Annotated in this window: 46 protein-coding genes and 3 pseudogenes; 19 read left to right on the forward strand and 30 right to left on the reverse strand. The window is 70.4% G+C overall.

The genetic code is table 11. The features are described 5' to 3' along the window. Positions 1–273 precede the first annotated feature (273 nt). The gene (locus tag ACFXG1_RS15185) at positions 274–2,211 is read right to left on the reverse strand and encodes a BTAD domain-containing putative transcriptional regulator (protein ID WP_384742758.1); all 1,938 of its coding nucleotides are present in this window, start codon (positions 2,209–2,211) and stop codon (positions 274–276) included. Positions 2,212–2,323: 112 nt separating this feature from the next. On the opposite strand from ACFXG1_RS15185, the gene ACFXG1_RS15190 reads away from it, so the two are divergent. Then, complete coding sequence (locus ACFXG1_RS15190; protein WP_384742761.1) at positions 2,324–3,202, forward strand: alpha/beta fold hydrolase; 879 nt, start codon at positions 2,324–2,326, stop codon at positions 3,200–3,202. Between the two features lie 549 nt (positions 3,203–3,751). Here the strand turns inward: ACFXG1_RS15190 and ACFXG1_RS15195 are convergent. Both ACFXG1_RS15195 and ACFXG1_RS15200 read right to left on the reverse strand, forming a co-directional pair. After that, positions 3,752–4,051, reverse strand: coding sequence for a cytoplasmic protein (locus ACFXG1_RS15195; RefSeq protein ID WP_384711278.1), 300 nt, complete (start codon positions 4,049–4,051; stop codon positions 3,752–3,754). A 600-nt stretch (positions 4,052–4,651) separates the two neighbouring features. After that, positions 4,652–5,131, reverse strand: coding sequence for a nitroreductase/quinone reductase family protein (locus ACFXG1_RS15200; protein WP_384742864.1), 480 nt, complete (start codon positions 5,129–5,131; stop codon positions 4,652–4,654). A gap of 239 nt (positions 5,132–5,370) precedes the next feature. Here ACFXG1_RS15200 and ACFXG1_RS15205 point away from each other — a divergent pair, with 239 nt between their 5' ends. Next, positions 5,371–5,955, forward strand: coding sequence for a TetR/AcrR family transcriptional regulator (locus ACFXG1_RS15205; protein ID WP_384711272.1), 585 nt, complete (start codon positions 5,371–5,373; stop codon positions 5,953–5,955). 558 nt (positions 5,956–6,513) lie between these two features. Here ACFXG1_RS15205 and ACFXG1_RS15210 read toward each other — a convergent pair. The 5 genes and pseudogenes from ACFXG1_RS15210 to ACFXG1_RS15230 form a co-directional block, all read right to left on the reverse strand. After that, a complete protein-coding gene (locus ACFXG1_RS15210) occupies positions 6,514–7,593 on the reverse strand; it encodes a sensor histidine kinase (protein WP_384711269.1) in 1,080 nt (359 codons plus the stop codon). After that, entirely contained in the window at positions 7,586–8,302 is a 717-nt protein-coding gene (locus tag ACFXG1_RS15215; RefSeq protein WP_384711266.1) for a response regulator transcription factor, read from the reverse strand. Before ACFXG1_RS15215 ends, ACFXG1_RS15210 begins: the two co-directional genes overlap by 8 nt. Positions 8,303–8,320: 18 nt before the next feature. Next, the gene (locus ACFXG1_RS15220) at positions 8,321–8,920 is read right to left on the reverse strand and encodes a VanZ family protein (protein ID WP_384711263.1); all 600 of its coding nucleotides are present in this window, start codon (positions 8,918–8,920) and stop codon (positions 8,321–8,323) included. Beyond that, positions 8,913–10,322 (reverse strand): annotated as a pseudogene (locus tag ACFXG1_RS15225) (serine hydrolase domain-containing protein); the annotation flags it as partial. The gene ACFXG1_RS15220 and the pseudogene ACFXG1_RS15225, both read right to left, overlap by 8 nt. Before the next feature lie 373 nt (positions 10,323–10,695). Continuing rightward, a complete protein-coding gene (locus tag ACFXG1_RS15230) occupies positions 10,696–11,427 on the reverse strand; it encodes a hypothetical protein (RefSeq protein ID WP_006376607.1) in 732 nt (243 codons plus the stop codon). Between the two features lie 182 nt (positions 11,428–11,609). Between ACFXG1_RS15230 and ACFXG1_RS15235 the strand changes: the two genes are divergently transcribed. Then, positions 11,610–12,632 (forward strand): helix-turn-helix domain-containing protein, encoded by a 1,023-nt coding sequence (locus ACFXG1_RS15235; RefSeq protein ID WP_384711259.1) that lies wholly within the window; start codon positions 11,610–11,612, stop codon positions 12,630–12,632. Positions 12,633–12,811: 179 nt separating this feature from the next. Here the strand turns inward: ACFXG1_RS15235 and ACFXG1_RS15240 are convergent, their stop codons facing one another. The 4 genes and pseudogenes from ACFXG1_RS15240 to ACFXG1_RS15255 all read right to left on the reverse strand — a co-directional run bounded on the left by ACFXG1_RS15240 (position 12,812) and on the right by ACFXG1_RS15255 (position 16,361). After that, positions 12,812–13,666, reverse strand: coding sequence for an intradiol ring-cleavage dioxygenase (locus ACFXG1_RS15240; protein ID WP_384742867.1), 855 nt, complete (start codon positions 13,664–13,666; stop codon positions 12,812–12,814). A 156-nt stretch (positions 13,667–13,822) separates the two neighbouring features. Then, positions 13,823–14,539, reverse strand: a pseudogene (locus tag ACFXG1_RS15245) (FAD:protein FMN transferase); the annotation flags it as partial. Between the two features lies 1 nt (position 14,540). Continuing rightward, entirely contained in the window at positions 14,541–14,948 is a 408-nt protein-coding gene (locus ACFXG1_RS15250) for an FMN-binding protein (protein WP_384711255.1), read from the reverse strand. Positions 14,949–15,023: 75 nt separating this feature from the next. Further along, on the reverse strand, positions 15,024–16,361 hold the full coding sequence (locus tag ACFXG1_RS15255; protein ID WP_384711252.1) for a ferric reductase-like transmembrane domain-containing protein: 1,338 nt from the start codon (positions 16,359–16,361) through the stop codon (positions 15,024–15,026). A gap of 152 nt (positions 16,362–16,513) precedes the next feature. Between ACFXG1_RS15255 and ACFXG1_RS15260 the strand changes: the two genes are divergently transcribed. The 3 genes from ACFXG1_RS15260 to ACFXG1_RS15270 all read left to right on the forward strand — a co-directional run bounded on the left by ACFXG1_RS15260 (position 16,514) and on the right by ACFXG1_RS15270 (position 20,285). Then, a complete protein-coding gene (locus ACFXG1_RS15260; protein WP_384742769.1) occupies positions 16,514–17,203 on the forward strand; it encodes a response regulator transcription factor in 690 nt (229 codons plus the stop codon). Then, positions 17,200–18,663, forward strand: a complete 1,464-nt coding sequence (locus ACFXG1_RS15265) for a sensor histidine kinase (RefSeq protein WP_384719839.1) — start codon at positions 17,200–17,202, stop codon at positions 18,661–18,663. The genes ACFXG1_RS15260 and ACFXG1_RS15265 overlap by 4 nt, the downstream gene beginning before the upstream one ends. A 197-nt stretch (positions 18,664–18,860) precedes the next feature. Further along, positions 18,861–20,285 carry a S41 family peptidase gene (locus ACFXG1_RS15270; RefSeq protein ID WP_384719841.1) on the forward strand — a complete coding sequence of 475 codons (1,425 nt, stop codon included), beginning with the start codon at positions 18,861–18,863 and terminating at the stop codon, positions 20,283–20,285. A gap of 147 nt (positions 20,286–20,432) precedes the next feature. On the opposite strand, the gene ACFXG1_RS15275 is transcribed toward ACFXG1_RS15270, so the two are convergent. Next, positions 20,433–21,323, reverse strand: a complete 891-nt coding sequence (locus ACFXG1_RS15275) for a LysR family transcriptional regulator (protein WP_384742772.1) — start codon at positions 21,321–21,323, stop codon at positions 20,433–20,435. A 336-nt stretch (positions 21,324–21,659) separates the two neighbouring features. Between ACFXG1_RS15275 and ACFXG1_RS15280 the strand changes: the two genes are divergently transcribed. After that, entirely contained in the window at positions 21,660–22,313 is a 654-nt protein-coding gene (locus ACFXG1_RS15280) for a response regulator (protein WP_384720485.1), read from the forward strand. Here the strand turns inward: ACFXG1_RS15280 and ACFXG1_RS15285 are convergent. Both ACFXG1_RS15285 and ACFXG1_RS15290 read right to left on the reverse strand, forming a co-directional pair. Continuing rightward, on the reverse strand, positions 22,291–22,662 hold the full coding sequence (locus ACFXG1_RS15285; RefSeq protein WP_384720483.1) for a response regulator transcription factor: 372 nt from the start codon (positions 22,660–22,662) through the stop codon (positions 22,291–22,293). The two genes, ACFXG1_RS15280 and ACFXG1_RS15285, sit on opposite strands and share 23 nt — an antisense overlap. Before the next feature lie 77 nt (positions 22,663–22,739). Beyond that, the gene (locus ACFXG1_RS15290; protein ID WP_384720480.1) at positions 22,740–24,440 is read right to left on the reverse strand and encodes a GAF domain-containing sensor histidine kinase; all 1,701 of its coding nucleotides are present in this window, start codon (positions 24,438–24,440) and stop codon (positions 22,740–22,742) included. Positions 24,441–24,761: 321 nt separating this feature from the next. Here ACFXG1_RS15290 and ACFXG1_RS15295 point away from each other — a divergent pair, with 321 nt between their 5' ends. Both ACFXG1_RS15295 and ACFXG1_RS15300 read left to right on the forward strand, forming a co-directional pair. After that, positions 24,762–25,838, forward strand: a complete 1,077-nt coding sequence (locus tag ACFXG1_RS15295) for a hypothetical protein (protein WP_384719033.1) — start codon at positions 24,762–24,764, stop codon at positions 25,836–25,838. 103 nt (positions 25,839–25,941) lie between these two features. Next, complete coding sequence (locus ACFXG1_RS15300; protein WP_384719031.1) at positions 25,942–27,201, forward strand: cytochrome P450; 1,260 nt, start codon at positions 25,942–25,944, stop codon at positions 27,199–27,201. 55 nt (positions 27,202–27,256) lie between these two features. On the opposite strand, the gene ACFXG1_RS15305 is transcribed toward ACFXG1_RS15300, so the two are convergent. From ACFXG1_RS15305 to ACFXG1_RS15340, 8 genes are all read right to left on the reverse strand, one after another. Next, positions 27,257–28,819: a carbamoyltransferase C-terminal domain-containing protein gene (locus ACFXG1_RS15305; RefSeq protein WP_384742778.1), complete on the reverse strand. Its 1,563-nt coding sequence runs from the start codon at positions 28,817–28,819 to the stop codon at positions 27,257–27,259. Continuing rightward, positions 28,813–29,688 (reverse strand): histidinol-phosphatase, encoded by an 876-nt coding sequence (hisN, locus tag ACFXG1_RS15310; RefSeq protein ID WP_384742781.1) that lies wholly within the window; start codon positions 29,686–29,688, stop codon positions 28,813–28,815. Before hisN ends, ACFXG1_RS15305 begins: the two co-directional genes overlap by 7 nt. Before the next feature lie 78 nt (positions 29,689–29,766). Beyond that, positions 29,767–30,456, reverse strand: a complete 690-nt coding sequence (locus tag ACFXG1_RS15315) for a methyltransferase (protein ID WP_384710658.1) — start codon at positions 30,454–30,456, stop codon at positions 29,767–29,769. 26 nt (positions 30,457–30,482) lie between these two features. Further along, positions 30,483–31,772, reverse strand: a complete 1,290-nt coding sequence (locus ACFXG1_RS15320) for a DegT/DnrJ/EryC1/StrS family aminotransferase (protein WP_384710661.1) — start codon at positions 31,770–31,772, stop codon at positions 30,483–30,485. A gap of 29 nt (positions 31,773–31,801) precedes the next feature. Further along, a complete protein-coding gene (locus ACFXG1_RS15325; RefSeq protein WP_384710664.1) occupies positions 31,802–32,824 on the reverse strand; it encodes a Gfo/Idh/MocA family protein in 1,023 nt (340 codons plus the stop codon). Between the two features lie 96 nt (positions 32,825–32,920). Next, entirely contained in the window at positions 32,921–33,409 is a 489-nt protein-coding gene (locus tag ACFXG1_RS15330) for an NUDIX hydrolase (RefSeq protein WP_384710667.1), read from the reverse strand. Positions 33,410–33,938: 529 nt separating this feature from the next. Further along, positions 33,939–34,781: an SAM-dependent methyltransferase gene (locus tag ACFXG1_RS15335; RefSeq protein ID WP_384710670.1), complete on the reverse strand. Its 843-nt coding sequence runs from the start codon at positions 34,779–34,781 to the stop codon at positions 33,939–33,941. Positions 34,782–34,910: 129 nt separating this feature from the next. Further along, positions 34,911–35,885, reverse strand: a complete 975-nt coding sequence (locus ACFXG1_RS15340; protein ID WP_384710673.1) for a GlxA family transcriptional regulator — start codon at positions 35,883–35,885, stop codon at positions 34,911–34,913. Positions 35,886–36,007: 122 nt separating this feature from the next. Between ACFXG1_RS15340 and ACFXG1_RS15345 the strand changes: the two genes are divergently transcribed. From ACFXG1_RS15345 to ACFXG1_RS15355, 3 genes are all read left to right on the forward strand, one after another. Continuing rightward, positions 36,008–36,646 carry an HD domain-containing protein gene (locus ACFXG1_RS15345; protein ID WP_384710677.1) on the forward strand — a complete coding sequence of 213 codons (639 nt, stop codon included), beginning with the start codon at positions 36,008–36,010 and terminating at the stop codon, positions 36,644–36,646. Between the two features lie 179 nt (positions 36,647–36,825). Next, entirely contained in the window at positions 36,826–38,190 is a 1,365-nt protein-coding gene (locus tag ACFXG1_RS15350; protein WP_384710680.1) for a cytochrome P450, read from the forward strand. A 145-nt stretch (positions 38,191–38,335) separates the two neighbouring features. Beyond that, positions 38,336–39,289 carry a hypothetical protein gene (locus ACFXG1_RS15355; RefSeq protein WP_384710684.1) on the forward strand — a complete coding sequence of 318 codons (954 nt, stop codon included), beginning with the start codon at positions 38,336–38,338 and terminating at the stop codon, positions 39,287–39,289. Positions 39,290–39,414: 125 nt separating this feature from the next. On the opposite strand, the pseudogene ACFXG1_RS15360 reads toward ACFXG1_RS15355, so the two are convergent. Further along, positions 39,415–39,681: pseudogene (locus ACFXG1_RS15360) on the reverse strand (transposase); the annotation flags it as partial. A 66-nt stretch (positions 39,682–39,747) separates the two neighbouring features. On the opposite strand from ACFXG1_RS15360, the gene ACFXG1_RS15365 reads away from it, so the two are divergent. Continuing rightward, complete coding sequence (locus ACFXG1_RS15365; protein ID WP_384710687.1) at positions 39,748–40,383, forward strand: GNAT family N-acetyltransferase; 636 nt, start codon at positions 39,748–39,750, stop codon at positions 40,381–40,383. A gap of 150 nt (positions 40,384–40,533) precedes the next feature. On the opposite strand, the gene ACFXG1_RS15370 is transcribed toward ACFXG1_RS15365, so the two are convergent. Then, on the reverse strand, positions 40,534–41,772 hold the full coding sequence (locus tag ACFXG1_RS15370) for a cytochrome P450 (RefSeq protein WP_384710690.1): 1,239 nt from the start codon (positions 41,770–41,772) through the stop codon (positions 40,534–40,536). A 452-nt stretch (positions 41,773–42,224) separates the two neighbouring features. Here ACFXG1_RS15370 and ACFXG1_RS15375 point away from each other — a divergent pair, with 452 nt between their 5' ends. Beyond that, positions 42,225–43,769 carry an alpha/beta hydrolase gene (locus tag ACFXG1_RS15375; protein ID WP_384710692.1) on the forward strand — a complete coding sequence of 515 codons (1,545 nt, stop codon included), beginning with the start codon at positions 42,225–42,227 and terminating at the stop codon, positions 43,767–43,769. Positions 43,770–43,926: 157 nt separating this feature from the next. Here ACFXG1_RS15375 and ACFXG1_RS15380 read toward each other — a convergent pair whose 3' ends face one another. The 3 genes from ACFXG1_RS15380 to ACFXG1_RS15390 form a co-directional block, all read right to left on the reverse strand. Continuing rightward, positions 43,927–44,340 carry a hypothetical protein gene (locus tag ACFXG1_RS15380; RefSeq protein WP_384742789.1) on the reverse strand — a complete coding sequence of 138 codons (414 nt, stop codon included), beginning with the start codon at positions 44,338–44,340 and terminating at the stop codon, positions 43,927–43,929. A gap of 260 nt (positions 44,341–44,600) precedes the next feature. Continuing rightward, positions 44,601–45,212, reverse strand: coding sequence for a hypothetical protein (locus tag ACFXG1_RS15385; RefSeq protein WP_384742792.1), 612 nt, complete (start codon positions 45,210–45,212; stop codon positions 44,601–44,603). Between the two features lie 303 nt (positions 45,213–45,515). Beyond that, a complete protein-coding gene (locus ACFXG1_RS15390; RefSeq protein ID WP_384742795.1) occupies positions 45,516–47,270 on the reverse strand; it encodes an amidohydrolase in 1,755 nt (584 codons plus the stop codon). A 66-nt stretch (positions 47,271–47,336) separates the two neighbouring features. Between ACFXG1_RS15390 and ACFXG1_RS15395 the strand changes: the two genes are divergently transcribed. The 3 genes from ACFXG1_RS15395 (at position 47,337) to ACFXG1_RS15405 (ending at position 49,957) form a co-directional block, all read left to right on the forward strand. Continuing rightward, the gene (locus tag ACFXG1_RS15395) at positions 47,337–47,531 is read left to right on the forward strand and encodes a hypothetical protein (RefSeq protein WP_384718263.1); all 195 of its coding nucleotides are present in this window, start codon (positions 47,337–47,339) and stop codon (positions 47,529–47,531) included. Positions 47,532–47,641: 110 nt separating this feature from the next. After that, complete coding sequence (locus tag ACFXG1_RS15400) at positions 47,642–48,388, forward strand: phosphotransferase family protein (RefSeq protein ID WP_384742798.1); 747 nt, start codon at positions 47,642–47,644, stop codon at positions 48,386–48,388. Positions 48,389–48,862: 474 nt separating this feature from the next. Beyond that, entirely contained in the window at positions 48,863–49,957 is a 1,095-nt protein-coding gene (locus ACFXG1_RS15405) for an endonuclease/exonuclease/phosphatase family protein (RefSeq protein WP_384742801.1), read from the forward strand. Between the two features lie 170 nt (positions 49,958–50,127). On the opposite strand, the gene ACFXG1_RS15410 is transcribed toward ACFXG1_RS15405, so the two are convergent. Continuing rightward, positions 50,128–50,784, reverse strand: coding sequence for a hypothetical protein (locus ACFXG1_RS15410; protein WP_384720282.1), 657 nt, complete (start codon positions 50,782–50,784; stop codon positions 50,128–50,130). Between the two features lie 169 nt (positions 50,785–50,953). Then, positions 50,954–54,868, reverse strand: a complete 3,915-nt coding sequence (locus ACFXG1_RS15415) for a hypothetical protein (RefSeq protein ID WP_384742806.1) — start codon at positions 54,866–54,868, stop codon at positions 50,954–50,956. Between the two features lie 176 nt (positions 54,869–55,044). Between ACFXG1_RS15415 and ACFXG1_RS15420 the strand changes: the two genes are divergently transcribed. Further along, complete coding sequence (locus tag ACFXG1_RS15420; protein WP_384721166.1) at positions 55,045–56,547, forward strand: hypothetical protein; 1,503 nt, start codon at positions 55,045–55,047, stop codon at positions 56,545–56,547. A 79-nt stretch (positions 56,548–56,626) separates the two neighbouring features. After that, positions 56,627–57,460, forward strand: coding sequence for a hypothetical protein (locus tag ACFXG1_RS15425; protein ID WP_384742809.1), 834 nt, complete (start codon positions 56,627–56,629; stop codon positions 57,458–57,460). Positions 57,461–57,671 lie beyond the last annotated feature (211 nt).

Genomic DNA, 57,671 nt, shown 5'->3' on the forward strand with positions numbered 1-57,671 from the left:
TCCTCGCCTTACCGGCGGGGCTGCGTCCCGGCCCCGGGGGGGGCGGGGGGGCAACGCCCCCCCGCATCCGGGGGGTCGGCGTGGGGGGGGGGGGCGGGCCGCCGCCGGCACGGCGAACCACCCGGGGTCGCCGCCGTTGTCGATGAAGGCCTGGACCGCTCCTCGCTGGTCCACCAGCCGGCGGGGACCACCACTGTCGCCCGGATCGCCACGACGGCCGTCACTTACGGGCAGTGGATCACCACGGGCTCGGGGTACGCGTATGGCGGTCGCTTACCCCGTTCCGGCGCAAGCCTGCGCCTCGGTCAGGTAGCGCGCGACGGGGCCCAGAGTCAGCATTCCGCCGGCGGCGCCGGCGTGTTCGGCACGGGCATCGCGCAGGGCAACCTCGGCGCGTGCGGCGATCTCGCGCTCGCCGAGGCGTACGGCGGCGCGGGCGGTCAGGCACCACATGGCTTCCTGCATGTGGTCACGCGGTGGTTCGGGCACCGCGATGAGGGTGGCACGGGCCTCCTCGACCCGGTCCTGGGCGAGCAGCACGAGGGGTCGCGCCCAGAGTCGGTACGGGCCCCAGTCGAGGTGCGGGTCGGTGGGCGCGGGCCGGTCGTGCAGCAGGCGCAGTCCCAGGAGGGCGAGCGGGAACAGGCCCCGATGCAGTCCGGGCATTCCGGCCGTCCGGAGGGCGTCCTCGGCAGCGCGGTAGTGGGCTGCTGCCGTGGCGGCGGTCGGTCCGCCGGGTTCGGTGCTGCGGGCGGCCGTGGCCCGGGCCCTGAACCATCTGGTGAGGACGGGGACGAGGGGCGCTTCGGTGGTGGCGGCGAGCTGGTCGGCCGCATGGGCGTGCGAGGTTGCGGCGTCGAGGTCGCCGAGGGCCGAGGCGGATTGCAGGCGGACGAGCCGGCCGAGTACGGCGAAGTTCGGCAGCTCGTGCCGGGTGGCCAGGTCGAGGATCTCGGCGCCGATCCGGTCTCGTACCGCCGCGAGCCCGGGGCGGGTGAAGGACTGCAGGAACACCCCGTTGAGGGCGAAGGCCAGCAGGGCGGGATCGGCCAGGTCCCGTGCCAGTGCCTCGGCCTGCAGTGCCGCCTGCTGCGCGTGCTTCAGCTCGGTTACGGACAGATCGGCGCTGCGGCTCTCGACGGCGATCGTGGCAAGGAGGCGGGCGCGCAGGTCGTCGGGGCCGTCCGGGCCGAGCGCGGTGAGGGTGCGCTCGGCGGCCGCGACGACGGCGCGGGACTGCTCGGGGTCGTCGGCCCGGCTCCAGATGGCGGGCACGTCGTAGGCGCCGATGATCCGGGCGGTCAGGGAGGGGTCCCCGGTGCGTTCCGCCGCCTGGACGGCGGAGAGGCGGTCGCGCCGCGAGTGGACGAGGGCGTCGCCGCCCGCCAGTGCGAGCGTGCGGGCCAGATCCACGGTGGTGCGTGGGCCGAGACGGACGCCGGGGCCGGTCCACGCGGTACGGGCTCCTTCGGGCGGCACGGACCCGTTGAGGATGTCCGTCTCCAGGCGCTGGAGGCCGGCACCGGGGTCGAGTCCGAGTTGGTCGACGAGCATTGTGCGGGCGCGGCGGAGGGTGGCAAGCGCGTCGGCCCGGCGGCCCGCGCGGTACAGCGCGCGGGCAAGGAGCCCCCAGGCCGGCTCGCGCCACGGGTGTTCGGCGACATGGGCACCCAGTTCGGCGACGAGGTCCGCCCCTTCCCCGGAGTCGAGGAGGATGCGGGCGCGCAGTTCCGCCCCCTCCAACCTCAGCTCCTCCAGTCGGGTCCGCTCGCGCTGCGCCCATGGGGCGCCGGTCACATCGGCGTAGGCGGGTCCTCGCCAGTCCGCGAGTACCGTGCCGAGGTCGCCCGCCGCGTCGGGGTTGCGGCGGGCTCGGGCCAGGGTGTCCTGGAACCGGTGGACGTCCACGTCCTCGCGCGGCAGGCGCAGCGCGTAGCCGGGGCCTTCGGTGACGATGACGCGCGGCGGATCGCGGGGCGGTCGGTCGGGTTCGAGGGCGCGGCGCAGCGCGGCGACGAAGGTACGCAAAGCGCCGATGGCGCGGGCAGGCGGATCGGTCCACAGGTCGTTGACGAGGGTGTCGGTGGTGACCATCTGTCCCTCGGCGGCGACGAGCCGGGCGAGTACCTCACGATGGCGGGGTCCGCCCAGGTCAACCGGACTGCCGTCGTCGCGGAAGGCCCGCACGGCACCGAGCACGTCGATTCGCATGCCCCCATCCTCCGTGCCGGAGGCCGGCTGCGCCCCACCGTACTGATCGGCTGCTGATCGCCGTCGCCCAAGCTGATCCGGTCCAGTCCCCGACCCGAAAGGGTGGTCCTTCATGACACTCACCATTCCCGGCTTCGATCACATCCGCCTGCCCGGTGCGGACGGTGTGGAGCTGGCTGCGGCTGTCGGCGGCAGCGGCAGCCCGGTCGTGCTGTTGCACGGTTTTCCCCAGACCCACCTCATGTGGCGACACGTAGCCGAGCGGCTCGCCGACGAGCACACGGTGATCTGTCCTGACCTGCGGGGCTACGGCGCCAGCGGCAAGCCGGCGGCCACCGACCCCGATGTGTACGCCAAGCGCACCATGGCCGCCGACGCCGTGACCCTGGCGGCGGCCCTCGGCCACGAGCGCTTCGCCCTCGTCGGTCACGACCGGGGCGCCCTGGTCGCCTTCCGGGCGGGTCTTGACCACCCCGAGACCATCACACACCTGGGCATCCTCGATGTCGTGCCGACGCTCGACATGTGGAACGTCCTGCATGGCACCTCGGCGGCGGTCGGCTACCACCTCTTCCTGATGGCGCAGCCGCCGGGCCTGCCGGAGGCGATGATCGCAGGCAGCGCGGACGCGTTCTTCGGCTCGTTCCTCGACGCCTGGGCCAACGACCCGACCGCCGTACCCGAGGATGTGCGCGCCGAGTACCTGCGGGCGAGCGCCGCGGCGGTGACGTCGATCGTCGCGGACTACCGGGCCTCGGCGGGCATCGACGTCACGCACGACCAGGCGGACCTGGACGCCGGGTCGCAGCTGGCCATGCCCGTGACGGTCGTCCAGCAGGACTGGGGCGCGCAGCTCGGCTACGACGCTGCCGCGGTGTGGAAGGCGTGGGCGCCGGACCTGGACCACCGGCTGACCCGCGCCGGGCACTTCATGGCCGAGGAGGCACCCGACGAGATCGCCGAGGCGATCCAGGACCTGCTGGCCCGCTGAGCCTCCTGTTCCCGACCCGTCGGCCGGGTCAGCCGGCGGAAGGCGTCGAGCCTGGCCTCGTGCTCGCTCGGCCAGGTTTCCCGGCCTTTGAGCGTCTCCCTCTTGAAGGCGCGGCGTTGAAGCTTTCCTCGGCGGCGTTGTCCGCGCCGGAGCCGATCGGACCCTTGCCTTGCCGGACCCCTGCTGACCTCCGGCGCGTGAAGCAAGGTCGAAGACGGTCGCGAGGTAGAGCGGCCGGGCCCGCTGGGTCGTCCGCCGTCCAGAGGGGTGCGCTGCACCAGGCCGTTCTGGGTCTGCTGGAGGCGGTGGCCCGGCCGGGCATGGTCGCGATGGAGCAGTTGCCTGCGCTGGAGCACCGGCCGGAGTGCGAGGGGTGGCCGGATGCATCCGGTCTGGTGCAGGGAGTCCGGGAGGAGCCGTCCATTGAGCCCGGTCCGGACCTGCCGGCCCGGGACGGCATCCGCGTCCGTGCCGTCACACCGCGCAGACAATGCGCCCGGGCGGCACCTTCATAAGTACCGGGCTCTTTCGGCCGCGTATCGGCTGCCCCTACTTGATCTCCACGAAGATCACATGCGTCGGGGTGTCGCCCACGTTCTCCCCGATGTGGGTGTGCTCGACCATCCAACCCGCCTCGAACGGGGCGCGGTCCACTTCGATGATCCGGTCGTCGATCGTCATGCGTCGGCGGAAGGCGCTCAGCGTGATCAGCACGCTGTCGGGGTGGTGGTGCCGCAGGGTGCGCGTGCCCGGCATGTCGCGGAACTCCACGACCCGGACCCTATCGTTCTCGAAAATGACCCGGTAGAGGTCCGGGTCGGTCACCGTGGGGTGCCGACTGTCGTCCACAACGGATCCTCGATTCCAGAAATGAATTGGCGGGAAGACCGCTCCCGGCCCGTGCCCTGCGCCGCTGGATCACCGGACCCGACGGCGGATCCCGCCGACGAGGAATGACCGGCTCCAGGGTCCACCCGCCTTGCGCGGGGCCTTTGTCCTCGGTGACGACATCGAGCCTGTGCGGGAAGGCGGTATTCACCGGGGTTTTCTGTCCCTCTGCGGCCTCATCCCTCAACACCAAGAGCGATGAGCCGCAGAAGAGGCCGATAGACACCCATTCTCTTCCATGTCCCTGCTGGCCCGCGCGCCAATTAGCCCATTAGGGTGAGTATTTGTTCGTGGACCTGAAGGACGGATCCCGCTGGAGCGCGACCATCATCACCCTCGGGCAAGTCGAGGCCCTCATGGCTCGACGGGCCGCAAGGGGGAAAGCCCTGGGAGGCCGCTACTTCGAGCTGACGCTCCACCGCACCACCTATCGAAGTGCGGCCGACTGCTGGATTGAGCAGGTGACGCCGAACGCTCCCGGGGGCGGAAGGTGACGAACCGGCGCACCTCGGGGGTGTGGATACCCGTGGCTCTCAACAGCCTGTGGCTGCCGGGCCGGGTTCACCCGGCAGGCGCGTGCCCAGCCGGTACGGCCCCTTGCACCCCGCCCGCCGGTACGTTCGGGGTGAGGGTGCTTCGCCGTGGGATGTCGTGCAGGTCGATGCGGACGGTCAGCAGTTCGGTGGTTCCCATGACACGTACGACGACCGCGTTGAGGGCGCGCAGGGGGTGGTAGCGGCCGAGTTGCCGTTGCCGCGCGTAGGGGTCGTCGTCGGGGAGCAGATGGGCTGTGCCGTCCTTCCAGACGAAGTGCCAGCCCTGGCGGAGTCTGACGCGGACCTGCGGATTCTTCTCAATGTTGCGTACGTACCCGGCTCGTCGGCCGTGTTCGGCGACGACCCAGAAGGTATTTCCCTGTCGGCCGTTGCCGACGGGGGTGGCGCGGCGCCGGCCGCTGACGCGTCCGCGAGTTTCCAGCAGGGCGTAGCCCAGCGGCATCAGCCCGATGCGCAGCAACAGGCGGATGGGCGGGTTGATCAGGTATCGCTGCACGGGGGTGACCAGGGCGCGCTTGAACCGTGCGCTGGTCAGCGTCAGGGCGACATTGGCCGCGAGGGCGGCGCTGAGGGCGGCGGGCAGTACGGCGCCCCGTGGTGCGGTGGGGTCGATAAGCCACCAGGCCCACACCAGGACGGCCGCGATCGTGGTGGCGGTGAGCAGTCCGAATGCTCTAGGCGGATTAAATCGATTATGTCCCATACGACCGTATTGTAGTCGTTATGAATGAATCGCGTCAGGTGAAGCTTGCCGATGCCCTGCTGCATATCGCCGCTACTCGCGGGCTCGACCAGGTCAGCGTTCGGGAGGTCGCCTCCGTCGCGGGGGTGTCCATCGGGGCGGTGCAGTACTACTTCTCGACCAAGGACGAGATGCTCGCCTTCGCCTTCCGGCAGGTGGTGGACCGCACACGCGCCCGCATCCGCGGCCTGGAGGCCGCCGCAGGGCGTCGGCAGGCCATGGGCGCCGTCCTGCGGCAGCTCCTTCCGCTGGATGCGCAGCGCCTCGCGGAGTGCCGCGTCTATCTCGCCTTCGCCGCCCGTGCCACGACCTCGCCCACGCTTGCCGCCATTCAGAACGCGACTTTGACTGCCATCCACGACGAACTGCGGCAGACACTCGCCGCACTCCCCGCCCCACCCTCCGGTCACCCCGTTCTCCATCCCGCCCGGGACGCCCGGCTGCTGCTCGCACTGGTCGACGGCCTCATGTTCGACGCGGTCACCGCCCCCACCGCACTGCCTCCGGCCGTCGCAGCCGAAGCCTTGGATGTCTACCTGGAACGACTCCTGCCGGGCGGCCACTGACCACATCCCCCTCCACACCACGTTTCGAGGGACAGGCAAATCCAGCAACGGTCCGTACCGGCGCCTGACGCGTTGCGCCCTCACCAGCGCTCTGCCCCTGCTGCCCCTCACCCTCAACCGTCCCGGCACACGCCGCCGCCCGCACCCGCACCCGCACCCGAGATCGCGCGGATCGGCGTCGCTGTCGGCATGTTGCCCGTACGGACGGAGGACCGTACGGGCTACGAGCGGACCAAGTTCATGCACTGGAAAGCCGGGGTGAAGCCCGACGCCTGCAACACCCGGTTTATCGGTTGTGCATCGTGCGAGGCACATGAGTCACGGGCTCCTGCGCACTCGCGGGAAGAAGGCTGTGCTTGCGGCCGTCGTTGCCGCCGCGTTTGTCGCATGCTGTGCGGGCCTGGATGAGCACGGCGGACGGGGTACCGCAGCGTCGGCGGGCACGAGGCCGCCGGCAGTGCTTCGGCTCCGGGCATTCGCTCCGTAGGCCGACGCTGGCACTCGGTCTGATCGCCGAGAACGGCGCTGGCCCGAACGGGCCCGCTCGGGGAACGCCGCCTACGGCGTGCGGGGAAGCCGGACCGTGACGAGCAGGCCGCCGACGGGGTTGGGGACGAGGTCGAGGGCCCCTCCATGGGCCCGGACGATGCTGTGCACGATGGCCAGGCCGAGGCCGACGCCGGCGTGTTCGTCGGTGCGTACGCGTTCTGTTCCACGCTGGAAGGGTTCGACGAGGGTCGGTACCAGTTCCGGTGGGAGCCGGCGACCCGTGTTCTCGACTCGCAGCACGCTCATGTCGCCGTGGGCCTCGGTGTGGATGGTTACGGTGCCATCGGCGGGGAGGTTGTGGACGATGGCGTTCTGGACGAGGTTCGTCGCCGTCCGCAGCAGGAGCTCCGCGGAGCCGCTGGTCCGAGCCGGTCCGCCGGTGACATCCAGCGTGATCCGGCGCCGTTCGGCGAGGGGAAGCAGCGTTTCGGCGGCTTCTTCGGCGATGAGGGACAGATCGACGCTCTCGCGGGTGAAGTTTCCGCGGTCGCCGCGGCTGAGCAGCAGGAGGGCCTCGGTGAGGTCGGTCGCCCGCCGGTTGACTGCGTACAGACGTTCGATGAGGTCGTCCCGTTCCCGCGTCGGATCCTTGCGAGCGACATCGAGGAGCGTCCGCGAGATCGCCAGCGGGGTGCGCAGCTCGTGGGAGGCGTTCGCGGCGAATCGCTGCTGCTCGGCGACGTGGGATTCGAGTTGTTCGAGCATCGAGTCGAGCGCGTCGGAGAGTTCGCGGAATTCGTCCCGGCGGCCCTTCATGCCGATCCGGTGGGACAGCGATCCGTTCTCGGCTGTCCGGACCGCGTCCGTGATCTGTGTGAGTGGTGCGAGCATCCGGCCGGCCAGGATCCATCCCCCGACCAGCCCGAACACGAGCAGGAAGACCATCGCCGCGGCTGCGGCGGGGCCGAAGACCTGCAGGAGGACGTAGCGGTTGGGCGCGACCCTGAGAAGACCCACATCGCTGTCCGGTACGTAGCGCAGGAGGAACCCCCACACCACGGCCAGCAGGAGAACGCCGGCGAGCAGAACGAACCCGGCGTAGCTGAGGGTGAGTTTCAGTCGGGTGCTGAGCCCCGGGGGTCTAGGCATACGGACTGCCGGGGGCGGCGATGTCCCGGTCCGGGGCCACGGTCTTCGTACCGGTGTCGATCCGGTAGCCGACGCCGGGCACCGTGGTGATGATCCATGGTTCGCCGAGCCGTTTGCGCAGCGCGGAGACGGTGATGCGCACGGCGTTGGTGAACGGATTGGCGTACTCGTCCCAGGCCCGTTCCAGCAGCTCCTCGGCCCTGACGACCCCGCCGTCGGCGGAGACGAGGACTTCCAGTACCGCGAACTGCTTGCGGGTGAGCGCGACGTAGCGTTCGTCGCGGAAGACCTCCCGCCGGAACGGGTCGAGCCGCAGGCCCGCGATCTCGCGCACCGGCGGCCGGGCGTACCCGCGTCTGCGGTCGAGCGCCCTCAGCCGCAGGACGAGCTCCCGCAGTTCGAACGGTTTGGTGAGGTAGTCGTCGGCGCCGAGCTCGAAACCGGACGCCTTGTCGTCGATCCGGTCGGCAGCGGTGAGCATGAGGATCGGGATGCCGCTGCCGGAAGCGACGATGCGCCGGGCGACCTCGTCGCCGGAGGGTCCGGGGATGTCACGGTCGAGGACCGCGATGTCGTACGAGTTGAGGCTGAGCAATTCCAGGGCGGTGTCGCCGTCACCGGCGATGTCGGCGGCAATCGCCTCCAGCCGCAGGCCGTCACGGACCGCCTCGGCCAGGTAGGGCTCGTCCTCCACGATCAGTACGCGCATGCGTGAACCCTAAGGTCGTCACAGAATCGGCGCCGACGGGTGCCCACCGGAAACGCCACGCGCCCTGCCGGCGCCGGGCGCGGGGCGAGGCCGGTCCGGCGGCACCTCCGCCGCAGTGCGCCACCAGCGGCGCGACGCAAGCCCGAACAGCACGGCACCGGCGGCGTTGACCAGTACGTCATCCACCGACGACACCCTGTCCAGCCGCAGGACGTACTGTGCGGTCTCGACCAGGACCGAGCAGCTCGCCCCGAGCACCAGGATCCGCGGCGCGGACGCCGGCGCCGCGAACCGCATCGGAGCGAAGAAGCCCAGCGCCGCGAAGATCAGCAGGTTGCCGCCGATCCCGACCGGCCCCATCGTGACCAGGTCCCGCAACGGGATCGGACTCACCCGGCCGGGGACGACGCCGGCCCCCGGGCCCGGTTGCAGGGTCAGCCACACCATCGGCACCGTCCCGTAGACCATGCCCACCTCAGCCGCCCGCCCCGCCGGGGGGCGCGGCGCCGGTGATGGCCTGCGTCTGCCGCCCGAGGATGTCCGCCAGGCTGTCGGAGTCGCGGTTGATGAGGGTGACGGCGACCCAGCCGGTGTACGGGTAGATGCTCCAGTTGGCACCGACACCGGGGTTTCCACCGGCACGCTGGTACTTCCACTGGCCGTTGACGATGTTGATCGCGAGCCCGTACGCACCGAACGACGTCGGCCCGTGGGGGATTTTTGCCCCGAAGAGCACGTCGGCCCAGGGCCGGTCCAGCACCGTACCGTCGGTGAGCGCCTGCGCGAATCGGACCAGATCCGGCGCGGTGGCGAAGCCGCCGTCCCCGGGGGCGTCGATGAAGGCGCGGCCCGGGTTCTTGCCGAGTACGTACGGGTACGGGCTGCCCTGGTCCAGGTTGCGGAGCGCGTCCACCACTTGGCCGTCGGCCAGTTTCATGTACGGGTGCGCGATGTGCGGGTCGGTGAGCCACTGCGGCCTGGTGGAGAACGCCGAGCCGGTCATGCCGCAGCGCTTGAAGATGTTCTCCTGGACGTAGTCCCAGTACGTCGTGCCGGCCACGGCCTCCACGATCAGTGCGGACATGGTGGTCTCCGCCTCCGTGTGGGCGGTGTTGGGAGTGCCCGGGACGCCCACGAGGTTCGCCTGCCGGGCCCGCTGCTCGTAGTACTGGTGCACCTCGTCCCGGCTCTGGAAGACGCGTTGCACGTCCTCATCCGGGGAATCCAGCCTGGAGGTGCCGGACAGCAGGTGGTGGATGGTCACCTGCTCGGCGATGTCCTTGGCGAAGCCGGTCAGGTGGGCGCCCACCGTGTCCGACAGCCGCAGCCTGCCCTGCTGCGCCAGCTGCAAGACGGCCACCGCGTGGAACGGCTTGCCCGCCGAACTGAGGCCGAACGCGATGCCCTCGCGGTTGGGGATCCCCTGCTCCTCGTCGGCCATGCCGTAGCTGCGAGACAGGACCGTGCGGCCCCGGTGCGACAGCAGCACCACGCCGCAGAACTTGCCCTCGGCGGCCAGCTGCGCCACGTATCGGTCGAAAGCTCCGCCGGGCAGGGTGTCCCGCGGGATCCGGTCGTCCCCGGACGAGTCGGTCGGGGCCGCGTAGGCGTGGCCGGTCCCGGCGCCCACCAGCGGCACGCCCGCCGCCATGCCGGCGGTAGTCAGCCCGGCCCATCCGAACAGCCGCCGACGCTCGACGCCCCGTACCGCATCCGAATCCGAATCCGAATCCATGGTCACGGGCCGCTCCCGGTCGAACACATCTGGCGTTGACTGTGATGCGCTGTGGTTCATGCCTCCACTGAAGACGTAAGGCCGTTGCGTCGGCGTATGCGATTTTCGATACGCTCGCGATACACGGAATCCCCATCCGCGATCCGGGCATGACGAGGCGGCATGACCAGTCGCGTTGCTGAGCCTTCGCCGTCTATGAACGCGCTGGTACTGGTGCGGAGATCCGGTGTACCTCCCGGTCGCAGCGCAAGCCGCGGTCCGGAACGTGACGGAGCCCGGGAGCATGTCCAGCTCCCGGGCTCCAGCTTGCCACCCATTTGCGCACACCGGCGGCGTTTAAGAACCGCGGGTCATATTGAGACCGACGTGTTCTGCCTTTGAACTACAGCGCCACGAGAGAGGCGCCGGGGGGACTTGAACCCCCATCCGTCGATATTCGCCCACGCTCGGTCGATCCGGTGTTCGGCGGCGAATACTGAGACTGGAGCGAGAATCTGAGTTTCACGGGGCCGCCTCTGCCAGGCTTGGGCCACCCCCGCAGGTGGTGCGGGGAGAGGGATTCGAACCCCCAACTGACACCCCTTCATCAGCTTCAACATCAGTTTCAGCTTGCGCTCATCGCGCACCCTCCGCTCGCGACGGAGGGCGTTTGTGGGGGCTACCGGAAGAGGTAGCCGAATACCGCGTCGCCGACCCGCTGGTCGGTGACCTCGGTGTTGTTCGCCTCCTCACGGGCGAACTTGACGGACTGCTGGAGCTTCTCGACACGGTCGAGGAGCTCGTTGACCCGCCGGGCGGGCAGCGCGCCGGAGAACTTCACCGTGGTCCAGTAACCGACCGGGACGTCCTCGTAGTACACCTCGACCTGCGCCGGGTGCTTCTCCGTGGCCTCCGCCTTCACATGGTTGCGCGGAACCTTCTTCGTGCGGATGGTCCGCACCGGATCCGTCTTCCACGAGTCCGTCGACGGGTCCAGGTTCCACGACTCGGAGGCGTCGAGCACCGGGAGCTTGCGTACGAAGGTGTGCAGGTCGGTGAGTTGCTTCTCCAGGAACAACAGGTACGGGACGGGCACCTGGGGCAACAGCACCGTACCGTCGACCACCACGTCCGCGACCGCGGACCGGTTCGCCCAGTCCTTGGTCGCGGTCACGTCGAAGAGCCGCGTCAGCGTCCCGGCGGTCGCCCGCAGAGCGTCCTCGGCCTTGATCTGCACCCGCGTGGACTCGGGCGGCAGCTGCTCGCCCTCCTCGTCCTTGGGCTGGTAGGTCCGGGAGATACCGGCCAGGAGGGCAGGCTTCTGCACGTCCTGGTGAGCCTGGGTGAGCTCCTGGAGGGCCTTGGACTTGACGCCTTTTTCGACTGCGATGATCTGATTCAGCTTCGGCACACGGCGAACCTAACAACCCCGCGCCGTACGCACATCCGATTAAACGCCTGCCCCGTCCCTTCCGGCCGAGAGGGCTGGGCGGCGAGTGTGAGCCCGGACCGGGGCGGGAAGGTCGTCAACCGTACGGCGGCCGCCATGCCCGACGATGGCTGACCAGGACAGAAGAGCCAGGAGGATGCTTCATGATCCTGGAATCGCTCGATAGCGCGGTCGTACCGGCCGCCGAACGGTTCGGCTGGTGGTGCGAGTTGGTGGGGCGGGACACCGCGCCCACCCGGATCAGCAGTGACCACCACGATGACTTCCGGGCCGGGCTCGGTTTGGTGCGGATGGGCGCGGTCAGGCTCTCGCTGCTCTCCATGCCGGCCATCCGGTCGGAACGGACGCCGAAGCTGATCCGCCGTTCGGATCCGGAGGCGTACGAGCTCTGTCTGATCCTCGGCAGCGACATGTGGCTGGAACAACGCCGCTCCGATGCCCGGGTGGGCGCCGGTGACCTGCTGCTGTGGGACACCTCCCAGCCGTTCGACGGCCGCGGGCTGGGCGGGGGCCCGGAGCCGCTCTCGCGCGCGATCATCGTGCACATCCCTCGTACGGCGCTGCCGTTGCCCGAGGCCCGGATCAACGAACTGCTGGCGCGGCGGATGTCCACCGACAGTGGGATGGGGACGCTGCTGGCCGGCTTTCTGCGGGGAGCCCTGCACCAGACCGACGGGAGCGCCACGGCTGTCGGGGAGGGCGGGGCCGGCGTCTGGAGCCCCGGGGACGCGGTGCGGCTCGGCTCCGTGGTGCTGGAACTGTGCACCGCCTTCCTCGCCCAGAGGATGAACGCCTCGGCGGTGCTGCCGCCCGAAAGCAAGCGTCAGGTGCTGCTGCACCGCATGCTCGACTTCATCGAACTCAACCTGGCGGACCCGGGGCTGACGCCCGTGATGGTGGCCGCCCACCACCACGTGTCGGTACGCTACTTGCATCAGATCTTCCAGGGGCAGGAGCTGACCGTCGCCGCCTGGATCCGGCGGAGAAGGCTCCAGCGGTGCCAGGCGGACCTGGTCAACCCGCTGTACCGGCGCCGGCCGGTGCACGCCATCGGCCGCCGTTGGGGGTTTCCGCAGCCCGCCGAATTCAGCCGGGCCTTTCGGGCGTCGTACGGCATGTCACCTTCGGAGTACCGCGCGTTGGGCGCCGCCGCCGTGGAAGCCTGATGTGCTCCACGCGGCTCCGACTCCGCGCGTCTTCCCCGGCGCGCTCGGCCGGCAACAGCACGGGGGCTCGTTGCCGGCCGCGCAGGGGGCGGGTTTCTTCAAGCCCGTCGAGGCCGGGCAGCGTCGTCCCCGACGACCAGCTCCCTATTCCTGCAGGGAGCCGGAGGAGGACCCGGTTGTCAGGGGCCCGGCCGGACCGGGCCGGGCGGCGGGTTGCCCCTCCGTCCCGGGTTGACCGCGTCCAGGTCGACAGCGGTCCTGATGGACGCGCGGATCGGCCTCGTCGCGTCGTCGCGGTCCCACTCCACCGTGAGCAAACCGTTGGCGGCCGTATCACCGGAGTAGAAGGGGTCCGTGCTGTTGGTGGTGCGGGGCAGGTCGTTCCGCGTGTACGGCCGTACCCTGCTGACCGCCGCGGTGAGGTCCTCGGGGAAGAAGACCTGTCCGGTGTGCACGGTGACGCCTTGGGCGTACGCCCGGTCCAGCAGGACTCCCCTGGTGTGCACCTTGGCGTGGATGTGGACGGTCCGCCCGGTGTACCAGCCGGGGAAGACGGTACGGAAGCGCACCCAGCCGTCGCGGCCGGTCATCTGGAAGCCGCGCAGATAGGTGGTCTTGCTGTCCGGCGGCAGCTTCGGAATCGGGCCGTCGAACACCAGCTCGCCTTCGTTCATGGCCTCCGAGGTCTCCTCGTACCCCGAGTAGATGCCGAGCGCGTCGCACTGCCAGATGTCGACCGCCGCCTCGGGCACCGGCTTGCCGTTCTTCGCGTTCAGCACCTGGATGCGCAGCTCCAGCGGTGTGCCGGGCCTGCCCTCGGTGATATCGACACGGTGCTTGTCGTAGTCGAGGTAGTACGGGCCCTCGGTGGTCTCCTTCACCAGCGGCAGGAGGTCCGGCGCTGACGACGGGCCGGAGGCGGAGGAGGCCACCGTGGCCGCCGCCCGCGAGTCGGTGGTGGCGAGGTGGACACCGCTCAGCCCGATGGCGGTGACGCCGACACCGCCGGCGGCAAGGAGGAAACGACGGCTCACATGGGGTTTGCCGTCAGTCGTGGTCCGGAGAACCGCGGCTGTCTCCGGCAGAGCGCGGGGAGCTGTGGGCGGGACGGCGGTTCCCGCAGTGACGGGAGCGGACGCCGGGCGAGAGGGATCCGCCGGTTCGGCGCGTCCGGCTCCCTCGTCCCTGACCGCGACGGGCAGTCCGCTGCTTCTCCGCACCCGTCGCTCCCTGTCGACGGCGAAGACCTCGCACCCGTCCCTCCCGGAGGCCCAGGCGATCCCTTCGACACCGAGTGCGAACGCGGCGGTCGCCGTCGCATCCGCCTCGGTCAGCGTAGGGGCGACGACCGTCAGGCTCAGTAATTCCGTCGCAGGCAGTCCCGTGCGCCCGTCGACGATGTGGTTCCCCCGCTCGTACCGTGCGGAAGTGGCCACCGCTCCCTCGTCGAGCTCCAGGACGACACATACCTGATCCCGGATCTCGGGATGGCGCACCCCCACCCGCCAGGGCCCTCCCCCGACCACCACGTCACCCCCGGCGTTGAGGCAGAACCTCCGTACCCCTGCCTCCTTCAGCAGCCGCGCTGCCCGCTGTACGGACCATCCCTTCACCACCGCGCTCGGATCGAGCCCTCGTCCCGGCAGCCGTACGTCGAAGGCGCCCCCGGTCTCGGTCCGGTACCGCTCCGACAGGAGCAGCACCTCGGCCAGGTCCGCGCTGATGTCGTCCGGCCCGATGTCCCCCCGGTCGAGCCGGCTGACCTCGCTGTCCGGTTTGAACGGGCTGAATCGCGTGTCGACCTCACGCAGCCACCCGAACATCGCGTCGGCGAGCCCTTCCGGTACGTCCTCGTCGTCGATCCGCAGCGAGACGGGGAAGCCCATCACGTGTTCCATCCGGTGCATATCAGTTGCCTTTCGCGTCGATCGCGGCTTGGAGGGAGTCCTTGTAGGCGTCGCTGGTGATGGTCGCTCCGGAGACCGTGTCGATATCGGCCCCCTGGAGCCGCAGGGTGTCCTCGATGAGCGTGGGCACGGCCGCGTGGGTCTGGGGGTGGTTCGGCTGCCGGAGCATCCGTACCGCGCTGATCGTGTCGCCCTCGAAGACGACCTCGACCTGCACGGGACCCTTCTCGGTGTCGATCGTGGGCCCGGTGAGGACGACACCGTCGATGCCGGAGGTCCCGGTGGACGGGGAGGGCGCGGACGGTGGGGGCATCACGGTTGTGGAGCCGTTGCCGTGGGAGGGCGCGTAGCGCCACACCGGGATCACACCGATCACGGTCAGGGCGAGGACGGGCAGTACTCGCTTCACGATCACTTCCTTGTCGCTTCGGTGGCCGCTTCCGTGCCGGCCACGGGTGTGGGCCGGCGCCGGTGCGCCACGGCGTCAGCCGGCCAGGCTGAACCGCTCGCAATGGATTTGGGGCTTGGGTACGCCCAGCTCACGCAGGCCGCGGAGGACCGCGGTGGTCATGCCGGGCGGGCCGCAGAGGTACACGTCGCGGTCGGCGATGTCCGGTACGAGCCCGGCCAGGGCGCGCGGGGCGAGTGGGTCCGGCTCGATCGGCCCGGTGATCAGACGCAGCTCGGCGCCACGCGCCAGGGCGAGTTCGCGCAGCTCCTCGTAGAGGACAGCGTCCTTGTCGCTGCCGACGCGGTAGAGGACAACGGCGTGGCCGGTCAGTTCCTCCAGCAGCGCGCGGATCGGGGTGACTCCGACACCGCCTGCGATCAGCACGGCGTTCGGCCGGGTGCGGTGCAGGGTAGTGAAGGCGCCGTAGGGGCCCTCGGCGAAGACGCGGGTGCCCGGCTCGATGTGGCGCAGGGCGGCACTGCCGGCCCCGACGGCCTTGACGGTCAGCCTGAGCGTACGGCCGTCGGGTGCGGCCGACAGGGAGAACGGGTTGGCCTGCCACCAGCGGTCGCGGGTGAGGAACCGCCAGAGGAAGAACTGCCCGGCGCGGGCCGGCAGCCGGTCCAGGTCACGGCCGGTGAGATAGACGGACACGACGTGGTCCGACTCGGGCACGACCGCGGTGACCACCAGCTTGTGCCGCCGGTTGCGCCACAGCGGCAGCAGTATCCGGCCGACGGCCACCGCGCCGAGCGCGCCACCCCACAGCGCGTACCAGTAGGCCGTGGCGAGGCCGGAGGAGGCGAAGGAGGTACCGGCCGCGACCTGGTGGGTGAAGGCCAGCACCACCGCGAGGTAGGTGTACAGGTGGATGAAGTGCCAGGTCTCGTAAGCCAGCCGGCGCCGGGCGAAACGGGCGGAGACCGTGCCGACCACGAGGATCAGCAGCAGCGCGACGACGGCCCGGGCGACACCCTCGACGGTCTTGGCGAGATCGACGAGCTGATCGACCGGACCCATCCCCGTGGGCCGGGCATAGCCGAACACGATGAAGACGGCATGGCCGAGCAGCAGCCACAGCAGCGAGAAGCCGGTCCAGCGGTGCCAGTCGGTGAGCCGGTCCATGCCGATCCGGCGGTCGAGCCAGGGAATGCGGGCCACCAGGAGCAGTTGGAAGGCCATCAGCAGCGCGGCGTACAGACCGGTCAGCCGGCCCAGCACGATCAGAGCGTTGGAGGCGAATCCGGCCTGGACGAAGAAGTACGCGACGATGGCCGCGTTCGCGGTGAGGCCGACGTACAGACCGGTGCGGGCCACCACTTTCGGCCGTACGCCCCGGGTGGTGACGGGACGCGATTCGACGGTTGTCACGAGCGGCAGCTCCTCGGTCGGGAATCGGTGCACCCGAGCTTGGCGCGCGGAAGCTGTCGGATCCCTGTCGTCCGGCTTTCAAGTGCCTATCGATCGGCGCCGGGTCTTCGACGAGGTCTGGCGCGAGCGGCGACGTGCCGCAGTATGGACGTGTGGACAGAGTTCGAGTGCTGGTCGTGGATGACGATCCGCCCATCGCCGACCTCGTCGCGGCTGTCGCCCGCTACGAGGGATGGGACGCGATGACGGCGAATACCGGCGATGACGCGCTGCGGCTCGCGGCTGAATTCCCGCCGGACATCGTGGTGCTGGACGTGATGCTGCCGGATATTGACGGCTTCGGGGTGCTGGACCGGCTGCGGCGCTCCGGGACGATGGTGCCGGTGGTGTTCCTCACGGCCCGGGACGGTGTCGCGGACCGGGTGGCCGGGCTGACCCGGGGCGGCGACGACTACCTGGTCAAACCGTTCGCGGTGGAGGAGCTGATGGCCCGGTTGCGGACCGTGCTGCGGCGCAGCGCGGGGCCCGGCTTCCAGCGCTCGGTGCTCCGGGTGGGCGATCTTTCCATGGACGAGGACACCCGCGAAGTGCGCCGGGGAAGCCACCTCCTCACCTTCACCCCCACCGAGTACGAGGTGCTGCGCTATCTGATGCGCCGCTCCCCGGCCGTGCTCACCAAGGCCCAGATCCTGGACCATGTGTGGGAGTACGGTTTCGGAGGGCGATCGAACGTCGTCGAACTGGTGGTGAGCAGGCTCCGGCGCAAGCTGGACGAGACCGGTGAGCCGCTGATCCGCACGGTCCGCGGCTTCGGGTACGTCATCAGAGCGGCCGCCGAGTGAAGCGGCCGCCGAGCGGGCTCCGGCACACCTACGGCAGACTGCGTCTGGGCACCCGGCTCGCGCTCGGTCTCGGGGTGCTGTCGCTGATCGTGTTCGCGGTGGTCGGCACCGTACTGACCACCTACATGCACGACTATCTGGAGCGACAGCTCAGCGATCGGATGAAATCCGCTCAGGTGGTCCAGGCGAAGGACGCCATCGACCACGGCGCGGTCCAGCGCGAGACGTACATGGGCTGGTACCAGGCGGTGTACGACGTCTCTGACGGTGAGCCGCGGCTGCGGCAGCCGGCCGCGCTGCCCGAGGACAGCACGGCGTTCGCCTCCCTCGCGGGGCGTCTGGTCCGCTCGCGGGTCGATGACCTCTACGACACCCGGTCCCTCGGCCAGGAGGGCACCTACCGGCTGCGGGCCTGCGAGGTGAAGCCCGGGGTGGTGCTGGTGACGGCCGCGCCGACCACCGATATCGAGAACACCGTCACCCGGCTGATCACGGTCCAGGTCATCGCCTTCGTACTGGCACTGCTGGCCCTGGTGGTGTTCGGCCGGCAGACGCTGCGGCGCGGTCTGAAGCCGCTGAGCGACATGGCGCACACCGCGCACGGCATCGCCTCGCACGATCTGACCGAGTCGGCGGCCCGGCTTCCGCTACGTGCCGACCCTCGCGGCGGGGGGCCGGAGGTGGAGGAGCTGCGGACCGCGTTCAACACCATGCTGGAGCACATCGACCACTCGCTGGCGGTGCGTGCGGAGGCCGAGCGGCGGCTGCGCAGGTTCGTCGCGGACGCCTCGCACGAACTGCGCACCCCGCTGATGTCGGTACGCGGCTACGCGGATCTGTTCCAGTACGCGGCGGCGAACGCGCCGGAGGAACGCGACAGGCATCTGTCCCGGCTGCGCGCGGAGGCGGCCCGGATGGGCTTCCTCCTGGACGACCTGCTCCTCCTCGCCCGCTTGGACGCGTCCGAAGCGGAGACCCCGTTGCGGCTGGTGGAGACGGACCTGGTGGAGCTGGTGCGGCAGGCGGCGGACGCGTTCCGGGCGTGCCGCCCCGGCCATCCGCTGCGAGTGACGGGCGGACCGTCCCCGGTGAGTTCGGCGGTGGATACGCAACGGCTGCGCCAGGTGCTGGACAACCTGCTGGCCAACGCGGCCGTGCACACCCCGCCGGGCACAGAGGTGTCGATCTCCGTCGCGGTGACGGGCGGCGATGCCCTGGTGACGGTGGCCGACACCGGCCCCGGTATCCCGCCCGCCGACCGCGAACGCGTCTTCGACCGCTTCTACCGTGTGGACAAGGCCCGCACCCGCGACCGGGGTGGCAGCGGCCTCGGCCTGCCGGTCGCGGACTCCCTGATCCGTGCCCACGGCGGCACCATCGAACTGACGAGCAGCCCTGGCGAAACGGTGTTCACGGTCCGTCTGCCACTGCGCCGCGGCACGCGGCCCGCAGGCTGGTGACAGTGGGACACAAGGGCCCGCCAGTGGCGCGGCATCGTGCGCGCTGGTCGACCCCTCGATGCGATGGCCCCGAGTACTGCCGGTAGTGGTAGGGCTGGCCCCACCTTCGATCAACCGGGCAGCCGGATGGCCGCGAGAGGCCGCGTAGGCGACCGTGGGACTGTCCCGAGCAAGTCGCCTACGGAGAGGGCAAGATCGTGCGCATCGTCACGGCCTCCGCCGTTGCCCTGGCCCTCGTCGGCGGAGCCGCTCCGACCGCCACCTCCACCGCCACCGTCACCACCATCGCCAACGCCAACGCCAACGCCAACGCCAACCAGCCAACCACCGACGGAATCTGGCGCATGGACGGCTACGGCACACTGCTGTCCATCCGGAACGGAACTCTCCAGGAGTACCAGACCACCGCTGTCAGCTGTCTCGAGGGCGACTCCGCGCGGCGGACCGGACCCGGCATCTACACCACGCCCGACGGCACCGTCCTCACTGTGCGCACCCAAGGAGGCGGCGACCGCGGGTCCATGCGGGCGGACGGCTCCGTCGGCGACCGGAAACTGCGCCGGATCCCGGAGTTGCCCGCCGCCTGCACTCAGCCGGCCCCCCAGGGGCCGTTGGCCGACTTTGACGTCTTCTGGCAGTCCTTCGAGGAGAACTACCCCTTCTTCTCCGCCAAGGGCATCGACTGGCACGCCGTACGCGACCAGTACCGGCCCGAGGTGCACGCGGAGACGACCAGGGACGAGCTCTACGCCGTCTTCAGTGAGATGGTCAAGCCGCTCTACGACTCCCACGTCGCCGTTCAGGACGGCGCCCGCGTCTTCGCGCAGGTTCGCCCCGGCACCGTCCTGCCTACCCGGGAGTTGGACACCAAGGTCAAGAAGTTCATCGTGGAGCGCGATCTCAAGGACGCCCGGAACCTCCAGGACTTCGCGGGCGGACGGATCACCTACGCCGACCTCCCCGGCGGGCAGGGCTATGCGCGGATCTCCGGCTTCGGCGGGTACGCGGGCGGTGGCGCCCCCTACGCCGCCCAGCTGGCCGAGCTCGACAGGGCGCTGAACACGGTCCTCAGCCAGGAGCGCACCCGGCGCCTGAAGGGCCTGATCATCGACCTGCGGATCAACGGCGGCGGCTCCGACGCCCTGGGAATCCGTATCGCCGAGCGCCTCACCGACACCCCCTACGTCGCGTACTCCAAGCGGGCCCGCAACGATCCCGCCGACCCCACCAGGCACACTCGCCCACAGCCCGTGTACGTCACGCCCGCCCAAGGCCCCCGTTACACCGGGCCGGTCGCCGTGCTGACCGGCGGCTCGACCGTCAGCGCGGGAGAGACCTTCACCCAGGCCCTCATAAGCCGGCCCGGCACGACGGTCCGGATCGGCCGGCCCACGCAGGGCGTCTTCTCGGACGTCATGATGCGCGCGCTCCCCAACGGCATGTCGGCCTGGCTGCCGAACGAAGAGTTCCTGACCCGGTCGGGCAGGACCTTCGACGGCACGGGCATTCCGCCGCACCTCACCGAGCCGGTCTTCACCGAGGAGGAGTTCGACAAGAAGAGGGACTCGGCCTTCGACAGGGCTCTGAACGTCCTGCGGAACTACAGTGGCACCACAAGCTGACGCGGGAGCGGAAGAACCGGGGGGACAACCCGCAGGGGATCGCGGAATGTCACGACCACGCTCGGCAGCACCGACACCTCGCGACCGTTGACGACTGCTGGCTCCTGGAGCAACGCACCGAGCACGAAATCGCCGAGGTGATGTGGTTCAGGGGGAGGCCGGGAGCGTGCCGGCAAGCTCGGACCAGAGGTCGAGGAGGGCCTTGAGAGGGGCGCTCAGAGGCGCGTTCTTCCTCCAGACGCACATCTTCCGCAGCCGGATCACGGGTTCCAGGGGTACTACGGTCACGCCCTCGACGCCGATGAGCGCGGGGCTGGAGCGCGGGATGAGCGCGGTCCCGACCCCTTCGGTCACGAGGGCGATCTGGAGGGGGATCTGGTCGATGGCATGGGCCGGCCGGAAGGGGAGTCCGTGTGCGGTAAACGCGTCCCGGATGATGGGGTGGATGCCGCTCTCCGGCCCGAAGGTGATGAGCGTTTGCCGGGCCGCGTCCTCCAGGCGCAGCGGGCTGTCGGGCGCCGGGGCCGACAAGGGGCGGACGGCGACCACCGAGTCGTGGAGGAGGGTCCGTGCGCGGACCCCGTCGGGCAGGACGTTCAGGCTCCCCGCGATCACCGCGGCGTCGAGGGATCCGTCCCGGACCCGGCCGAGCAGGGCGGAGGTGGAGGCGTAGACGAGTTCGAGCGCGACCTCGGGGTGACGCCGGTGGTACGCCCCGAGCAGGGCCGGGAACCGGGTGCCCTGGAGTCCGCTGACGGTGCCCAGGGTCAGTGACCCGCCGAGCAGTTGGGAACGTTCCACGAAGGCCCGGGCCGCGGCGTCCAGGCACGCACGGGCGTACGGCAGCAGTGCGACACCGCCCGGGGTCAGGGTGACCTGTCGCGGACGCCGCTCGAACAACGGCTCGCCCAGCTCCCGTTCCAGATTCTGGATCTGCTGACTGATCGCGGGCTGTACGACATGGCACCGCGCGGCGGCCTTGGTGAAGGAGCCCTCCTCCGCGACCGCGACGAAGTACTCGAGTGTACGGAGCTCCACGGGACAAGACTAGCAACGGGCACTCCCGCCTTGCGGTGCTTCGGCGACGGCGGACCAGCGCGTGCGGGGGAATCCTCGGCGGCCCCGGGGCGGCCCGTGTCGGGTGTCCGGCCGCCCCGGGACCATGGCCCCCGAGAGTGAAGTGTGCCGACCAGAACGGCGACCGGGCCAATACCTGCTGGTGCTGGCACCGATAACGCCCTCTGATAACGATGCCGATGGGCAGGTCGGCCAGGCCGCCCGCCCGGAGCCGCGGCGGCGGGTGACGAGTTCGGTGCCGCCCCCGCCGCACCACGGCGCCACCGCGCGTCCAGTGTTTGGTCGATAATGCCGACCATGGCAGAAGTCAGGGTGGTGCTGGCCGACGACGATGTCCTGCTGCGCGAGGGGTTGGCCAGCCTGCTCGACCGGTCCGGCCATGTGGTGGTGGGGCAGGCCGGGGATGCCACGGGGCTGCTCGACCTGGTGCGGCGGCACCGGCCGGATCTGGCGATCGTGGACATCCGGATGCCGCCGGCGCACAGCACGGAGGGGCTGGCGGCGGCCCGGGTGATCCGGCAGGAGCTTCCCGAGGTCGCGATTGTGGTGCTCTCGGCCCATGTCGAGGTGGAGCACGCGATGGAGCTGCTGGCCAGCGGGCGGGGCATCGGGTATCTGTTGAAGAGCCGGGTGGCCGATGTGACGGAGTTCGTCGACACCCTGGGGCGGGTCGCCAGGGGTGGCTCGGTGGTCGACCCGGCGCTGGTACGGGAGCTGGTGTCGGTGAGGCGCCGCGAGAATCCGCTCGACCTGCTGAGCGCGCGCGAGCGGGAGGTCCTGGCGTTGATGGCGGAAGGCCGTTCCAACGCGGGGATCGCCCACCGGCTGTGGATCACGGAGGGCACCGTGGAGAAGCACGTCCGCAGTCTGCTGGCCAAGCTGAACCTGCCGGAGGCCGTGGAGGATCACCGCCGGGTACTCGCGGTGATCACCTTTCTGGAGGCGCGGTGACGGCGGTGTCGAGCAGGTGGGTGATGGCGCGTCCGGACAGTGACGCCTTCGGCAGGAATCCGATGGCCGGGCTGGTGGCGATCAGCTCCCGGTAGTCCTGCTCGGAGTGGGTCGAGATCAGAATCGTCGGGAGCGACCGGCCGTGCAGTCGCTCGGCGAGTTCCAGCCCGCTCTCGCTCCCGAGGTCGAGGTCGACCAGCGCCACATCGGGCCGTACCCGCTCGGCCTCCCGCAGCGCCTCCCCGCTGTCGGCCGCGACGCCGACGACGGTGACGCCCTGGTGCCGCAGCAGCTCGCCGGCCGCGGCCAGGAAGACCGGACTGTCGTCGACGATCAGGCAACGCACCATGGGGACAGCTTCGCAGCGTTGATCCCCCGGCGCATTGCCGCTAGCTGATAGCTCACCGGAACCGGAGTGGGCTACGACTACGGCTCGACGGGGTCGGCCCCCGGTGGACCGGTGGCATCGGTGTGGGGCGGTCCGGTCGCGGTGGTGAGGGGCAGTGTCAGATGAACGGTGGTGCCGGCGCCGGACGGGCTGTGCAGCCACAGGCGGCCTCCGAGGGCCTCGACACGGTCGGTGAGGCCGATCAGACCGGAACCGCGGCGCGGGTCGGCACCGCCGTGACCGTCGTCGCGTACGGTGACGTGGAGACGGTCGTCCCGGGGCGCCACATGGACGTCGGCGACGGTGGCACCGGCGTGCTTGGCGGCATTGGTCAGGGACTCGCATACGGAGTAGTACGCGGCGGTCTCGATCGGCTCGGGATAGCGCTCTCTGACCGGCATGTCGAGCCGGACCGGAACGGCGGACCGCCGGGCCAGAGCCTTCAGTGCCGGGTGGAGTCCCCCCTCGGCGAGCACCGCGGGGTGGACGCCGCGGGCGATCTCGCGGAGTTCGTCGACGGCGTCGGTCAGCCCGACGACCACCTCGTCCAGTTGCCGGTTCAGATCCACGGCAGCGGGCGGCACCGCCAGTTGCGCGGTCCGCAGTCGCAGGGCCAGTGCGACCAGCCGCTGCTGGGTGCCGTCGTGCAGGTCGCGTTCGATGCGGCGGCGGGCGGTGTCGGCGGCGGCGACGATCCTCGCCCGCGACGCGGTGAGCGCCGCCTGCCCCTCGGCCTTGGCGATGGCGGTCGCCACCAGTTCGGTGAACCCGGCCAGCCGCTCCTCGGTGTCCGGTGGCAGCGGCCCGTCCCGCATCGATGCCACGCTGACGCAGCCCCACAGGCGCCCCTCGACGCTGATCGGCATGCCCACTGCGGCACGGAAGCCCCAGTCGCGGCCGATACGGGCGGCCGAGCCCGACGCCGTGGCGCCGTAGTCGTCGATCCGCGCCGAACGGCCCGACTCGAATACCCGGGTGTGTATGTTCGACCCCCCGGGTTCCACCCGGATTCCGACCGGGAAGGCGCGGCCCGTCCTGGTCCAGGCCGCTACATAGGTGGCCGCGCCGGTCGGCTCGTACCGGCCGAGTACCGTGAAGTCGACCGCCAGGAGCTGTCCCGCCTCGGCGGCGACCGCCGCGAACACCTCCTCCGGCGGTGCCGCTCGGGCGACCAGGGTCGCCACCCGCCGCAGTGCCGCCTGTTCCTCGGCGAAGCCCCGCAGCTCGACCCGGGCCTGTGTGTTCGCGATGGCGGTGGCCACGAGTGCGGTGAACCCGGCCAGTCGGTCCTCGGTGTCCGGCGGGAACGGCCGCGGGGACCACGAGATCACCATCACCACCCCCCACAGCCGGCCCTCGACGTGGATCGGTACGCCCACCACCGGGCCGAACCCCTTCTTCCTGGCGAAGTCGGCAGGCCTGCCGGAGGCGTCGGCGGCGTCGTCGATCCGGGCGGGCCGACCCGTCTCGAACACCAGCGTCGCCACGTTGTGTCCGCCCAGCGGCACCCAGGTGCCCACCGGGAAGGGCAGGTCGTTGCCGTTACGGGACCAGGAACCGACGGCGGCCGCGGTATCGTCCGGGTCGAACCGGCTGATTCCGACCAGGTCACTGTCGAGCAGGAGTCCGGCCTCGGCGGCGACGGCCGCGAACACGCGTTCCGGCGGGGTGGCTCGGGCCACCAGCGCGGCCACCCGGCGCAGCGCCGCCCGCTCCTGGACGATCCGCTCGCTCGACACGGCAGCGTCAGGCCCCTCCCGTTCGCCGGTGGCGCCCCGCGCCCCGGGTGCCCGTCAACATACCAGCGGGCTCCCGGCACGAAGGGGGTCTCCGGTCCGAAGAGGGCGCCGTGCCGCGGTACCCAACGCGCCGACCTCAGCTTTTACCGGTAGCCGGAACCCCGCCGGTCGGGGTGACGGGAAGAAGACCCGGCCGCTGGCGGCGATGCCGCCGCGGCCCGATCCCCCGTACTCCTGGGAAGTACGCCGCGGACCGCGGCGAGCACCCCGACAGAGTTCCCCGATCCGAGCCCGCTCGTTCCGGGGGAAGTGGAGTTGCCGATGTCTGCGCTGGTTCTGCCCGCCCTGGAATATCCGTTCGATTCTCCGGTCAGCCCCTTGGCCGACGAGGTGGACGAGGAGTGCTTCCGGTGGGGGCTGGAACAGGGGATCTACCGCCTGGGTGATCCGGACGAGTACCGCCGGATACGGGTGGGGTGGCTGGCGGCGCGAACGGCTCCGCGCGCCACACCCGCGGGCCTTCGGCTGCTCGCCGACTGGCAGATGTGGCTTTTCGCCTTCGACGACGGCTTCCGCGACGAGTCCGAGCACCGGGTCCTGCCCGCGACCACGATCCGGCGCCTGGTGGATCTCATGGGCGCATTGGAAGCCGTCGGGGACGATCACCGGGCCGGGCGGTGGACCGCGCCGGAACGGCACCTGCCGGCGACCGGCGACCAGGGGGGCGACACCGTACGCGGGAAAGGCAGAGTTCGGGGGCAGGCAGCCGAGGCGTGCTTCCGTGCGGCGCTGGAGGATCTGGCCGTACGGCTGCACCGGTGCACGCGGGGGTACCGGCGGGCTCGCTTCATCTCGGCGGTCCGGGGCTACTTCCTGGCGCGGTGCTGGGAGGCCGCCCACCGGTCCGCCGCGGCCGACGGAGGGACACCACCCCCGCTGGCGGAGTATGTGCGACTGCGCCGCTACAGCAGCGCCGTACGGACCTGTATCGCCCTGGCCGACGCCGCCGGGGGCATTGAACTGCCGGCACCGGAGTACGACGTTCCCGAGGTCGCCGCGCTGACCGATATGGCGGTGGATGTGACCTGTTGGGCTCATGACATCGTGTCCTACCCCCACCAGACCGCTCGTGGGCGCGTCGTCCACGGCCTGCCCGCCGTCCTGGGGCACTGGCGGCAGCTGGACCCGCAGGAGGCGCTGTACGCCGCCGCGCGGATGCACGACGAGCAGGTCCGGCGGTACCTGGCCGTCGAAGCGTCCGTACGCGACTGGGCATCCCCGCCGCTGCGCCGCCATCTGGACGGCCTGCGGTACTGGATGAGCGGGAATCTCGGCTGGTCTCTGGAGACCGGACGCTATCCGCGTTCCGACGTCCTCGCGGGACAGCGCCATGGGTGACGCCCGCGACCCGACACCCCCAGCGCCTGTCCCGTTCCATGGCTGCTCCCCCGCCGCACCCTCGTCGACGTACCCCTGAATCCTCTTCCTCCAAGGAGACCTCGTGGACCGAGAACCCGTGTTCGTACTCGACCCCCAAGGCGCCGATCGCCATGGCGAGGACGCCGCACTCCGCGCGCGCGGCCCCCTGACCCACGTCGACGTCCTGGGCGTGGAGGCATGGTCGGTCACCGCCCCGGAACTGCTGCGACGGCTCCTCCTGGACCCCCGGGTCTCCAAGGACGCCCGGCAGCACTGGCCCGCCTTCCCCGACCGGATCGTCGGGGTCTGGCCACTCGCACTCTGGGTGACGGTGGAGAACATGTTCACCGCCTACGGCGAGGAGCACCGACGGCTGCGCCGCACCATCGGCCCGGCCTTCGCCGCACGCAGGATCAACGCGCTGGCACCGGTCGTCGAACAGCTCGTCGCCGAGCTTCTGGACGACCTCGCCACCACGCCGCCCGGCGAGCGGGTCGATCTGCGGGCGCGATTCGCCTATCCGCTGCCCATCGGAGTCATCAGCCGTCTCGCCGGCCTTTCGCCCTCCGTACGGCCCGGGTTCCACCGCGTCGTCGACGTGATCTTCTCCACCAGCCACAGCCCCGAGGAGACCGACGCCGCGGTCCGGGATCTGTACGGACTCCTCACCGATCTCGTCGCCGCCAAGCGTGCCGAGCCGGGCCACGACCTCACTTCGGCGCTCATCGCCGCCAGGGACACGGAAGGCGACGGAAGGCCCCTGACGGAGACCGAGCTCGTCGACACCCTGCTGCTCGTCGTCAACGCCGGTTTCGAGACCACCGTCAACCTGCTGGACCACGCCATCACGGCGCTCCTCTCCGACCCCGGGCAGCTGGCCCATGTCCGGGCCGGACGCGTGAGCTGGAAGGACGTGGTCGAGGAGACACTCCGCCACGAAGCCCCGCTCGCGCATCTGCCGATGCGCTTCGCCGTGGAGGACATCCCCCTGCCGGAGCACGGTGTGACCATCCGGCAGGGCGAGGCCATCCTGCCGTCCTATGCCGCCGCCAACCGCCATCCGGACCTGCACGGTCCCACGGCCGACGACTTCGACGCCCTTCGGAGCGACAAGACCCATCTCTCCTTCGGCCATGGCATGCACCTGTGCCTCGGCGCCGCCCTCGGTCGCCTCGAAGCCGAACTCGCCCTGCGCGCCCTCTTCGAACGCTTCCCCCGGCTCACCCTCGCCGTCCCCCCGGACCAGCTGCGCCACAAGGAGAGCTTCATCTCCAACGGCCACAGCGAACTGCCCGTCGTCATCCACCCCGTCCACCCGCAGGAACCCGCCCCCTCCGGCTGATGGATCTGCGGACGTCCTTCCGCTCGGCGGCAGGTACGGGGGTACGGCGGGTGGATCACCGCCGCTGGGTAATGAATGCATTATTCACAACATATCCATCCAAACCATGGAGCTCACCGTAGGCGATCAGATCGCTGGTGCGGTTGATGAACCCGCGTCCCGAGTAGTTGAGGGAGGTGTTGCAGAGGACACTGAATCCGGTCAACTCGCCGAAGGCAGTGAGCAGATCGGCCATCTCCGGGTTCGCCGCCGGGTCGACGGTCTGTGTACGAGCCGTTCCGTCGACGTGCGTCACCGCCCGTAGCTCATCGGTGTCCACCTGGCTGAAGTACAGCATGTAGGGGTCGGGGACCCCTCCACCGAACCAGCGTTCCGCGTCCCGCTCCAGACAGATCGGCGCGATCGGACGGTAGCTCTCGCGTTGTTTGATCTTGTTGAGCCTGACTGTCGTCTCCTCGGTGAACGGAGCAGCCAGGATCGACCGGTTCCCGAGCGCGCGGGGGCCGATCTCCCAGCGGCCCCGCGCCCAGCCGATGATGTTGCCGTCGCGGAGGTAGCCGGCGACCTCGTCGTAGCGCACCGGGCGGCTCTCGTAGCGCTGCGGGTCGAACTCCATGTCCTCGACGAATTCGCCCCCCGCGTAGACGTCCCAGTCCAGCCGGGCCGATCCGGTGTAGTAGTGCTGGGCGTCGATGGCGGTTCCGATCGCGGAGCCGCTGTCGTTGGGGCACGGCGGGACGAAGACCGCGGGAAAGAGTCCGCACTCGCGCCAGCGGCGGTTCCACTCGCAATTGAGTCCGCAGCCTCCCGAGATGAGCAGCGGGAGGCCTTCCGTCAAGTACTCCCGGGCGTATGCGTGGAACCGGTCGAAGACGGCGTTCGACAGGCGGGCTGCGAGGTTCTTGTACGCATCTGTTTCCACGCCGATGTCATGGAAGGGGGAATCGGCCATACGGTCCTTCAGGCTGCCGGTGATGACCTCCTTCTGGCCGAGGATGAAATCGATGGCTTCCCGCTCTTCCCGGGTCGCCGATCGATTCTCGGCAAAGCCCGCCAGGGCCATCTGCTTGCCCGCGTCCTGGAAGCGGACGAATTCCTCGTGCGGACTGAAGCCGGGATCCGCGAGCGCGAATCCGTAGTACTTGTTGCCGGGATGGTTGAGCACCTCTTTGAGATGCGTCACCGTCCCGTGCTCGTCGATGCGGTAGAACGAGCCGATGTTTCCCTCCCACACCAGGCTGTAGAAGGGCTGATCCAGGCGGAATGCCGACATTCCATAGGACGTCATGATGTGGGAGCGCTCATGGGTGGAGGAGAAGACGCGTACGTTCTTCCCGAAGAACCGGCCTGCCTCGTCCGAGATCGCGGATTCGCCCACCCCGAAGTATCCGGCACGCGAAGGTTGGTCGGTGGCCTGGGTCCCCTTGATCCAGCCACTCATGGCAATGACGTCCGGCTGCCTGTCCAGCCGCTCCGCCGCTACGGCGAACACCTCGGCGGTCAGGCCGCTGTAGCGGATGAAGGAGTCCTTCTCCGCTTCCAGGGAGAAGAGCAGCCTGCCGTCCTCGACGGCTGCCATCGCCCCGTCATGGCCTTCCTTGAGGGAGAGAATCAGCATGATGGTCCTTTTCTCGGTGGAGGTCCGATCTGATGGTCGGGCACCGGGGCCACAACGGGGCCGTGATCGAGGACGGCATCAGGCGGGGCCGAGAGGACGTCCAGGGCAAGCCGGTGCAACCGCGGGTTGGCGGACAGGGCGCCGGTGCCGCTGTGGGGCGAGGCTCCCAGGAGGTCGGTGCAGACACCGCCGGCTTCCTCCACCAGGACCTGTACCGCGGTGATGTCCCAGGGGTTCACGACCGGTTCGGCCGCGATGTCGAGGGTCCCTTCGGCGACCATGCAGTGCTGGAGGAAGTCGCCGAAGGCCCGGTCCTCCCAGCACGCTTCGGCCAGGGCCAGATACGCCTCACGCGAATGGAAGACGTCCCAGGTCCGTGTACTGGTGGTGGAGAGATAGGCGTCGGCGAGACGGGTGTTGCCGGAGACCCGCAGGGGCAGGGGAGCACTGTCGGCCGAACCACGCCGCAGCCAGGCGCCCTGTCCGGCCGCCGCCCACCAGCGGCCGTGCAGGGCGGGCGCGCTGATCACACCGACGGTGGGCCGGCCGTCCTCCAGCAGGGCGATCAGCGTGGCCCAGACCGGCACCCCGCGCAGGAAGTTCTTGGTGCCGTCGACGGGGTCGACCATCCAGGTACGCCCGGCCGTGACGGAGCCGCCGGTCTCCTCCCCCGCGAAGGCGTCATCCGGGCGGGCGGACCTCAGTACCTCACGTACGGCCGTCTCGACGGCGGTGTCGGCGTCGGTCACGGGCGTACGGTCCGGCTTCTCCCGGATCCGCAGGTCTCGGGCTCGGAAGCGACGGGTGGTGATGCTGTCGGCGATATCTGCGAGTCGCAGGGCCAGTTCGAGATCGGGCTGTTGTGCCATGGAGCGCCTCACAGCACACCTCGTGGGTCTCGGGAACTCGGCACTCGGCGATCCGGGCGGAGGCCGAGTGCGGTCGGATCACTTCGCGTGCAGTTCGAGCATGTGGTACTCCATGACCCGCACCTCCTCGATCCGGCGTACGCGGTGCAGCAGTTCGGCGCGCATTCCGGCCTCCTCGACGATGGCGTCGAGCCGTTCGCGGTGCCCGAGATCGGACGTGCCCAGCAGCAGTCTGCCGCCGTCGGCCAGATGCTCAGGGGCGCCGGCGAGGTATCGGGCCTGGCCCTGGTAGCCCGGGTCGAAGACGGCGGAGTGCAGATCGGTGGAGAGCGCGTAGCTCTCCTCCACATAGGTCCACGGCACGTTCCAGAAGATGGCGTCGTAACGCTCCGTGGGCCCGAGCGCCGTATACATATCGCTGTGGAGGGCGCGTACCCGGTCGCTGACCCCGTGCCGCTCGGCATTGGCCACCGTGTTGGCCACCGCCTTCTCGTTGATGTCCAGCGCGGTGACGGAGGCACAGCCGTTGAGCGCGGCGGTCACGGAGATGACGCCCGTGCCACAGCCGACCTCCAGGAACGAGCCGCCCCGGGGATAGGGCACGATCGAGGCCATCACCTCGGTGGCCGCGCTCAGGGTGCCGGGGAAGACGCCTCGGTGCAGGCTCCATTCTTTCCCCAGCAGAGTGAAGGAGTCCGGCAGGTCGTCACCGACGAGGGCGTGCTGCAGGACCTGGGCCACGTCCTCGGCGGACTCTTCGCATGTCATGGTCTCTCCCTCTTCGGTGGTGTCGGTCATCGGGACGGGCCGGCCGCGTACCGCACGAGCGCTTCGCGGTGACGGCCGATCTTGCGGAAGGCCTCGGCGTACTGGTCGATGAGCGTCGTGTCCTCGGGCCAGTTGGTGAACGTGGGCAGGGACAGCGCGTGCCGCTCGACGTGCTCGGCGTGTGAGCCGGCCTCCGGCGCGATGCCCTTCTTCGGCGTTCCGGGGAAGAGCGGGTTCTCCGGGCGGGCGTAGAGCGGCAGCGTCGACAGCCGGGGGCCGGAGGGGGCGCCCACTTCCATGCCTTCGGCACGTAGCGCCTCGATGAGGACGGAACGGGGGACGCCGCCCAGCGCTTCGGGCCGGTAGAGCGGTTTGTACCCGTACCAGGCACCCATATCGACGTGGTCGGCGACGTGAACCGGCTCCAGATAGGGCACGTCACCGAGTTGCCCGCCGAAGTAGCGCAGACAGCGGTGCCGGGCCTCCTTGCGTGTCGGGAACGCCGCGAGCGCGTGCCGGGCGACGATGGCGTTGAACGGCGACATACGCAGCTTGAGTCCGAAGCCGGTGACCCAGTGCGCACGCAGGTCCTCGTCGAGGACCGAGTCCCGGGAGCGGTCCCGGTAGTGCCCGAGGAGAGTGGCACGGTCGTGCACCTGGGAGTCGCTGGTGACGAGGATGCCGCCCTCGCCCGCGTAGACGGCCTTGTTGGCCTGGAGGGAGAAGACCGCGGCGTCGCCGAAGGTGCCCACGGGCTTGCCCTTGTAGTGGCTGCCGTGGGCGTGGGAGCAGTCCTCCAGAACGCGCAGTCCGTGTCGCTCGGCGATCTTCAGGATCGCGTCCATGTCGCAGGGGTGACCCCATTGGTGTACGACCGCGATGACCTTGGTCTGCTCGGTCAGCGCGGCTTGCAGTGCTGTGGGGTCCAGACCACGGGTGTCGGGGTCGATATCGGCCAGGACCACGTCACCGCGGAGCGCGAAGACGGGGCTCAGCGCCGCGTGGTAGGTGAGGGCCGGTCCCACGACGTCCACACCTTCGCGTACACCGAGCGCGAAGTAGGCAGCAAGGAGGGCGCTGGTGCCGGAGTTGAAGGTGACCGCGAAGCGGGCTTCGTTGTTCAGAAAGGCGAGGAAGTCGGCCTCGAGCCGGCCGATGGGACCGCTGTTGCCCTTGATCGAGATATCGGTGTTCCGCTGCCCGGCCAGTTCGGACAGCTCCGCCTCGTCGGCGGGGGGCGGCCAGATCTCGTGCGGCAGCGGCTGTTCGATGACGGCTGCGCCACCGAGGAGGGCGAGTTGTTCGGCGGTGGTCATATGTGTCCTCCCTCATGTCACAGGTGGAGTCAGGCGCACCGGTCGGCGAGCTCGTTCCGCTCCCCCCATCGGTCCAGGTAGATCCCGTCGATCGTCCGCACGACGGCGAGTTGACGCTGAAAATGGTCCCGGCGGTACTCACGGTCGTCGAGGTGCCCCAGATGGTGCGCGATCATGGAACGCACGGTATGGATCTTGGGGCCTTCCCAGGTGTAGCGCGCCAACGGCAGCCCTCCGGTGGAGTGCAGGACGGCGGCCCCGGGGGCCACGTTCAGTGCGCCCTCCGTGCCGAGCACGCAGAGGCGCTCGGTCTTCTCGTAGTGGTGACGCGAGATGCGCAGTGAGCCCACCAGGCCCGTTGAGGGATAGCTGCACATGAGGCTGACGAGATCCTCCAGTCGACGATCCCGCATCTCCTGGTAGTGGTGTACGAAGGCGGAGTGCACCCGAGGGGGTTCGGATTCAGGGAACAGTCCCCTGAGCACATCGACGAGGTGGTAGCCCATATCGAGCAGCACACCGCCCATCGCCTGCTCGCTGGAGGCGCGCCAACCCGCGGTCGGATGCGCGAGGTTGAAGTGGTAGTCGTAGGAGAACCAGTAGGGCTCCCCGATCCGCACGAGGTTCTCCTGGGCGAACTGGAACACAGGGTCGAAGTTCCGTTGCAGCAGCGTGAAGACGCTGCGGTCGGCCCGTTGCGCCAGGTGTACCAGCTGCCGGGCTTCCTGTTCGGTGACGGCGAACGGCTTTTCCTTGATGACGTGCCTGCCGTGCGTCAGAATTTTCACACAGACCCGAAAATGCTCACTATGCGGCACGGTGACCACTGCGGCGTCGAATTCGACTTCCTCAAGCGCCTCATCGAGGAGATTGTAATACGGAAATCCCCACTCGGCGGCGAGGGTTGAGGCCCCCGGGGCGGGGTCGACTCCACCGACGATATCCGCACTTTCCCAAAAGATCGGAAGGTACTCCTTTCCTTGATGTCCAGCAAATCCGACTACCAGTACTCGCGACCGCGGACGCACATCCTTAAGCCTGTCACCGGGCATGCAGAACCCCCTGCTCACAGAAGATCGTTCGAGGATGACGCAGGCAGCCGGGTGAGGCTCGTCGAGATCCCCACCGGAATCCTGGCCACAGGCGGTTCAGAGAGCCCCGCGGCTCTCCCGGGAAGCGTCGGCGAGCCAGGTGTGTGCCGCGGTCACGATGTCCTTGATGAAGGCGCCTCCACCTCGATGTGCGTTCTGGTCGAGCAACGAGACTTCCTCGGCCGCTATCCAGGCGAACTCGGTGTGCTTGTCCTGTTCGAGTTCGGGCGACGAGAGGTCACCGTCCACCTCGACGACATAGTCCGACTCGATGTGCCGAAGCCCGTTCGCCGTCCACTGCTCGTGCGCCACCCGGGCGAGAACGCGGCGCAGCCGCCACCCGGTCTCCTCCGCTATCTCCCTGTGGAGTGCGCCCAAGAGGGACTCACCTTCCTCCACAGCTCCGCCGACGACGTCCCAGCACTCCGGGAAGAGGCGCCGGCCGGCCGAGCGGCGCTGGACGAAGATCCGGTCGTTCCGGTCGCGGATCAGCGCACCCACGACCAGTCGGGGTTCGGTGATGTCACCGATGGATACGCGGGCCATTCGCCCCTCATTTCATCTGCACATCATGTTCACAGGCGCCATGCGCCGTACGCCACACGGAAGCACTGACGGAGTCGAGTAATACGATCGGTCAATAGCACCGTATCGGCGCTGCTCTCCTATCTGCATTTTCACTACCCATACCATCCAGCCCCTAGATGGAACATGGATTCGCATAGCACTTCGGACAACTCGACTTCCCCTTGACGTCACGTCGGACCGAATGCCGAGGAAGACGACTCGACGGGATTGACATCCAGCCGGGCAGAGGGATCCGGGAAACCGACACACCGATCCATGGGCCGTTACTGTCTCGCTCCGCCCACTCGGCGGACGAGGCAGTTCCTCGTCACGCTTCCTCTAAACAACCATTTTCTCGCCACTGCTTGCCGTTTATCGGTCGAATATGTTGGCTGGATTGGCCACGTATCTGGTATCGGTGACGCACCCATCGGCCGTATCGATACCCCATCGATGACGCTGGACGGGCCGACCCACCCGGCCCCGCTCCCTCAGGTGGGTCTCTCGTTCACGGACGGCGCGCGACCAGGAAGACATACCCGATCTGTGAGAGCGCACCGAACCGGGGAAGCGAGCGGGTGAAGGTGAAGAACTCGTGATGGGGGTCGTCGGCGGTGGGTGCGACATCGCCGAAGGCATCGGCGAACGCCTGGTAGGTCCGCCGGACGTTCTCTCCGATGTCGTCGAACTCCACCAGCTCCAGGCCGGCGCGGTCGAGGGCCGTTCGGAGCTCGGCCGGTTCGGGAAGCGAAGGGGACTGGAACGCCCGGCACGTGCGGCGGACCAGATCCGCGGTATCTCCGGTCACCGGTGAACGGAGCAGCACATCGGTGATGACCAGTGGGCTACCGGGTCGCAGAACCCGGGCGATCTCGGTGAGAGCGGTGGCCCGGTCGGGGATGTGCATCATGGACTCGATCGCCCAGGCACCGTCGAAGGACGCCGCTTCGAAGGGTAGTGCGCGGGCGTCGGCGTAGCGGAAGTCCACCTGGTCGCCGAGCCCGGTGGTGTCCGCCCGGGTCCGGGCGAGGTCGATATCCGGGTCGCTGACCGAGATTCCCGACACCCGGGCGCCGGTGGCTCGGGCGATGCGCAGAGCGGGCCGTCCGGTACCGCAGCCGACGTCCAGCAGGCGCCGGCCGGGTGCGGCGGCCAGTGCGGCGGCCACGAGGTCGGTGAGCCGGTCGGTGGCGTCGTCGAGCGAGCGGTCGTCCGCGGCACTGTCCCAGTAGCCGACGTGGATGTTCCCGTCGACGGCCGCGCCGTCCACGATCCCCGTTGGCTCGTCATGGCGTCGGCCGCCGTCCAGTGACGACGGAACGGTCGGGTGCACGGATGGGTCGTTGGTCATCGAGGTCTCCCGAGCGTGAGGGGTGTGTCAGCTGGCGAGGAGACCATCCTCCCGGAGGCGAGCAAGGCGGAACAGTCCCTTCCGCCCCTGGAACGAGAAGGTCCCCCGTTCACCCGCTCTCAGCGACGATCAAGGTCCGCCCGGTGGGCCGGTCGTGCCGAAGCGGGTGCGGTACTCGGACGGGGTGATGCCCAGGTGGCGGGCGAAGGCGCGACGGAGGGTCTCGTCGCTGCCCAGGCCGCTGATGCGCGCGGCCGAGGTGACGCTGTGTCCGTCGAGGAGGAGTTGTTGCGCGCGGTCGAGGCGGATGCGTTCGAGCCAGCGGGCGGGCGGGATGCCGAGTTCGGCGCGGAAAAGCCGGCTCAGATGGCGGGGGCTGACAGTGGCGCGCGCGGCCATCGCGGGCAGGCTGTGGTCGGCTCCGGGGTCGGCGAGGACGTCGGCGATCAGCGGGCGCAGCAGGTCGCCACGGGCCGACGGGGTGGCGAGGGCGGTGGAGAACTGTGATTGCCCGCCGGAGCGTTGCATAAAGACCACCAGCTCGCGGGCGACGGCCCGGGCGATTTTCGAGCCATGGTCCTCCTCCACCAGGGCGAGTGCGAGATCGATTCCGGCGCTGATGCCCGCCGAGGTGAGATAGCGGCCGTCACGGATATGGATGGCGTCGGGCTCGACGTGCGTCCGGGGGTAACGACGGGCGAGCGTCTCGGCGTGACGCCAGTGGGTGGTCGCGCGCCGTTCGTCGAGCAGGCCGAGCTCGGCGAGGACGAACGCGCCGGTGCAGACGGACGCGACCCGCTCCGCCCGCTCGGCGAGGGCACGGGTGATGTCGAGTACTGCGTGCTCGACGGGTTCCTGGGCGAGCCGGTCGCCTCCGGCGACCACGAGGGTGTGCGGTACCCCGGCTTCGGCCGCCGTCACGGTGCCGGTCAGCGCGAGTCCGGCGGAGGTGGTCACCGGGCCGCCGTCCGGCGAGACGAGTACCAGCTCATAGGGCGGGGCGAGCCGGCCCGCTTGATGCAGTACCTCTGAGGGGCCGCTGACGTCGAGCATCGTCACGCCGTCGAAGACGACGAAGGCGACCCGCCGCGATCCCGGCCTCATGTCCGGATCTGTGGGTCTTCTGGCTGTAAGGACATGGCACCAGCCTACGCCGCCGCAGGACGGTGGAGGCGTATCACCGATCCGGCGGAACAGTCGTTCCGGCGAACAGGCATGGAGAAGTCATGAGCGAGACGATCGCGGGGGTGCGGATCCCGGACAGTGCCCTGGCGCGCGAAGCGACCGAGCTGGTACGGGAGGCGGCCGAGCCACTGCTGTTCCACCACTCCCGTCGGGTGTTCCTCTGGGGTGCGCTGCGCGGGCGCGAGCAGCGGCTCGGTTTCGACCCGGAACTGCTCTACGTGGGCGCCATGTTCCACGACCTCGGGCTCACCGGGCGCTACCGACGCACCGATCAGCGCTTCGAGATCGACGGCGCCGACGAGGCCCGCCGGTTCCTGCACGCCCACGGCATCACGGGCGAGATGGCCGACCGGGTCTGGAGCGCCGTCGCCCTGCACACCACCCCGGAGGTCCCGCTGCACATGGCGCCGGAGATCGCCCTGGTCACGAGGGGAGTGGAGCTGGACGTCCTCGGTATCGGCTACACCAAGGTATCGGATGAGCAGCGGGCCGCCGTCGTGGCGGCCCACCCGCGCCCGGACTTCAAGAACCGGATACTCGCCGCCTTCACCCGGGGCGTCCGGGACCGCCCTGACACCGCCTTCGGCAACGTCAAGGCGGATGTGCTGGCGCACTTCGTGCCCGGCTTCGTACGCGGCGACTTCGTCGAGGTCGTCAAGGCCTCCGACTGGCCGGAGTGAGGGTCTTCTCGCCACAGCTCCGGCGGGAGCGGGCATGTCTCGATGCCGATGAAGATCCGGTCGCCACGATCGGGGGGACGCCCTCCCCTGGTTCTTCGGAGGCCCCTACCCGGGTAGCCGCGGCCGAGGGGCTCGAGGGCGCGGTCGAAGCTCTGTCGAAGCTCAGAAGGAGCCAAGTCATGAATTCGGCAACCGCAACACCGCCGGCGCCCGGCCGGCTTCCGCTACTCGGGCACGCATGGCGGCTCTGGCGCGATCCCATGGAGTTCGTGCTCGGACTGCGGACGGTGGGGAGGGTGGTGCGGGTCGGCCTGGGCCGGACGACGCTCTACTTCGTCACGGATGCCGATCTGGTCCACCAGATCCTGGTCGCCCGGGCCGGCAGCTTCGAGCGCGGCACGATCTTCCAGCGTGCGGGCACGGTCTTCGGTGACGGATTGCTGACCTCGGAAGGGGAACGGCACCGCGTCGACCGGCGGTCGATGCAGCCGGGATTCCACCGCACCCAACTCGACCGTTACACCACGATCATGAGTGACAACGCCCGCGAGCTGGCCGAATCCTGGCATCCCGGCGACCACGTCGACCTTGACGAGGCGATGTATCACCTCGCGATCACCAACCTCACCGAGGCGCTGTTCTCCCACGGCCTCGACCGTTCCGGCACACGGGAGCTCGCCCGTGCAGTGCGGGTGGTCGGCCGGGGCGCCCTCCTGCGCGCGATGCTGCCGCTCTCACTGTCAAACGCACCGATTCCACTGAACCGCGGGTTTACCGCCGCCGCCGACGCCCTGCACACCATGATCGACCGCATCATCGCCGAACGCCGCGCCAACCCCGGCGGCCGGCAGGATCTGCTCGCGCTCCTGCTCGCCCTGCGTGACCCGGCCACCGGCAGGGCGATGGACGACGCATGGATCCGCGACCAGGCCGTGACGATGCTGAACGCCGGCGTGGAAACCACCGCCACCACCTTGACCTGGGCCTTCCATGAGCTGGCCCGTCATCCCAAGGTTCGGGAACGGGTCGAGAAGGAGGTCGACGCAGTCGTCGGCCTCGGCCCGGTCGGGCTCGAGCAGGTGTCCGCGCTGGACTACACCGATCGTTTCCTCAAGGAGGTCACCCGGCTGCACTCCTTCCTGCTGTTCATCAGGCGGGCCACCCTCCCGGTCGACCTGGGCGGAATCTGTCTGCCCGCGGGCGCCGAGGTTGCCTACAGCCTCTACGCCCTGCACCGCGACCCCGGGGTCTTCCCCGACCCGGACCGGTTGGACCCCGACCGTTGGCCGGCCGGCGGTCGCCCGGTGCGGCAGAACACCTTCCTCCCGTTCAGCGCCGGCGTCCACAAGTGCATCGGCGACACCTTCGCCTGGGCCGAGATGGTCCACACTCTGGCTGCCGTCACCGCCCGGCACCGGCTCGACCTCTCCCCCGGGACCACCATTCACACCAAGCCCGCGGTCGTACCCAAGCCCCACAAGATGCCGATGATCGTCAGCCCCAGACACCACCGTGTCACCCCAGATCACGGAGCGGCCACATGACACCATCCGATGTCCCCGAGCGCCCACCTCCGCTGCACCGGCCGGATCGCGCGGGCCACAGCGCGACAACCCTCCAAAGCCGCGAACGAAGGGACCGACACCCGCTGAGCGCGGATCAGCTGCGGATGTCCCGTGGGAGGACGTCATGAAACCAGCGCTGAGGATCCCACCGTTGTACTGCCCCTTCCCCGACCGGATCCATCCCGATGCCGACGAGATCGACCGCGCCTCCTTGGGGTGGCTCGACGAACTCGCCCTCATTGCCGATCCCGCCGTCCGCGCCCGCTTCGGCCGGTCGAGGATCGGCTGGCAGGCCTCCCGTACGACACCGTGCGCCGACACGGAGCTGGTGCAACTCCACTCCGACTGGCAGATGTGGCTGTTCGCCTTCGACGACATCCGCTCGGAGGAGACCGCGGCAGGGGCTCGACCCGGTCCGATGGCGAGGGGCCTGGTGTCCTTCCTCCGGATCCTTCAAGACCCCGGAACGCGGGTGGACGAGGAAGACGCCTTCACCGCGGGACTGCGCAGTCTGCGGCGGCGGCTGGAGGCGGTTGCAAGCCAGGTGCAGGTCGACCGGTTCGTCACCTCGGTGCTGGGCTACTGGTTCGCCCAGGTCTGGGAGGCCGCCAACAGGGCGGAAGCAGTATGGCCGACCGTCGAGGAGTACACAGCCATGCGTGTTCACAGCGGCGCGGTGCCGACCTGCCTGGCACTGATCGACGTCGTCGGTCGATTCGAGCTCTCCGCCGCCGAGTTGGCGCGCCCGGAGGTGAAGGCACTGACTACCAAGGCCGTCAACTCCGTCTGCTGGGCCAATGACATCCATTCCTACGAGAAGGAGAGCACCCGCAGTCATCACCCGGTCAACCTGCCGACACTATTGCACCGCCGTGACCGCGGCACGGTCCAGGAAGCGATCGATCTCGCCGCCAAGATGCACGACGCCGAAGTCGCCGCCTACTGCGCACTCCGCCCCCGAGTCCCGGCAGGACCCGAACTGGAGCGCTACTTGGACGGCCTGCAGTCATGGATGCGCGGCAACCTGACCTGGTCGCTGTCGACCGGCCGATACCACCGGACACCCCTCCAGGCATGACTGCCCCGGGAACCCGCGCGCACTCATCTGCCGCAGCCCGCGTCCTGCCGATCCCCAGTAGCCGACCTGGTGGAGGGCCGAGCTGTCGAAGTTGTTCAAGATATCGTGCGGCTCGCCGGCCGGGGCCCCTTGTGACGGGCCCCGGCGGCGTGCTGGTGGGCACGGACGATCGTGGAGTCCACCGAGACCACCCAGTCCAGGTCGTCCTCCGCATCCGCCTCGGCGAGAAGCGCGGCGAACACACGCTCCCACGTGCCGTCGATCGCCCACATCCGCAGCCGACTGTGGGCGCCCTTCCACGAACCGAACCGTTCGGGCAGGTCCATCCACGGAGTGCCCGTCCGGTACTTGAACGCGATCGCGTCGATCACCTGCCGGTGATCACGCCGTCCCTAAGAAACGCCCTAGGCTTCACCCACCTTGTCAGCATGCTTGGTTGAAGTGGAGGGGTGACGGAGATGAGCAGCGAGGCGAGGATCGTCCGGCGGGCCGGGAGCGGCGACCGGGAGACCGTGGTGCGGCTGCTGGACGCGGCCTTCCAGCATGATCCGGTGAGCGGCTGGATCTTCCCGGACGAGGAGCGGCGCCGCGCGATCCATCCCCTGATGATGGGGGCGTTCGTCGATCTCATGTTCGCAGCGGGCCGGGTCGAGATCCTGGCGGACGAGTCGGCCGTCGCGCTCTGGATGTCCGTACCGGACGGTGAGCGGGACGAGCACGGGCACGACGCCGACCACGACGGCGACGGTTGGGCGGACGGTCCGGCTCGGCTCCGGGCCGAGATCGACCCCGACAACGAACGTATCGAGGTGATGGGCCGGCTGACCGCCGAGATCTATCCACACCACCCCCACGAGTATCTGTGGCTCATCGCCGTGGATCCCACGCGGCAGGGTGAGGGACGTGGGACGGCCCTGTTGCGGCCCACGCTCGACCGCTGTGACCGCGAGGGCTCGGCGGTCTATCTGGAGGCCAGTAGCGCACGCAGCCGGGATCTCTACCAGAGGCTCGGTTTCACCACCATGGAGAGCACCCTCGTACTGCCGGACGGCCCCACCATGTGGCCGATGTGGCGGGACCCGCAATCCGGCTGACGAGCGCCGACGGCACCGGTGCGGGTCCCCCGGCCGGGGGACCCGGGGGCGCCCGGACGTGATCGGGCGCCGTTCTTGATCCCGGCAACCGCTCGGGTGAACCGTCCGCCCGTGATGGATGGTCGGTTCGCGTTCACCGGAATGGTCGGTTCACCGCGCCGCGCGGCCCGGCGGGCGCAGGAGGACGGGCAGGGCGAGGACGTCGTTGCCGATGAACGACGGCTGCGGGTCCGGAGCGTTCCCCTCGTCCGCGAGCACGATGTCCGGGAACCGGTCGAAGAGGGCGGGCAGCGCGATGGCGGCCTCCAGCCGGGCGAGCGGGGCGCCGAGGCAGTAGTGGATGCCGTGCCCGAAGGCCATATGGTCCCTGTCCGCGCGGTCGACCTCGAACGCGTGGGCGGCTTCATGGAACGACGGGTCCCGGCCGTGCGCCCCGAACCCGATGAGAATGGCCTCCCCGGCCGCGATGGTGACGCCCTCACCGAGATCGATGTCACGGACCGCGCACCGCAGCGGAAGATGGACGACCGGCGGATGGAGCCGCAGGGTCTCCTCGATGGCACCGGCCCAGCGGGCGGGCTCGGCCAGCGTCGCGCTCAGCTGCCGACGGTGGGTGAGGAGTGCGCGGACGGCGTTTCCGATCAGCGCGATCGTGGTCTGGCTCCCGGCTCCGATCATCAGAAGCAGGGTGGAGATCAGTTCCGTCTCGGTGAGCCGGTCGCCCTCATGGGCCGTGAGCAGCAGACTGGTCATGTCGTCGCCGGGCTTCCGCCGCTTCGCCTCCACGAGGCGCTGCATCGTGGTGAGCAGCCCGCTCATGACCCGCTCCGACTCCTCCTGGGGGACATCGGTGGCCAGGATCGCGTCGACGACGGAGAGCATGTCGGGGCGCTGGTCTGCGGGAACGCCGAAGAGATCACAGATCACACGGGTCGGCACACCGTATGCGAAGTGCGCCCGCAGATCCACTGCCGCGCCGTCCTCCAGTGCCTCCAGACCGTCCAGGAGGTCCGTGACGACGGCCTCGATCGAGGGCCGCAGCGCCTCCAGGCGCCGCGGCGCGAAGGCAGGGCCGATCAGCCTCCGCAGCCGGCTGTGTTCGGCCCCCTCGGAGGTGGCCATGGAGCGGACGTCGACCCAGGGGGAGAGCCAGGGGACGGCGCCCGGCCGGTAACCGGTCCAGGTGTCACGGGCGTTCCTGGTGATATCGGGATGGGTGACCAGCCGCCGGACGACATCGCCACGCGTGACGGACCAGGCGATGACGTTCCGGGGCAGCCGGACCCGCACGGCGGGCCCGGCAGCGCGGAGTTCCTCGATCTGCTCGTACAGCCGGTCACCTCCGTCGCTGTCGAGGACCGGGATGGAAACCTCGTGGCTGGTGGTCATGAGACACCTCCGGTCACGCGAGGTGGCCCGTCGGCGGGAGCGGCCGCAATGGAGCGGTCTCGCTCCCGGGCGCCGGGGCACGCCGGTGCGTGGATGGATGGACTTTGCGGCGACGGCGGGGAACCGGTACCGGGGATTGTGCTGTGCCCACCCAGGAGCGCATAGACGGAAATCGGCCTCATTGTCTTGATTCTGAGTCGTTTCGGGATTGCTCGCATACATGGGCCCGCGGCGTTCCCGCCCGTACCGCCAACCGGCCCGGCGCCTCCGCGGGCCGAAGTTCCGGACGGACAACTCCCCATCAGACAAGGACCGTTACTCTGTGCGCAGCCTCACGGTCCGTCCCTCCGGGCCCTCGCACGGCACCACCCCACGTTTCCCGCCACCCGGACGACCGCCCCTGCGGCCCGGCGACCCTCGGGTTCCGGTCATCCGCTAGCCGAAGGCACCCCATGCGCCTTGGACGACCCATCATCCCTGCGATAGCCCTGGGACTCACCGCGGCCCTCTTCCCCGCCCTCCCCGGCACCGCCGCCTCCGCGTCCCCCGTCGCCCCCACCGGCCGGACGCTCACCTGGGGCACCTGCGGCCCCGATCTCCCTCCGACCGTGGAGTGCGCCGTGCTCCCCGTCCCGGTGGACCACCGCGACCCCGGCAGCCGGACCATCGAGATGGCCGTCTCCCGTATCAAGGCCGCCGATCCGGCCAAGCGCCGCGGCGTCCTGCTGTTCAATCCCGGCGGGCCGGGCGGGCCCAGCCTGTTCTACCCCCTGTGGATGGCCGAGACCCTGCCCCAGTCGGTGAAGGACCGGTACGACCTCATCGGCTTCGACCCGCGCGGCGTGAGTGCCAGCAGCCCCCTGTCCTGTTCCACCACCACCCGCGACGAACGGCTCACCTTCCGCCCCTACCGGGACGCCACCTTCGCCAAGGACGTCACCTGGGCCCGCGATCTCGCCGCCAAGTGCCGGGCCAACACTCCCGACATCGCCCACTTCACCACGCGCAACATCGCCCGCGACATGGACCGGCTCCGGGCCGCCCTCGGCGAACGGCGGATCTCCTACTTCGGTCTCTCCTTCGGCACCTATCTGGGCGCCGTCTACACCCAGATGTTCCCCGCGCGCGTCGACCGGTTCGTCCTGGACAGCGCCGTCGACCCGAAGCAGGTGTGGCGGGGCATGGTGCAGAACTGGGCCCCGGAGGCGGAGCCGGCGTTCCGCCGGTGGGCGCGGTGGACCGCCGAACACTCCTCGACGTACGGGGTCGGCGACACTCCCGCCGAGGTGACCCGGCTCTTCTGGGACCTGGTCGAACGCGCCGACCGCACCCCTATCGACCTGGGCGGCCACCCGTACACCGGGGCCGAGATCCGCGACTGGATGCGCTGGGACATGTACCGTCCCGCGCTCGGTGCCGCGTTCCTGGTGAAGCTGCGGGACGCCGCCGCCGGCCGACCCGTCGAACCCCAGCCGCCGTATGTCCCCACCGATAACGAACTCGCCGCGTACACCGCCGTGACCTGCGGTGACGTCCGCTGGCCCACAAACCCGGCCCGCTATCGAGCAGACAGCCGCCGCGACAGCGCCCGCTACCCGTTCTTCGGCGATTCGGTGTCCAACATCGTGCCCTGCGCGTTCTGGGAGCGGCCCGTCGAGCCCACGACCCGGGTCGACAACTCGCTGCCGGCGCTGATCGTCCAGAACGAGTGGGACTCGCAGACCCCGCCCGCCGCCGCCCGGGGTCTGCACCGGGCCCTGAAGGGATCCCGGCTGGTGTACGTCGAGGAGGGCGAGGGGCACGGCGTATACGGCCGGGGGATCAGCGGTTGCGCCGACTCGCTCACCACCCGCTACCTGGCCACCGGTGAACTCCCGACCGGGGACGTGACCTGCGTCCCCGACCCGGCCCCGGCGGCCACGGTCCGGAGCGCGGCACCCGGGAACACGCCCGCACCGCCGCCGCTCGGTCCCCGTGCCCCGTTCGGCGGGCGCTGACGGGTACGACCACGGCGAGGGGCTGCCACGACCGGCATGTGCCGGTCGTGGCAGCCCGTGGGCACGCGACGGCCCGGGGCGGTCGGACGCCGGACGCTGCCGTTCGGCGGGCGAATCGGCGCTCAGTGGCCGTCGAAGCGAGGACGGCCCTCCCGGGTCAGACGGTGAACTCCTCGGCGGGCAGCATCACTCCATCGAAGTTCGTCAGCACGGAGACGTATCCGTAGTGCACATCTGTCGTGGGGAAACTGGTGAGGCTCCAGGGCGCGTCGACCACTCCGGGGCCGCACGGCAGATGCCCATAGCCGGTCGGCATGGCTATGGGCATCAGCTGGAGAGCGCTGAAGCTGACCGGCACGGTGGTACCGGCCGGTTCGGTACAGGTGTAGATCCCGCCGATGGTGAGGGTCCCGAGGATCGAGGGGTGCTCCGCGGGGTCGGCGTACGCCGACTGCACATCCATCGACTTGACCGACCGCGGCTGGGCGGCGGCACCGGGAGCGGTGATGCCCAGGACGATCAGTGCGGCGGCGAGTGCCGCCGCCCAGCGGCATCTTAAGGTCAGGCTCATGGCATTCCCCTGATGAGTGCGGGCCGGTGTTCGGCCGTGTGGTTGAGGACGTCCAGATCTACTCGTACCCGGCGGCGGCCGGCAGTCGCACGGCACGGCGCGTGGGGGCAGAGCCTGGTCGACAGCTGGATCGCCGATCTCGACGAGGCCGTGGGGGTCCTACCGCCTTCGGCAAAAAGGGGCTTGCTGGAGGCATGCACCCGGGCGGTGAGGCTCTCCGCCGGAGCCGGTGGTGCTGGTGGGCGGGGCCTGGCCGGGTGTCAGCGCTCCCCGATGCGGAGGGCCCGAAGGACCTCTCGGGTGGCGTTCCCGATGGGCCGAAGGGTCGCCCGGATCGCCCGGCCGACCGGCGGGCGTACGTGATTCCAGAACGGGACGAGCACGGCGCGCCACAGCCACGCCGACGGGCGCGCGATCAGGAAGTTGAACACCACGGTCGACACGCCCCACGCGAACCAGAGCGCCCCGATCAGTGCGAACGCGACCGGCGCCAGCACATAGCGGCACAGCAGTGCGCCAGGTCTGATCAAGAGGTTTCGTATCAGGAACACGAACGGTGGCCGCCGCAGCCGCTCCACGACCCAGGCGATCGCGTTGCCGATCGGCACCAGCACATAGCGGGTGACGAACTTGAGGACCGGGCGCAGGAACCAGTCCCACAGCAGGATCTTCAGACCCTGGAGCATCGGGCGCAGGAACCAGGTCCAGCAGAGGATCCGGATCCCCTTGCCGATCGGCTTGAGCAGTTCCCACAGCAACCGCAGCGGGACCACGACGATCACCGCGATGATCATGGCAGGCCAGCGGATCACCGCGTACAGGCGGCCTTCATCCGGCGCGGCCCGGCCGGGCCGGTGCTCGGTTGCGTTCACCCGTCCAGGTTAGTGTCCCCGCGTTCGCGGGCGAAGGAGAGCCGACCGCCGCGCACTCGGAGCCCGACAGCGCCACCATCTGGAGCGCCGGACCGGCCGGTTCGCCGCCCGCGCCCGGCTCCGGTCCCGGCCTGGCCTGGCCGCCGCCGCCACCACCGAGCACGACGGGCGTCTGGAACCCTCGACGGCACCGGAGTCACGCGTGCGTCACTCGCCCATGGCCGTCGTGCCCGGCAGGCCTGCGGTGCGGTGGTGGCTTCGGCGTGCGGGGCAGCAGGGCGGTGCCCGGCGAGGCCACGGGGATTACTCCTTCCGGGCCGGCCCTCCGCACGCGCGGTGCCGGTCCGTGCCCGCGGGGCGCCGCGCGGTCGCCGCCGCCGTGCGTGCCCGTGCGGCTCTTCCGGCCGCCGTGCCCTCGTCGTACACCGGCACACCGCCCACCAGGGTCAGCCGTACCCGGGTGCCGCTGATCTCCGGCACCGGTACCCGGGTGACGTCCCGGTCCAGGAGGACGAGATCGGCGGCGCGGCCCGGGGTGAGGGTTCCGGTGCGATGGTCCGCCCGGAGCTGACGGGCGGTGCCGGCGGTGTGCATGCGCAGTGCGGATGTCCGGCTGATTGCTTCGCGTTCGGGGTGGAGCGGCCCGTCGGAGTCGGCCCCTTCCCGGTCGATCGCGGTACGGATCTGGTTCCAGACGCCGAGCGGGTCGACGGGCCAGTCGGAGCCGCCAGCAAGGAGCGCGCCGTGGCGTTCCAGGCTCCGGGCGGGGAAGAGTCGGCGGTGCCGCCGGGGGCCGATGTACGGCAGGAGTGCGTCCACCGTCCAGGTGTCCCGCATCGCCCACTGGAGCTGCATCGAGGCCACCACGCCGAGGCGGGCGAAGCGCCGGACGTCGGTGGGGTGGACGAGCTGGAGGTGGGTGATGGTGTGCCGGTTGTCGCGCCGCCCGCCCGCGCGCAGAGCGGCCTCGTATCCGTCGAGGGCGACGCGGACGGCCCGGTCGCCGATCGCGTGGGCGTGGATCTGCCAGCCCTCGGTATCGAGGAGTACCGCGAGCCGCGCGAAGTCGGCCGGATCCAACTGGAGTTGCCCGCGATGATCCGTGGGCCGTCCCTTGCCGTCGAGGTACGGCTCCAGGAGGGCGGCGGTCCGGGCGGGATACTCCATCACACCGTCCACGAACACCTTCGCCGTTCGCAGGTCGAGCCCGGGGACGTCCGCGTACCGCTTGCGGGTGGCGCGCAGCCAGGCCAGACCCTTCTGCGGCTCCCGGATCTCGTGGGCGTCGAGCCGGAGCGCGGCGGCGACGCGCTGCGGGAGCCGTCCGGTGCGGGCGAGTTCGGCGTAGACGTCGAGGTGCCACTCGTCGGCGGATGCGTCCATGAACGCCGTGACCCCTTGGGCGGCGGCCTGTTCAAGGGCCCGTGCGGTCGCCTCGACCACCTTCTCGAACGGGTGATCCGGCAGGAGCCGGTGCACCAGCCCCTGGGCTTCCTCTTTCAGCAGTCCGGTCGCCGCTCCGTCGGCGTCCCGCTCGATCTGCCCACCGGGCGGATCGGGGGTGGTGGCGGTGATCCCGGCGAGTTCGAGGGCCCGCCGGTTGACCCAGGAGTTGTGCCCGTCCGTGCCCATGAGCACGATGGGCCGCCTGGTGGGCAACGCGTCGAGGAGCCGGTGGTGCGGCAAGGTTCCGGCGGGCAGCAGACCGACCGGGTCCCAGTCGGACACGACCAGCCAGCCGTCCGGCGCGCTCCCGTACGCCGGGTCGGCGAGGAAGCCCCGCAGGAGCTCCTGCAACCGCGGAACGGTCAACTCCAGATACTCCAGACTCGGGTTGAGAGTCGCGGCACCGGCGGCGACCGGATGGGCGTGCCCGTCCACGATCCCGCTCATGACGGTCCCCCGCCGCGCGTCGACCACCTCGGTGTCCCGCCCGGCGTACCGGCGCATCGCGCCGTCGGAGCCGGTCGCCAGTACCCGCCCGTCCCGCCCCACCGCGACCGCGTCCCTCACTCCCGCCCCGCGTACACCCGTGAACACCCGCGCGTTGTGGATCACGAGCGCGGCCGAACGCCGCCCCGGGACGGCCCTTCCCGTGTGCGCCGGACCGGCGGCAGGGGTCGCATGGGCGACGTCGGGTACGAAAGCGGCAATTCCGCCAGCCCCTGCGGAGAGGACGACACGGCGTCGGGAAGGGTTGTGTTCCATGTCTCCATCGTGGGCATCCGACTCCACGCCTCGCGAATCATTTTCCCGCGCGACATCGTGCTGACCGATCCCGAAGGCGACGAGTTCTGCCTGTCTCCGGCGGACCGATGAGCGCCGGGGCCGTTCACGTCCGAGAAGATCTCCACATGTCCGGAGTGTTCACGGGTCCGACGCCGGCCACCCGGTGGTCCGGTCGGCCCTTCCCGGGATACTGGGCGCCCATGGATGAGGTCACAGTCGTCGTCGCCCATTCGGAGCGCGCGACCCTGCGCGTCGGTGACGTGTTCTTGAAGGTGGACGCCGATCAGACGCGTATCGACGTCGAGGTCGAGGCGATGTCCCTCGCGCCGGTCCCGACCCCGGCCGTCCTGTGGCGCAAGCCGCCCGTACTCGCGATCGCCGCCCTCCCGGGGACGACGCTCGGGCGCCTCGGCGGGACTTCGACCGGGTCGTCGGCGGCATGGGCCGCGGCGGGCGCCGCCATCCGGAAGCTGCACAAAGCGCCCCTGCCGCCCTGGTCGGGCCGGGCCGGGCGGAGCAGCGACGCGCTGGCGGCGGAACTCGACGACGAGTGCGAGTCGCTCGTGAGGAACGGCGTACTGCCCGCCGGCCTCGTCACCCGCAACCGTCGGGTCGCCGAGGCCGCGCTCCGGCCGTGGACTCCGGCGTTCACGCACGGCGACCTGCAGATCGCGCACGTCCTGGTCGACGGCGACGAGGTCACCGGCATCATCGACTGGTCGGAGGCGGGGCAGGGTGATGCCCTGTACGACCTCGCCACCTTCACGCTCGGACACGAGGAGCACCTTGACGACGTCATCGCCGGGTACGGCACCGACGTCGACCTCGATGTGATCCACGCGTGGTGGTCGCTGCGAAGCCTGCTGGCGATTCGCTGGCTGATGGAGCACGGCTTCGACCCCTTCGCACCGGGCTGCGAGGTCGACATGCTGAGATCCCGGATGTGAGGCTGCGCAGACACCACTGCCACCCATGCCACGGGGGACCTCGCCCGAACGTCCGACGACGCCAGGGCTCGCGGGAAGACGACCGCCCGGCCCGGCCCGGGGCGGCCCGGGGCGGCTCGGTGACGCGGTGACGCGGTGACGCGGTGACGCGCGGGGACGTCCGAAGCGTCCCCGGCGCTGCCGGTCCGGCCCATTCGTGAGGGCCCGCACGATCGTGGAGTCCACCCTCATCCGTTTCCGTTTCCACCCCGACCCGTCCACGCGCCGCCGCCGGCAGACGCCCCTCGATCAGCACCCACCCGGCACACCATCGGGTCTCGGACGAGACGCGAACTCCTCATTGTTGCGGCCGTCAATCAACATCCGGCGTTGCGTCCGGGTTCATGTCTCATACACGAGAGGCCTCGAAGCTTTGTCCCGGCCCGTGTCGAACCGTGACCGGGTGTGAAGCAGGCAAATCTCTGGAGGTCACTGATGGTCAAGCGTCGCGAGCTGCTCGGGATGGTCGGCGCGACCGTCGGGGCGGGAGTGCTGGCCATGGGCACGGCCGAGGCCGCACCGCAGGACGGGCGGAAGCACCACAGGCCCTCGCACCGAACGCTCAAGGTCATGCAGTTCAATATCTGGCTCGGCGGCAGCCGGGTGCCGGGCGGCCGGGCGGGTATCGCCGACACCGTCGCCGCGGTCAAGCCGGACGTGGTGATGCTCAGCGAGTCGAACCCGGAACGGGTGGCCCATCTCCTGTCCGATCTCGCCGAGCGCGGGCTGACCTACTTCGACAACGAGAACCCGTCCGATCCCGCGGTGATCTCGCGCTACCCGATCATCGAGCACGCGTCCTTCCCGTACTGGTCGAAGGCGGTCGTCTCGGTCGACGGCACCGAGGTCGCGGCTTACTCCGGGCATCTGGAGTACCGGTACTACGTCAACTACCTGCCGCGCGGCTACGGCGGCGGCACCCCGTCGCCCCTGGAGACCTCCGAGTACGGCTGGGGCGAGATCCCGACCGGGCCGATCACCGATACCGGTCTGATCGCGCGGCTCAACGCGGCCTCGGGACGTACCAAGGTGACCAGGACGGTGCTCGCGGACGCCGCGAAGGAGCGGGCCAGGGGTCGGCTGACACTACTGGCCGGGGACTTCAACGAGCCCTCTCACCGGGACTGGGGCCACCGGACCCGGAACCTGTTCGACCACAACGGCGCCGTCGTCAAGTGGTCGACGACGAAGGCGATCGAGGACGCCGGTTTCCGCGACAGCTATCGCGTGATCCACCCGGACCCCGTCCGCAGGCCGGGCTTCACCTGGCCGAGCGACAACCCGGGCGCCGACGTCGGTCAGCTCACCTGGGCGCCGAAGGCCGATGAACGGGACCGGATCGACTTCGTCTTCTACCACCCCGATCGGCGGATCCGGCTGCTCGACAGCGTGATCGTCGGGCCGTCCAGCACCATCGTCCGCAACAAGCGGGTGAAGGAGTCGGGCAGGGACGAGTTCTGGGAGCCCACCTGGACCTGGCCGACCGACCACAAGGCCGTACTCAGCACCTTCCGGGTGGCCACCCGCTGAGCGGACTCGTCTCCCGTGGGCGGCCGCGGCCCCGGGCCGCGGCCGCACCGGCCCCGCCCGATCAGCCGTCGGCGCGATCGTCGCGGTGCGCGGAGAGCGGGTTGAACGAGCAGGTCGCAGCGGTCGGCCCGGAGCGCAGAACCAACACAGGGGAATGCAGGCGCATCACCCTAGACACAGAAGGGGAACTGCGCTTCGGGCTCGCCGTCGAAGCAATGGATCGCGTGCCGACGCATCCGCGGGCCGTAGATCCGGTGGTCGATCAGCGACGAGTAGGCCGAGAAGCCGAGACCGAGCAGGCCTGCGGTATCCGCCGCGTAGACGTCGAACCCCGGATACATCAGGCCCGCATAAGGAAGGTCGTCGAAGTCGAGCGCCAAGACCGGGTATTCACCTGTTTGGTCGGTTTCGGTGACGGCAAGGAAGCGACGTGAGTCCGACCCGCCGGGCAGCAGGAAGCACTCCGGGAATCGTTCGTCGAAGAGGGCGAATTCCGCGGCCCACGGCTCGCCGAACTCGTCGCCCACCAGTTCGGAGAGCGAGCGGGGGGCGAAGTCGCCGTCCGGGGTGAACCAGCCGTAGCGGTCGAACAGGCTGGTGTCGTACGCCAGCCAGGCCCGCAGGCTCGGGGAGAGCGGCCGGCCCGACGGGAACCGGGCCTCGGCCAGTCGGGCGGACGGCAAGGGCGACGGTATGCCATCGGTGACCCATGGCACCTGCTGGTGCTCCAGGGCGGAGGCACCCGGGTCCCGCCGAACCGCTTCGATGGCGCGCTCCGTCAGTGCGACGCCGTGCAGGGCGGCGCCCTCAGCTCCGTCAGTCAGCATGCGCGGCACTGTAGTGGCCGGTACTGACAACGGTTAGCGGTCGGACCGTCGCAGGACGGTCGAGGATCAGATCCAACGCGCCTTGGACGACCTTGATACGGGTGCGGTCATTGCTGCTGGCGACCAAGGGGTACGGCGGTCGACCGCCACACGGAAGGCGAGCGCCCGCTCAGGGGGAGCACTGCTCTTGGCCGGGTTGGTTGGTTCCGTCCTGGAGGAGCGCGGACCAGGGCAGGTCCCTGACGCGGCGGCAGAGGGACTCGGCGACGGCGTCGGGGTCCAGGGTGTAGGTGCGGGACGCCCTGTGCGGGGTGGAGACCCGGAGGTGTGAGCCGTCGGCGGTGAACGCGAGTGCCAGTACGGGGCCGTCCGCGGGCGGCAGTGGCACGCTCCGGTTCTTGACGGTGTCCCAGAGCTGTATCTTTCCGTGGCCGTCACCGACGGCGAGGGTCGCGCCGTTCGGGGAGAACGCGAGCGCGACGGGCCGCTCGGCCCGGCTGCCGGGCGCGGGCGGTTTCCCGGGAGCCAGGACCGCGAGGTTCCGCTCGCCGAAGTCGCCCCACAGGGTGACCCGGCCGCCGGCGTCTGCCATCGCCATGAGGTCGCCCCGCTGGGAGAAGGCCACGGAGACGGCCCGTCCCTCGCCGCGCATGACGGCCGGTGAGCCGCCCTCATCGACCGTGGACACCATCCGGCGCCGGTCGGTGATGAACCTGCCGCTGTCCCCCGACGCGGCCAGGATCCTGCCGTGGTGGCTCTCGCGAGCGCTGGACCAGCCGTAGCCGTGCCATGTGTCGTGGTGGTCGGCCGACGCGAAGGCCGTTTGCCCGGGTGTCGACGTGGACACCCCGAGGGTGTCCACGGATGTTCCGGAGGTGGAGAAGGCCATCCCGGTGACCCCGGGCCGGGGCGGCAGGACGTAATCGGCCGGGTTCCGCTCCTCCACCCAGCTCCGGTCGGGGGGCCTGGGGAAGTGGGCTCCCAGGTCGTGGACGACGACCCGGCCGGAGGCGTCCAGCCGGGCGAAGACCTCTCCCGAGGGATGCAGGGCCATCAGGGGACGGCAGGGCGCGGTGCACTCTCCGGCCTGAGGGATGCCCTGCCGCAGCCGTCCCTCGCCGTCGCGGATCTCGTACGCGCGTGAGCGCGCGGTGGCCAGGACCTCCGCGCCCTGGCTGAAGACGGCGGCCGAGAGCGGGGTGTCCTCCCAGTCCCGGGGATCCGTGGTGTTCACACCGATGGTCCGCACGGTGAGGGCCGGCGCCTCTCCCTCGCGGAAGCGGACGGCGCTCTCCGCCATGTCCAGCCGCAGATCGGAGCGGGTGACGCCGCTCATGGGCAAGCGCAGAACGGGCGAGTCCGGCACTGCCGTACGCCAGATCTGGAGGGTGGTGGCGGTGAGTGTGGCGAGGTGTGCTCCGTCGGCGCCGAAGGCCAGTTGCGGCAGACCGTCCGTCACGATCCGGGGGCGTTCCCGGCCGGTGCGGACCTCGATCGTACGGACGCCCGACGGCGTGGCGAAGGCGAGAGCCCGGCCGTCGGGGGTGAAACGGAACTCCCCCGCGCCGCAGCCGCCGCCGACGCGGTCCGTCCACGGCGCGTCCAGGTTCCGGCGGGTTTCGATGTCCCAGACCCGGAGCGGGCCGTCGGCCGCGCAGTACGCCAGCAGCCGGGCGCCGGAGGAGACCTGGACATGGCCGGCCGGGGGCCGGGTGTCGCCGGTGTCGAGGAGTTCCCGGCCTGTGGTCGTGTCCCAGACCTGGAGCGGGCCACCTGGGGCCTGCGCGGCGAGTACCTCGCCCGCCGGGGCGAACCAGCCGCGCGCCCCGCTCGTGCTCGGCCCGAACACGGGCCCGGTGAACGTGCCCGATGACACGTCCCACATCCGGATACCGTGGTCGGTTCCGAGCGCGAGGGCACGGTGGTGGGGAGCGATGGCGACCAGCCGCTTCAGCTTCCTGCCGAGGCCGGCCCCGGACCGGTCCGAGGCCAGTCGTCCCAGCCCCCGGGTGTCGCTGCTTCCGGGGCTCAGGGTGAGCAGACTGCGGCCGTCCCCGCTGAGGTCCTGGCGCAGTGCGGACGGGTCCCCGCTCCCGGCGTTCTCGGCGTTCTCAGTGTTCTCGGTGTTTGCGGTTTCGAGCCGGTACACGGCCGAGTCCGGTTGTGCCGCCGCCGCGAACAGCGCCTCCCGGGTCTCCGGGATGTCCGCCTTCCGCCATGCGGTGACGCTGAGCCAGAGGGCGTATCCCGGATCCGATTCCCGCAGGTTGTTCGCGGCCTCGGCGAGCTGCCGGGCCTCGGCCTGCACCGCGCGGCGGTCGTTGGCACGGCTCTCCTTCCAGACACCGAGCCCGGCGATCGTGGCGAGGCAGAGCAGGACCGAGAGGGTCGCGGTGAGGGCACGCAGTCGCCGGGTGGTCAGGACCGCGGCCCGCAGCGCGTCGTCGTGGGCGCGGAACGATGCGGCGAGGAAGTCCCGTTCCCGCGGGGTGAGAACGGCCTCGGCGTCGAGCGGTACGGGCGCGGCGGCGGCGCGGAGAGGGGCCCGGACCAGGCCGGCGCGGGTTCTGCGGGCGGCCAGCAGCCGGGAGTGACGGACACTCCTCGCGACGCGGCGCCCGATTCTCCGCCCGGCGGTGGGCGTCACGGGATCCTCCAGCGGCGTACCGAAAGCCTCCCGGACGGCCGCGAGTTGCGCGCCCCGGTACAGCGCGCCCTCGTCCCGGCCGAGTCCGTCCCAGGTCCGGGCCGCGTCGGTGAGCCCGCGGTGCAGGCGGAGCCGGTCGCGGTCCCGCTCGATCCAGCCGCGCAGCCGGGGCCAGCCCCGGATCAGTGCCTCGTGGGCCAGGTCGACCGCGCCGTCGTCGACCGTGAGCAGCCGGGCCCGTACCAGCCGTTCGAGGACCCGTTCCGACTCGGGCGCGTTGAGCAGTTCGCCGCGCCCGGCCGTGCGGCTGGTGTCCTCGGTGGCGTCCCCCGGGGATATCAGCCGTAACAGCAGTTCGCGGCCGGCCCGTGCCTCGTCTTCGGTGAAGGCGCTGAAGATCTCCTCGGCGGTGTGGGCGATGGCGCCCTGGATCCCGCCGATCGCCTCGTACGCGGCCGCGGTGAGGGTCCGTCCGCGCCGGCGGCGCCAGGTCTCCAGGAGGGCGTGGGACATCAGGGGCAGCCCGCCCGGCTCGTCGGCGACGTCCGCGACGATCCGGGCGGTGAGGGCCCGTTCCACGATCAGCCGCGCCGCCGCGGCGGGGCCGACGACGGCGGCCCTGAGCTGCTCGGGTGTCATCGGTCCGACGAGCAGGACCGACTCCTTGAGCGCGGCGGCGAGTGCGGGATGCTCGGCGCACCGCCCGGAGAAGTCGGCGCGTACGGCGATGACGACCCGGCAGCCGGAACCGGTCAGCAGTTCCATGAACGCGTTCCGTTCGGCGCGGTCCCGGCAGAGGGTGAAGACCTCCTCGAATTGATCGACGAGCAGCAGCGCGCCGCTTGTCATCAGGGTCCGGTGGGTTCGGGCGGGGGTGGGCCCGGGGGTGAGGATCCGGATCACGGACGGGGCCGTTCCGTCCTCCCCCGCGGCGTCCGTGGCGCCCGTCGTCGACGCGGCCCGCCTGAGCGCCGGGACCAGCCCCGCCCGCAGCAACGAGGACTTCCCGCTGCCGGAGGCGCCGACCAGCGCGGCGACGGGGTGGCGCCGGGTCAGCTCCAGCAGATCTGCGACGAGGTCGTCACGGCCGAAGAAGTGGTCGCTGTCGTCCGTTCCGTAGCGGGCGAGCCCGGGGTACGGGGCCGTGGTGCCGTCCTCGACCGCCACCACGGGTTCGTCGGCGAGGGCCCGCTGCCAGCGCCGGCGCCATTCCTCGAGGTCACCGCCGCAGGCGGCGACATAGGCGAGGGCGACGGGGAGCGAAGGGAGGCGCTCCCCCGACGCGGCCCCGGAGAGGGAGGGCGCGGAGTAGGGGGAGCCTTCCGCCATCGCCCGGTAGGTGGGCGAGCCCACCGACCGCCGCAGGGCGCGCAACTCGTGCGCGAAGGACTCCACCGGTCCGTCGGCAGGGTTCAGCGGCTTCTCCCGGCGTCCCATCCCCGTGCTCCGTCCACTTCGCCCCTGTACGGCGTCCGGACCGTCCTGGCCCCCGAGCCGCCGCCCGTCCCCGGACCGCCGATCCGTTCCCGGGGCGGTCCCCGGGAGCGTATGCCAATTGATGGGTGTGGGGTGGGGGACCTGTTTATCAATACCGCCGCCGGTGGACTCGCCGCATGATCGACACCGCGACCATGCCCGTCCCACCGCCCCGTTCCCCGCGTTCCCCGCATACGCCGCCGCGGACGGGGAGGCGTTCCGTTCCCACCGCCCGTACGCCGTGGCAGGTCTGGCTGCCGCCCGCCGCGCTGGCGCTGCTGCTGGGGATATGGGGTCTGGAGCGCGAGCAGACGCTGTGGAGCGACGAGGCGGTCACCTACGACATGGCCACCCGCTCCCTGCCGGAGATCTGGCGGACCCTCGGCACCGCGGACGCCGTCCACGGTCTCCACTACCTGGTGACGCACGTAGTGTTCGCCGTCTGGGAGCCGGGGCTCGTGCCGCTGCGGGCGCCGTCCGTGCTGGCGACGGCCGCGTCCGCCGCCCTGGTGGCCCGGATCGGGCTGCGGCTCGCGGGACCGCGGGCGGGCGCGCTGTCCGGCCTGGCGCTGGCGCTGCTGCCCGTCGTCCAGCGGTACGCGCAGGAGGGGCGTTCGTACGCGCTGGTCTCGGCGCTGGTCGCCTGGGCCACCCTGCTGCTCCTGGAGCGGAGGTGGCGGGCCTACGCGGCGGTGCTGCTGGTCGCCTGTCTGCTGCACGAGTTCGCCGTGCTGGTGCTGTTCGCACACGGGGCGACGCTGTGGCTCGGCCGTCCCCGGGGGACGGTCCGGCCGCCGCGCGGATGGTCGCGTGCCGCGTCGGCGGTCGTGGTGGGTCTGCTGCCACTCGCGCTGTTCTCGATGACGCAGTCGGCGCAGGTGGCGTGGATCGAGCCGCCGGGCGCGCCCGTGCTCACGCGCTTCGCGTTGCTGGTGCTCGTGGGGATGGTCTGTGCCGTACTCCCGGGTGGGTCCCGGACGAGGGCGCTCGCGCTCCCGCTGCTCGTCCTCCCGCCGGGGCTGCTGATCGCGGTGTCCTTCGCGCACCCGCTCCACTCCGAGCGCTATGTCCTCTTCCACGCCATCGGGCTCGCTCTGCTGCTGGGTGCCGTCCTCGACCACTACTGGTCACCGCTGATCGCGGCGGGCGCGACGACGGCCGTCCTGCTGTATCTCACGGTCACGGGGCCGGGGCTGCGTTCCCCGGAGGGCCGCTCCGACAACGCCATGGCGGTGACGGAGGCCGTCGAGCGGCTGGCCCGGCCCGGGGACGGGGTGCTGTTCCTCACCGGGCAGCGGCGGATATGGACGCTGGCACCCGGCGGCGACTCGCACGGGCTGCCCGATCTCTCCCTGGCTCGCTCACCGCGTACCTCGTACACCTTGTACGGGACCGAGGCCGCGCCCGCCGTCGTCCGGCAACGGCTGCTGAGCCATCCGGGCCGGGTGCTGGCGATCGGTGACCGCACCGGGGGGCGACAGGGCGGAACGCCTTCGGACGCGGTGAAGCGTGACGTCCTCGACCGTCACTATCGACTCGTGGCGGAGCGTACGGTGGGCCCCGAACGCATCGCGGTGTACGCACGGGTCGACCACACCGCCGCGGGCCGTCCGGCGCCGGAGCGCCCGGCACCGGAGTAGGCGGGGACTCCCACGGGGCCCCGATCGAGCGGGAGTTGACCCCTCTGGCACAATCCCCGGGTATCGACCGTACGGGGGAATGGTGTCGCGACAGCTCTGGGGCATGAGCCTGCGGTCCTGGTTGATCCTCGCGGTCTTCACCGCGACTCTCCTGACGCTGGTCGGGCTGCCCGCCCTGACCGAGCGGTCCGAGCGGTCCGACCGTTCCGGCCGCGCCGGTTCCGCGCCCGAGTACACGCCCGCCGCACCGCGTCCCGACCGGAAGCTCGCGGGCGGTATGACGGCCAGGCTGTCGCGGTGCGGTATGCAGGGGGATGTCCGTCCCGCGGTGCGGGGTGCCGGGGAGCGGGAAGGGGACCCCGCGCTGACCGTTCTGACGTGGGTGACGCACGACCCCGACCCCGAGGACGCCGACGCCGCCGCCGCCGAGAACGGTGAAGGCGTCGCACTGACGGTGTACGCGGCGCTCCGCGCCGGGGAGCGGCCCCTGCGGATGGCGGCCCCGCTCTTCGCCGGCAGGGGCACCGTGGATGTCGTCTCGCCGTTCGGGGCGGGTGTCAGCGCCTCGGCCGGCGGGCTGGACGCGACGGTCGTCGAGGAGGGGCCGGACGCGCGAACGGCCGAGCCGCCGGTCTCCGGAGTGCACCGGATAGCTCCGGGCAAGCGCCTGTTGCTGAAGGTGGATGTCCCCGCCCAGGCCATGTGTCCCGGCCTCAACCCCCTCGACGTGATCGCCTGCTCGTCCGACGCGGGCGACGCCCCCGACGACGCCTGCCCGGCACTCACCCTCACGTTCCAGGACCCTGCCGTACGTGCCTACCGTGCGGAGGGCAACGCCCGGCCGCCGGGAGTGTTCAGCGACCGCCTGGTCGGGGTCATGCCGAACCAGGCCGAAGCCGGCTCGCGGGCCTAGGTTTTTCTGTCCTGGGTCTTTCCTGCCCCCGGCGAAGGCCCCGGCCGTCGGACGGGCCAGGACGACAGACGTTCATGACAGGTGCATGGCATAGCGAGCCCGTCGGGCATATATTCGATGCGCCGGAAGGGCGGCAACTCGGTTGCGCAATAGGCGAGTTCATGGCGTCGCCCGTTTCCCCGCGCCTCGGTTCCGAGGGGAACCGAGTAGC

It is taken from the genome of Streptomyces sp. NPDC059248 (assembly GCF_042753905.1).
Lineage (GTDB): Bacteria > Actinomycetota > Actinomycetes > Streptomycetales > Streptomycetaceae > Streptomyces.

Excerpts from the sequence above, each read along its gene's own strand:
- ACFXG1_RS15340 (WP_384710673.1), bottom strand. The coding sequence starts at position 35,885 with ATGAGGCCGGGATCGCGGCGGGTCGCCTTCGTCGTCTTCGACGGCGTG.
- ACFXG1_RS15335 (WP_384710670.1), bottom strand. The coding sequence starts at position 34,781 with ATGACCAACGACCCATCCGTGCACCCGACCGTTCCGTCGTCACTGGAC.
- ACFXG1_RS15375 (WP_384710692.1), top strand. The coding sequence starts at position 42,225 with ATGCGCCTTGGACGACCCATCATCCCTGCGATAGCCCTGGGACTCACC.
- ACFXG1_RS15365 (WP_384710687.1), top strand. The coding sequence starts at position 39,748 with ATGAGCAGCGAGGCGAGGATCGTCCGGCGGGCCGGGAGCGGCGACCGG.
- ACFXG1_RS15235 (WP_384711259.1), top strand. The coding sequence starts at position 11,610 with ATGATCCTGGAATCGCTCGATAGCGCGGTCGTACCGGCCGCCGAACGG.
- ACFXG1_RS15350 (WP_384710680.1), top strand. The coding sequence starts at position 36,826 with ATGAATTCGGCAACCGCAACACCGCCGGCGCCCGGCCGGCTTCCGCTA.
- ACFXG1_RS15205 (WP_384711272.1), top strand. The coding sequence starts at position 5,371 with ATGAATGAATCGCGTCAGGTGAAGCTTGCCGATGCCCTGCTGCATATC.
- ACFXG1_RS15380 (WP_384742789.1), bottom strand. The coding sequence starts at position 44,340 with ATGAGCCTGACCTTAAGATGCCGCTGGGCGGCGGCACTCGCCGCCGCA.
- ACFXG1_RS15420 (WP_384721166.1), top strand. The coding sequence starts at position 55,045 with ATGATCGACACCGCGACCATGCCCGTCCCACCGCCCCGTTCCCCGCGT.
- ACFXG1_RS15315 (WP_384710658.1), bottom strand. The coding sequence starts at position 30,456 with ATGACATGCGAAGAGTCCGCCGAGGACGTGGCCCAGGTCCTGCAGCAC.
- ACFXG1_RS15215 (WP_384711266.1), bottom strand. The coding sequence starts at position 8,302 with ATGCGCGTACTGATCGTGGAGGACGAGCCCTACCTGGCCGAGGCGGTC.
- ACFXG1_RS15295 (WP_384719033.1), top strand. The coding sequence starts at position 24,762 with ATGTCTGCGCTGGTTCTGCCCGCCCTGGAATATCCGTTCGATTCTCCG.
- ACFXG1_RS15405 (WP_384742801.1), top strand. The coding sequence starts at position 48,863 with ATGGTCAAGCGTCGCGAGCTGCTCGGGATGGTCGGCGCGACCGTCGGG.
- ACFXG1_RS15370 (WP_384710690.1), bottom strand. The coding sequence starts at position 41,772 with ATGACCACCAGCCACGAGGTTTCCATCCCGGTCCTCGACAGCGACGGA.
- ACFXG1_RS15210 (WP_384711269.1), bottom strand. The coding sequence starts at position 7,593 with ATGCCTAGACCCCCGGGGCTCAGCACCCGACTGAAACTCACCCTCAGC.
- ACFXG1_RS15305 (WP_384742778.1), bottom strand. The coding sequence starts at position 28,819 with ATGCTGATTCTCTCCCTCAAGGAAGGCCATGACGGGGCGATGGCAGCC.
- ACFXG1_RS15325 (WP_384710664.1), bottom strand. The coding sequence starts at position 32,824 with ATGCCCGGTGACAGGCTTAAGGATGTGCGTCCGCGGTCGCGAGTACTG.
- ACFXG1_RS15190 (WP_384742761.1), top strand. The coding sequence starts at position 2,324 with ATGACACTCACCATTCCCGGCTTCGATCACATCCGCCTGCCCGGTGCG.
- ACFXG1_RS15355 (WP_384710684.1), top strand. The coding sequence starts at position 38,336 with ATGAAACCAGCGCTGAGGATCCCACCGTTGTACTGCCCCTTCCCCGAC.
- ACFXG1_RS15330 (WP_384710667.1), bottom strand. The coding sequence starts at position 33,409 with ATGGCCCGCGTATCCATCGGTGACATCACCGAACCCCGACTGGTCGTG.
- ACFXG1_RS15400 (WP_384742798.1), top strand. The coding sequence starts at position 47,642 with ATGGATGAGGTCACAGTCGTCGTCGCCCATTCGGAGCGCGCGACCCTG.
- ACFXG1_RS15345 (WP_384710677.1), top strand. The coding sequence starts at position 36,008 with ATGAGCGAGACGATCGCGGGGGTGCGGATCCCGGACAGTGCCCTGGCG.
- ACFXG1_RS15280 (WP_384720485.1), top strand. The coding sequence starts at position 21,660 with ATGGCAGAAGTCAGGGTGGTGCTGGCCGACGACGATGTCCTGCTGCGC.
- hisN (WP_384742781.1), bottom strand. The coding sequence starts at position 29,688 with ATGGCACAACAGCCCGATCTCGAACTGGCCCTGCGACTCGCAGATATC.
- ACFXG1_RS15395 (WP_384718263.1), top strand. The coding sequence starts at position 47,337 with ATGGGCGACGTCGGGTACGAAAGCGGCAATTCCGCCAGCCCCTGCGGA.
- ACFXG1_RS15285 (WP_384720483.1), bottom strand. The coding sequence starts at position 22,662 with ATGGTGCGTTGCCTGATCGTCGACGACAGTCCGGTCTTCCTGGCCGCG.
- ACFXG1_RS15410 (WP_384720282.1), bottom strand. The coding sequence starts at position 50,784 with ATGCTGACTGACGGAGCTGAGGGCGCCGCCCTGCACGGCGTCGCACTG.
- ACFXG1_RS15320 (WP_384710661.1), bottom strand. The coding sequence starts at position 31,772 with ATGACCACCGCCGAACAACTCGCCCTCCTCGGTGGCGCAGCCGTCATC.
- ACFXG1_RS15415 (WP_384742806.1), bottom strand. The coding sequence starts at position 54,868 with ATGGGACGCCGGGAGAAGCCGCTGAACCCTGCCGACGGACCGGTGGAG.
- ACFXG1_RS15185 (WP_384742758.1), bottom strand. The coding sequence starts at position 2,211 with ATGCGAATCGACGTGCTCGGTGCCGTGCGGGCCTTCCGCGACGACGGC.
- ACFXG1_RS15425 (WP_384742809.1), top strand. The coding sequence starts at position 56,627 with ATGGTGTCGCGACAGCTCTGGGGCATGAGCCTGCGGTCCTGGTTGATC.